Here is a 56735-nt window from a genome sequence, read left to right as displayed (position 1 = left end):
CGTGGCGGGCGGTGAAGCCGAGGGTGGAGTGCGCCGGGTCGATGGTGTAGTCGCCGGTGAGCGCGGCGAGGTCGGGGGACACGGCGGCGGGGGCGGCGGTGGTCTCGGGGGTGTCGTTCTTGCGGCCGAAGATGCCCATGATGTGCTCCTTGAGGACGGACGGTCACCCGGCGCGGCGGTCGGCGCGCCGAGGATGTTGAATATTCAATCAGTACAACACCGACGACCGTAGACCTATTCCGTTCGACTTTCAACATCATGCGGGTGTGTCCCGCGACGCGCCCGCACTCTTCGCGTCCGCCCCCTTCCGGACGCGCGTAGACCTCGGGCACCATCTCCCGTGCACCACCTGCACAGCCGCCCCACAGGAAGCACGGCCAACCGCAGGAAGGGTTCCCCCATGCACGTAACGAAGGCCCGCGCCGCCCTCACCGCCCTCGCCCTCGTCGTCGCCCCCGGTGCCGCCGTACTCGGCACCGCCACCGACGCCTTCGCCGTCACCAAGATCAGCCACGCCACGGCGACCTCGATGTTCCGCCAGGTGGGCATCACCTGGTCCTCCTCCGGCAACTGCTCCGACCGCAACAACTCGACCTGTACGTCCTTCGAGCAGCTCAACCTCCCCACCGCCCAGGGCGCCCAGACCCTCAAGCGGGCCAGCGGCTGCGCGCTCAACATCACCGGCGGCACCGAGACCGGCCACGCCTCCGGCACCTACTCGCACTGGAACGGCTACAAGCTCGACTACGGCAAGAACACCTGCGTCACGAGCTACATCAAGAACAACTTCGCCTACATCGGCCTGCGCGGCGACGGCGCCCCGCAGTACCGGTCCGGCTCCGGCAACGTCTACGCCGACGAGGGCAACCACTGGGACGTCCTCTACTACAACTGCGGCGGCTGCTGACCCGCCCGCCCCGCCCGCCGGACGCCATGACGGGGCATCAGCCCGAGTGACGCGCCCGGCGGGCGGGCCCCCTGTGCGCCGTCCGGCGGACGGGCCCCGCCCGCCCCGCCCGCCGGCCCCTCGCGCATCCACCCGTCCGGCGGGCGGGTACGGTGGGACCGCTCCTCCGGGCTCCCGGGCTCCCCGGCCGTCCGTCCGGACGTGCCGGACGCGTTCGGGTGCCGCGCGCCGGCGACACCGCCGGGGTGGTGCCGCACACCGCCGTCCGGGTCTGTGTGTCACTCCGTGGAGGGCATGTGCCACCCGCGATTGTGCGCCGGCTCTCACCCGCTGACTTTGTGTGACTTCTACAACGCCGAAGCCCCCAGAGCAGTCGGAAAGGCTGCAAGGCCCTGTGGTTCTGTTCAGGGGTACCAGGAAAACGGGCCGGAGACTGTACGGAGTCGACGGCTCGCTTTCCTTGGTGTCCTTCGTAAGGTCACTACATGACCGTTTTGGAAGAGACGACGGGTGAGCCGACCGGCGAGCCGACGGACGCCCGCGGACGGGTCGCCGAACTGCACGGAATCCGTGCGCAGGCGGTGGCGGGTCCGAGCGAGAAGGCGACGGCGGCACAGCACGCCAAGGGCAAGCTGACCGCGCGGGAGCGGATCGAGCTGCTCCTGGACCCGGGGTCCTTCCAGGAGGTCGAGCAGCTGCGCCGGCACCGGGCGTCCGGTTTCGGGCTGGAGGCCCGCAAGCCGTACACCGACGGTGTGGTCACCGGATGGGGGACGGTGGAGGGCCGTACGGTCTTCGTGTACGCCCATGACTTCCGGATCTTCGGCGGTGCGCTGGGCGAGGCCCACGCGACGAAGATCCACAAGATCATGGACATGGCCATCGCGGCCGGTGCCCCGCTGGTGTCGCTCAACGACGGCGCCGGCGCCCGTATCCAGGAGGGCGTCAGCGCGCTGGCCGGCTACGGCGGCATCTTCCAGCGCAACACCAAGGCGTCCGGTGTCATCCCGCAGATCAGCGTGATGCTGGGCCCGTGCGCGGGCGGCGCGGCCTACAGCCCGGCGCTGACGGACTTCGTGTTCATGGTCCGCGAGACCTCGCAGATGTTCATCACCGGCCCGGACGTGGTCAAGGCGGTCACCGGCGAGGAGATCACGCAGAACGGGCTGGGCGGCGCGGACGTGCACGCCGAGACCTCCGGTGTCTGCCACTTCGCCTACGACGACGAGGAGACGTGCATCGCCGAGGTGCGCTACCTCCTGTCCCTCCTCCCGCAGAACAACCGCGAGAACCCGCCCCGGGTGGAGTGCTCCGACCCCGTCGACCGCCGCTCCGACGTCCTGCTGGACCTGGTTCCGGCGGACGGCAACCGGCCGTACGACATGGCCAAGGTCATCGAGGAGATCGTCGACGACGGGGAGTACCTCGAGGTCCACGAGCGCTGGGCGCGGAACATCATCTGCGCGCTCGCCCGTCTGGACGGCCAGGTCGTCGGCCTCATCGCCAACCAGCCGCAGGTGCTGGCCGGTGTCCTCGACATCGAGGCCAGCGAGAAGGCGGCCCGTTTCGTGCAGATGTGCGACGCCTTCAACATCCCGATCGTCACTCTGCTGGACGTACCCGGCTTCCTGCCCGGCGTGGATCAGGAGCACGGTGGGATCATCCGGCACGGCGCGAAGCTGCTGTACGCCTACTGCAACGCGACCGTGCCGCGGATCTCGCTGATCCTGCGCAAGGCGTACGGCGGTGCGTACATCGTGATGGACTCCCAGTCCATCGGTGCGGACCTGACCTATGCGTGGCCGACCAACGAGATCGCCGTGATGGGCGCGGAGGGCGCGGCCAACGTCATCTTCCGCCGGCAGATCGCCGACGCGGAGGACCCCGAGGCCATGCGCCAGAAGATGGTCAAGGAGTACAAGGCCGAGCTGATGCATCCGTACTACGCCGCCGAGCGCGGTCTGGTGGACGACGTGATCGACCCCGCGGACACCCGCGAGGTCCTGGTCAGGTCACTGGCGATGCTCCACAGCAAGCACGCCGACCTGCCCTCCCGCAAACACGGCAACCCCCCGCAGTAACCGCCGTAACCAGGCGGACGTGCCGCGGCAACCCCGCGGAACCCTCAGCGACGGAGACTGAACTCATGGACATGCCCGACATCCGCGTCGAGAAGGGCCACGCCGAGCCCGAGGAAGTGGCCGCCATCACGGCCGTCCTGCTGGCCCGCGCGGCGGCCCGCCCCGCCGACACCACCCCGTCCCACCGCGGCCGCGCCAAGGCCGGCTGGCGCCGTCTGGAGCGGGAGAACGGCTTCCGCGCTCCGCACAGCTGGCACTGACCCCGCGACCGCGAAGGGGGCCACCCACCCGGGTGGCCCCCTTCGTCGTCGCCCGTCCGCTGCCGTGCCCCGGTCGGCGCCCGGGCTCCGTCCGCTGGCCGTGCTGCGTCCGCTGCCGTGCCGAGTCCGGCCCTCCGGTCCGTACCCCGTCCGGCCCGACGGCGAAGGGCGCTCTCCCGGTCCGGCCGGGAGAGCGCCCTTCGAACTGTCCAGGAATGCCCCGGGGCGCGGCGGTCCGCCGCGCCGGCCGCGGGCGCCCTACCGCAGACGTGCCATCAGCGCGTGTTCCACCAGAGTGATCAACGCCGACTTGGCGTCGGCCCGGTGGCGGGCGTCGGTGGTGATGATCGGGGTGTCCGGGCCGATCTGCAGCGCCTCGCGGACCTCGTCCGGGGAGTAGGGCTGCTGGCCGTCGAAGCCGTTGAGGGCGATGACGAAGGGCAGCCCGCTGTTCTCGAAGTAGTCGACGGCCGGGAAACAGTCGGCCAGGCGCCGGGTGTCGACGAGCACCACCGCGCCGATGGCGCCGCGGACCAGGTCGTCCCACATGAACCAGAAGCGGTCCTGACCGGGCGTACCGAACAGGTACAGGATCAGGTCCTGGTCCAGGGTGATACGGCCGAAGTCCATGGCCACGGTCGTCGTGGTCTTGTCCCCGGTGTGGGTGAGGTCGTCGATGCCCGCCGAAGCAGACGTCATGACGGCCTCCGTGCGCAGCGGGTTGATCTCCGAGACGGCGCCGACGAACGTGGTCTTGCCCACGCCGAAGCCGCCCGCCACCACGATCTTCGCGGAGGTGGTGGAGCGGGAAGGACCGCCGCTAGAGCTTGCGAAGTCCACTGAGCACCCTTTCGAGCAGTGTCACGTCTGGCTGGCCACCGGCGTTCTCGTCGCCGCCGGGCTGATGGATGGCGACCAGGCCCGCCTCCGCCAAGTCGGCGACGAGGATCCTGGCCACGCCGAGAGGGATCGTCAGCAGGGCCGAGACCTCGGCCACCGACTTGATCTCGCGGCACAGATTGCAGATCCGCTGATGCTCGGGCAGCTGGCCCTGCATCTGGTGCGGCTGCGCCGTGGTGTGCACCAGCGCCTCGATGGCGAGCTGGTACCGCGGCCTGGTGCGGCCGCCCGTCATGGCGTACGGGCGGACCAGGGGATTGTTCGACGCCCCCGCGGGCGCCGGCTCAGGGGTGCGTCGCTGCGGCTGCACCGGCTGGATGCGCGGCGCCGGCGGCTGGTCGTACGGCGAGGGCCCGGGGCCCTGCGGCGCGTACGGCTGCCGGTGTCGGGGCGCGGAGGGGTAGCCGTAGCGGTTCGCCGAACCGTCGCCCTGACCCTGGGCAGGGCCGTACGACCAGTTGCCCGATGAACCGTTTGGGGGTGTTGCCACTTTCTCTCCTCCTCCGACTGCGCCGGGCACCCAACCCTGTGGAAGCCGCGTCCCGAAACCTTACGGCCCCGGGACGCCAAAACGCACCGTCTGTCTTCTAGTTGAGAAGGCTGCCCTGCAGTTCCGCACGGAGGTCCGGGGTGAGGACCGTACCCGCGCGGTCCACCAGAAGGGCCATCTCGTACCCAATGAGACCGATGTCCGCCTCGGGGTGTGCGAGAACCGCGAGCGAGGACCCGTCGGAGATGGACATGATGAACAGGAATCCCCGCTCCATCTCCACAACCGTCTGGTTCACGCTGCCGCCCTCGAAGATGCGCGAGGCGCCGGCGGTCAGCGAGGTCAGACCGGAGGCGACGGCCGCGAGCTGGTCGGCGCGGTCGCGGGGAAAGCCTTCGGACATCGCCAGAAGGAGTCCGTCGGCGGAGACCACCACCGTGTGGGACACCCCGGGGGTGTTGTCCACGAAGTTGGTGATCAACCAGTTCAGGTTCTGTGCCGCCTGGCTCATCGGGCTCACACTAACGCTCCTGGTTGTAGGTGCTGTCAGGACCGAAGCCCTGGCCGTTCTTTTCACTTCCTGCGCTGCGTCCCCGCTGGACGCCCCGGCGCAGGTTGCTCAGCCTGCCCCTGACGTCCTCGGGGGCGCGGGAGACCTGTGGGCCGCCCTGCGGGGTCGATTCCGCGGTGCCCTCGACCAGATTGGCCTTGGGTACCCGCCGCGGCAGGCCGGAGGAGGTCACTCCGCCCGCCTTGGGCTTCCGGAGCTGCGCGGCCTGCTGCCAGCGCTCGTCGTTGGCCGAGCGCCAGCCGCTGTCGCCGTTGCTCTCCGGAGAGTGGGCCGCCGCTTCCCGGTTCACGGGCTGCGCGCCGTTCGAACCGCCCGCGAGGGGTCCGCGGCGGGGCAGCCCGGCGTCGGTCAGCTCGTGGTCTGCGGAGGAGGCCGGACCCGGATGGTCGAAGCCTACGCTTTCCCCGCCGGTCGCGTCAGCGGCCCGGGCGGATTCCGCTTGCGGAGCGTACTGGTCCGGGTAACCGCCCCGGTAGCCGTCGCCCTGCGGCCAGTCGTCCTGGTAGGGCTGCTCCTGGAAACCGGCGTAGGTGTCCGTCGCCGCGGCGTGCGCCGACGCGGGCTCCTCCTGGGCCGGCTCCGCATACGCGGGGTCGGGGTAGCCGCCGTTGGACGAGTAGGCGCCGTTCTGCGGCAGGCCGGCGTCCGGGGCGTAGTACGACTCCTCGTACGACTGCTGTTGCTGCTGGTCGTACGACGCCTGCTGCGGCTCCTCGTACGCGGACTGCCGGTCGTACCCGCCGTTGTGCTCCGGGTAGGCGCCCCGGCCGTCGTCGTAGGCCGGAGACTGCCCCTCGGGGGCGTCGGTGTACGCGGGCATCTCGGAGGTCTCGGCGGCGCCGGGCTGGCCGTGCGACTGCGCCTCCAGCGCGGCCCGGCGCTCCTCGCGCTTGAGGGAGCGGCCGACGGGGTCCAGCTCCCGGATGTCGTCGGGGACCTCGTAGCGGCTGTCGTCGAAACCGAGCTCCGCGGCCGTGCGCATCGGCTGGCCGAAGTTCTCGCCCGGGAACTGCTGCTCCGGGATGATCTGCGAGACCGTGAACTCGTCGCGGTCCAGCGCCTGCTCGCCGCCGCCGCCGTGGGTGATCGCGTCCGGCAGCATGACCAGCGAGGTGGTGCCGGCCTGCTCGCCGGAGGGCCGCAGCTGGACGCGGATGCCGTGCCGGTCGGCCAGCCGGCCGACCACGAACAGGCCCATGCGCTGGGAGATCGCCACGTCCACGGTGGGCGGGTTGGCCAGCTTGTGGTTGATGTCCGCGAAGTCCTCGGCGGTCAGGCCGATGCCCTTGTCGTGGATCTCGATCATGACGCGGCCGTCGGGCAGACGGGTCGCGGTGACCCGGACCTTGGTCTGCGGCGAGGAGAACGTGGTGGCGTTCTCCAGCAGCTCGGCCAGCAGGTGCACGAGGTCGGTGACGGCCCGGCCGTGGATCTCGGCCTCGGGGACGCCGGAGAGCTCGATGCGCTCGTACTGCTCCACCTCGGAGGAGGCGGCGCGCAGCACGTCGACCAGCGGGACCGGCTGGTCCCAGCGGCGGCCCGGCTCCTCGCCCGCGAGGACCAGGAGGTTCTCGCCGTTGCGGCGCATACGGGTCGCCAGGTGGTCCAGGCGGAAGAGGTTCTCCAGCTGGTCCGGGTCGGCCTCGTTGTTCTCCAGGTCGGTGATCAGGGTCAGCTGGCCCTCGATCAGCGACTGGTTGCGGCGCGAGAGGTTGGTGAAGATCGCGTTGATGTTGCCCCGCAGCAGGGCCTGCTCGGCGGCGAGCCGGACGGCCTCGCGGTGGACCTGGTCGAAGGCGCGGGCGACTTCGCCGATCTCGTCGGTGGAGGTGATCGGGATCGGCGCGACCCGGGTGTCGACCCGGCCCGGGTCGGTGCGCGAGAGCTGGTCGACCAGCATCGGCAGGCGCTGCTCGGCGATGCCGAAGGCGGCGTTGCGCAGCTGGCGCATCGAGCGGCTCATCTGGCGGGCCACCAGGCCGGCCAGGATGAACGCGGCGAGCAGGGCGACCAGGACGACGGCGCCGGTGATGATCGCGGACTGCTTGGCGTCGTCGGCGATGCCGGAGGCCTCGCTCACCGCCTTGTCCGCCATGTCCGACTCGATGGTGCGGTAGGCGTTGAACTTGAGGGTGTTGACCGCCCACCAGTTCTCCGGGGTGACGCCCTTGCGGGCGAGCGCGGCGCGGTAGGCCGGGTCCGTGCCCTGCAGCCTCGCCACGGCGCCGATCATCTTGGTCGGGTCGGACGGCGGGGCCACGTAATCGGGGTTCTTGGCCTTGGCCTGCTGCACCATCGCCGCGGCCTGGGCCTGGATGTCCTTCTTCTGCGCGTCCAGCTTGTCCGCGTCGCCCTGGGTGCCGCCGCCGATGTACTCCTCGGAGGCGATGCCCTCCAGGTAGGCGTAGGAGGACAGGGCCACCCGCTGGCTGGCCAGGTTGCCGTCGTCCGGGCCGGGCTTGACCAGGATGTGCATGCCGATGGACCGCTCCAGCGACAGCGCCGCCTTGGTCAGCGACATCGCGTAGACGGTACGGCCGTAGGAGGTGATGTTTCCGGTGCCCAGGCCCAGCTCGTTGGCGAACTCCATCAGCGGGTGGGCGACCTGGACGTAGCCCTCCTCGGTCTGCACGCCGGTCAGCTTGGAGCTGTAGGCGGCGGCCCGCAGGTTCTGCAGCCCGGGCTCGGCCTCGCGGAACAGCTTCAGCCGGCGCTGCAGGCCGGGCTTCTGCGGCATGCTCTGCGCGGCCTGGTCGAAGGCGTCGGCGGCCTTGTCGGTCTCCCGCCGGACCTGGGTGACGGTCGGGTCGTTCTGGCCCTTGCCCTGCAGCAGCGGTGCCGCCGAGACGTCCCGCTCGTTGTAGAGGGCGTCGGCGTAGGTCAGCGAGGCCCGCACCAGACGCGCGGTGTTCTCGGCGTCCTGGGCGTCCTGCCAGGTGTCGATCGAGCTCTTCACCTGGAAGCCGCCCATGACCAGGCCGACCAGCACGGGTATGAGCAGAATCGCGTTCAGCCTGGTCGGCACCCGCCAGTTGCGCGGGGAGAGGCGGCCACCGCTCGGGGCGGGAGCGGCCGTCGTCTCCGAACCGGGCACATGTGCGGGCGCCGCGCCGCGCGGCGGCGGGGTGAAGTTGCCCCGGGCCGACGGCTCGGGGCCGTTCTTGCTTCGCCTCACTCGACCAACAACCTCTCGGCGGTCGGCACCAACGTTGTGCCGCAGTGTCTCAGAGCCCAGTACGCCTCGACTGTGGAGTACGTCTTTGACTAATGGGCAGTTCAGGCATTCCAGCACGTCAGCATGCGCTCTTCCAAACACTGGAAACCGCTGGATCCCAGGGATGTAAGCCCCAGATAAAACGGTCATAAAGAGCGAGCCGCGTCAAATGGCGGGCGGATTGTGCGCGCAGCGACACCGGGTGTGCGCGACGCGTGGCCGCCCCACCCGACTTCTCTGCCGAAACGTTATGAACACCGAGGCCGGCCGTGTCAAAGGACACAGCCGGCTCCGGTGCATCTACGACAACTGCCGTATGGCATTGCCGACTTGGGTGCTATGTGCAACGTCTCCGGGGAATTACCGCAGACGTGCCATCAGCGCGTGTTCCACCAGAGTGATCAACGCCGACTTGGCGTCGGCCCGGTGGCGGGCGTCGGTGGTGATGATCGGGGCGTCCGGGCCGATCTGCAGCGCCTCGCGGACCTCGTCCGGGGTGTACGGCTGCTGGCCGTCGAAGCCGTTGAGGGCGATGACGAAGGGCAGCCCGCTGTTCTCGAAGTAGTCGACGGCCGGGAAGCAGTCGGCCAGGCGCCGGGTGTCGACGAGCACCACCGCGCCGATGGCGCCGCGGACCAGGTCGTCCCACATGAACCAGAAGCGGTCCTGACCGGGCGTACCGAACAGGTACAGGATCAGGTCCTGGTCCAGGGTGATACGGCCGAAGTCCATGGCCACGGTCGTCGTGGTCTTGTCCCCGGTGTGGGTGAGGTCGTCGATGCCCGCCGAAGCGGACGTCATGACGGCCTCCGTGCGCAGCGGGTTGATCTCCGAGACGGCGCCCACGAACGTGGTCTTGCCCACGCCGAAGCCGCCCGCCACCACGATCTTCGCGGAGGTGGTCGCCCGGCCTCCGTCAGAGCTTGCGAAGTCCACTGAGCACCCTTTCGAGCAGCGTCACGTCCGGTGCGCCGCCGTTGTTCTCGTCGCCGCCCGGCTGGTGGATGGCCACCAGGCCGGCCTCGGCGAGGTCCGCGACGAGGATCCGCGCCACGCCGAGCGGCATGGCGAGCAGGGCCGACACCTCGGCCACCGACTTCACCTCACGGCACAGATGGCAGATCCGCTGGTGCTCCGGTAGCAGTCCCATCAGCGCTGCCGGGTCGGCCGTCGTGCTGATCAGCGCCTCTATGGCGAGCTGGTAGCGCGGCCGGGTCCGGCCGCCGGTCATCGCGTACGGACGGACCAGCGGCTGGTCGCCCTCGTCCCCGTACGGCTCGGCGTACGGATCATGAGAGGCGGTGGGCGGGGTCATGAATCCTCCGGGCGGGACAGCAAGTCGTTCGGGCTAGCCGTCTGACGGGGCCGGTGGGGGGATTGTGGCGGCCGGACGGTGATTTGGTGAGACGGGTGGTACCGGGGCCTGTCAGTGGAGCAGACTGCCTTGTAGTTCGGCGCGCAGGTCGGGAGTGAGCACCGCGCCCGCGCGGTCGACCAGCAGCGCCATCTCGTAGCCGACGAGGCCGATGTCGCACTCGGGATGGGCGAGGACCGCGAGGGACGACCCGTCCGAGACGGACATCAGGAAGAGAAAGCCGCGCTCCATCTCGACGACCGTCTGCGCCACGTCGCCGCCCTCGAAGATCCGGGAGGCCCCGGCGGTCAGCGAGGTCAGACCGGACGCGACGGCCGCGAGCTGGTCGGCGCGGTCGCGGGGAAAGCCTTCGGACATCGCCAGAAGGAGTCCGTCCGCGGACACCACGACGGTGTGGGACACCCCCGGGGTGTTGTCCACGAAGTTGGTGATCAACCAGTTGAGGTTCTGTGCCGCCTGGCTCATCGGGCTCAACTAACGCTCCTGCTGGTGAGTGGGGCTGGGGAAACTGCCCGTCTGGCCTGTACCGGCCTGACGACCCTGTGCGATGCCCCGACGGAGATTGGTCAGCCGGCCGCGTACGTCATCGGGCGCACGCGAGACCTGCGGACCGCTCTGGTGCTGTTGCTGCTGAGCCGTGCCCGGGACGAGGTTCGCCCTGGGCACCCGGCGCGGCAGGCCGGAGGTGGTGACGCCGCCCGCCGCCGGCTGCCGTACGCGCTCGGCCTGCCGGACGAGTTCGTCGTTCGGCGAGCTGCGCCAGGCGGGGGCGGTGGACTGGGCGCTGCGCTGGGGAGCCGGAGGCTGCGAAGCCGCGGGGGGCTGCGGCTGCTGCTGGGCCGGAGCCGAGCCGCCCGCCTGGTTCCGGCCACCGCGGAACCAGTTGGTCTCGAGGGTGTCGTACAGCGGCGTCCGTCCGTCGCCCGGGCCCGTGGCCGGCGGCAGCGCCTCCGGCTCGTGCCGGACGGGACGCTGCTGCGGCTGCTGCTGCGGCTGCTGCGGCACCGGCCGGCGCGCGGCGCCGAAGTCCGCCGGCCCGCCTGCCTGCGGCCGCTCGAACTGCCCGGTGGACGACGGGTCCTGACGGCCCGGCAGGGCGTGCCGGCCGGTGCTGGACTGGTCGTGCCCGGGCTGCGCGAACTGGCCGGTGGAGCCGTTGTCGTAGCCCTGCGGAACCGGGAACTGGCCGGTGGAGCCGTTGTCGTAGGCCTGCGGGGCCGCGTACTGGCCCGGGTGCGCCGGGCCGCCCTGCGTGCCCGGACCGAAGACGTCCGGGCGGGCGAACTGGCCCGTGTTCTGGCCGGCGCCCGCGCCGGAGCCCGGGTACTGGCCGTTGTCCCGGCCGCCGCCCGCGCCCGTGCGCGGGGCGTCGAAGCCGGACCGCGGGTGGGCCGGGCCGTCCGCCGCCGGGATGGCCGGCATCTCCGCCGTCGCTCCGGGGCCCTGGTGCTCGTCGATCCGCGGCATGCGCGAGGTCTGCGTGGCGTCCCGCTCGTCGTGGCCGCGCGGGGCGTCCATTCCGGAGCGGCCCGCCGCGTTCTCGTCGCCCCAGCCGGAGTTGCCGCCCGGCAGCTCCGCCCGGGCCCCGCCGCGCGGCGACAGCTGGGCCTGCCGGCCCTGCTCGCTGCCGTTCGCCCGCTGCGGGGGCACGGCGCCGCGCGCCCCGCCGAAGGTGTCCTGACGCCGGCCGTCGCCGAAGTTCTGCTGGGGGGCCTGGCGCGGGCCGTCGTTGAAGCCCTGCGGGGCGCCCGCCCCGGCCTGGAAGCCGCCCGGCGCACCCGGCGCCTGGCCGCCGAAGCCGGCGCCCGCGCCGGCCGGGGCCTGCCGGCCCTGCTGCTGCGCCGGACCCTGCGGCCCGCGTGCGGCGCCCGGACCGGCCGGACGGCCGCCGTTGCCGGGCAGCGCGGCCCGCGGACCCTGGCCGGCGCCGACCTGGCCGCGCGCGGCGGAACCGGCGCCGAGCCGGTTGGCCCCGCCCTGCGGGGAGCCGGCGCCGAGGGCGCCGCCCGCCTGGCCGGCCTGACGGCGCGCCGCGGCCGCGCCCGCGGCGGCGGCGGCCGCCGCCGGACCGCCCGCGGAGGGGGCGCCGGGCTTGCCGGCCGTCGGCTTCTTGCCGCCCTGGGCGACGTCCACCGGCAGCATGACGAGGGCCGTCGTACCGCCGGAGTCCGACGGGCGCAGCTGGATGCGGATGCCGTGGCGCTGCGAGAGGCGGCCGACCACGAACAGACCCATGCGCCGGGAGACGGAGACGTCCACGGTGGGCGGCGAGGCGAGCCGCTCGTTGATCGCCGCGAGGTCCTCGGGGGACAGACCGATACCGGTGTCGTGGATCTCGATCAGCACCCGGCCGTCCGGCAGGGCGTGACCGGTGACCTTGACCTTGGTCTGCGGCGAGGAGAAGGAGGTGGCGTTCTCGAGCAGCTCGGCGAGCAGGTGCACGAGGTCGTTGACGACGCGGCCGGCGACCTCGGTGCTCGGCACGGCGGCCAGCTCGATGCGCTCGTACTGCTCCACCTCGGACGCGGCGGCGCGGAGCACGTCGACCAGCGGGACCGGGCGGGTCCAGCGCCGGCCGGGCTCCTCACCCGCGAGGACGAGGAGGTTCTCACCGTTACGGCGCATACGCGTCGCGAGGTGGTCGAGCTTGAACAGCGAGGACAGCTGGTCCGGGTCGGCCTCGCGGGACTCCAGTTCGGAGATCAGCGACAGCTGGCGCTGGATCAGACCCTGGGAGCGGCGCGAGAGGTTGGTGAACATCGCGTTGACGTTGCCCCGCAGCAGGGCCTGCTCGGCGGCGAGGCGGACCGCCTCGCGGTGCACGTCGTCGAAGGCCGCGGCCACCTGGCCGATCTCGTCCCGGGAGTGCACACCGACCGACTCCACGGAGGTGTCCACGTCCTGCGGGTCGGACTCCGACAGCTGCTTGACCAGCTCGGGCAGGCGGTCGGAGGCGACCTTGGTGGCGGTCTCCTGGAGCCGGCGCAGCGAGCGGATCATGGAGCGGGCCACGACGAAGGCGCCGACCAGCGACACGCCGAGGACGATCAGGATCAGCGCACCGGAGATGATGGCGTCGCGCTCGGTGGCGTTGCGCAGCTGGCGGGCCTTCTGCTCCATCTCCTCCAGCAGCGTGTGCTCGATGCGCTTCATCTGCTCGAGCTTGGTGGAGCTGTCGTCGACCCAGTCGCGGTAGGAGCGCTTGTCCAGGGACGCCAGACCGTTCGGGCTGTCCAGGACGCGCTTGGCGTAGGTGTCCGCCGCCAGGATGGTCGGGTTGCCCTCCTCGATGGGCTTGATCAGCTCCTCGGCGCCGTCGCCGTAGATGTTGCGGAAGCTGCTGAGCTCGGAGGTCTGGCTCTCCTGCGCCGAGTCGGCGTACAGGCGGTCGTTCTCGGAGAGGCGGCCCGGCGAGGTGTTGTTGGCGGGCAGCGCCGCGGCGATCACGGCACGCTGCACCGAGGCGTACTCCTTGGCGGCGGAGAAGGCCGACAGGGCGCGGGTGCGCTGGATCATCTCCGGGTTGCTGGTCGCCTCGGCCATGTCCTGGGAGAGGCTGAGCAGCTCGGTGATGAGGCGGTGGTAGGCCTCGACCGTCTGGGTCGAGTTGTCCTTGGACTCGTACGCGTTCTTGCGTATCTTGCCGAGGCCGTTGATCTCGCTGGCGAGGCCGACGAGGGTGTCGCGGACGCCCTGGAGGTTGCCGTCCTTGCTCGCCGCGTCGATTTCCTCGGACGTGTTGAGGAAGTTCTCCTTGGCCCGGTCCGTCTTGTCCCGGTAGCCCTTGACCGTGATGGCGCTGGCGCTGGAGGGGTGCGCCAGCGGGCCGGCCGACTGGTCGCGCTCCTCCTGGAGCGCGGCGGCCAGCTCGGTGGCCTGCTTGGTCATGTCCGTCAGCAGCTTCATGTTGTCGAGCTGCTGGATGTCGTCCATGTTCTGGTTGATGCGCAGCGCGCCGAGCGAGGTCGCGGCGACCACCGGGAGCGCGAGCAGCGACACCAGACGCGTGGAGATGCGCCAGTTGCGCAGGGCCATGCGCGAGCCGGGACCCAACGGGGCCGGATGCCTGGGCGGCCTGGCCGCCGGAGCGGAGCCCGGCGACGCCGCGGCGCCGGCCGTGCCCGGGCGCCCGGAGCGGTCCGCGCCGTCACCGGACGCGGCCGGGCCCGGGTTCTGGGCGTGCTGGGGCGAGGAGCTGACGGCCATCGGGCCAGTCCCGCCGTGCGGCTCCGGCTCCGCCGAAGCGCTGCCATCCCTCTTGAAACGTCCCTGCACTAGCGTCGCAACCTCTGGACCAGGCGCCCCTCCGCGTGAACGGAAGGACGGTGTCGGCGTAGTGGGAAACGTCCTGAAACACGCTTCCCGTGGTGGTCGTGAGTGACCGGCGCTGGTTCCCCCTATCTCGCCGCCACTCGGCGCTGCGTTGCGCCCCCTGCGCGCCGGCTCGATCCTGCGGCGGTCCGTGGCATTCCAGCACAGTGCCGGATCTCCAACAAGGCATGCGGGCCAGGCTGTGACGTCTGTTACAGCCTGTGATTAACGCGTTACCAGTTGTGGAAGGGGATCTCGTCCATAGCGGACAAATGGCCGCGAGACGGTGAGCTGCAAAGACTGTCCCAGTCGCCATGATCAGGAGCGGAATGGTGGCTTCAGGGGGTCAATGTCCGTTTCGGCGGAACGTGAGGGGGCCGAAAATTGTCCGGATTGTCGAAGCGGCCGTGAGCAAACTCACACCCGGATCACGCGCTCTTCACGTCTTCGGCCGGGAATTGAATGTTTAGCCTGACGCTTTACAGGGATGGCAAATCCGACAACCTGCGCCCACCAGGGGCCTTGACGGCCCGCCCGGCGCCCGCACACGACAAGGTCTCGTACAACCGTGAAGACGACGATGATGTTCCGCAACATAGCCAACCCCCGGCGCACGACGCTGGCGCACCTCGAGGACACCGAGGCGCTGAGCACGCCGGAGCAGCAGGAGCACTCCGTCTCCCTCCCCACCCAGACCGCCAACCCCCGGCGGACCGTTCTCATGGAGGCCCCGGTCACGGCCTCCGTCGCGGAGTAGTACGCAGACCGGCCGCCGGATGCTCACGGCGACCGCCCCGCACACGGAAGAGGATCAAGGGGCGCCCCTGGACGGGCGCCCCTTCTTCATGCCCCGCTCGGCCCGCGGGGTGCCGCCGCTCGGCCCGCGGGGTGCCCCCGCTCGGCGCCCGGGGTGCCGCTCCCTCCGCGGGGCCCCGCTCCCGCCCGAGGAGGGGACCGGGCCGCCCGGCCCGGCGTCCCCCGCGGGTGTCCGGGCCGCCCGGCCCGGCGGGAATGGGCGAGGTCCGGGGCCCCCGCCGCGTTAGCCTGGAGCGTCAGACCCGACTCACATCAGTCAAGGGGCCAAGCATCCCGTGCGCATCGCCAGGTTCTCCATCGACGGCAACGTCGCCTTCGGCGCGGTCGAGGGCGACAAGCCGGACGAGCTCGTCCTGGACATCATCAAGGGCATCCCGTTCGCGGACTTCGAGCTCTCCGGCACCAAGGTGCCGCTGAGCAAGGTAAGGCTGCTGCCGCCGGTGCTCCCCAACAAGGTCGTGGCCTTCGGCCGCAACTACGCCGAGCACGCCCGCGAACTGGGCAACGAGGTGCCCGACGCGCCGTTCGCCTTCTTCAAGCCCTCCACCTCCGTCATCGGCCCCGGCGACGAGATCGCCTACCCCTCCTTCTCCGAGGAACTGCACCATGAGGCCGAGCTGGCCGTGGTCATCGGCCGGATGTGCCGCGAGGTCCCGCGCGAGCGCGTCAAGGACGTGATCTTCGGCTACACCTGCGCCAACGACGTCACCGCCCGCGACGTCCAGCGGCGCGAGAAGCAGTGGGCCCGGGCCAAGGGCTTCGACACCTCCTGCCCGCTGGGCCCCTGGGTGGAGACGGACATCGGCCTCGCGGCCGCGTCCGACCTGACCATCCAGCTCACCGTCAACGGCGAGCAGCGGCAGCTGGGCCGCACCAGCGAGATGATCCACCCCATCGAGGACCTGATCGTCAACATCTCCGAGGCCATGACGCTGCTCCCCGGCGACGTGATCCTCACGGGCACCCCGGCAGGGGTCGGCCCCCTCAACGTCGGCGACGAGGTCGCCGTCACCATCGAAGGCATCGGCACTCTCACCAACAAGGTTGTCAAGCGTGGCTAGCGCATCCTCCCCCAAGCCCCCGGCTTCGTCCGGGCAGGGGGTTCCCGCATCTTCCGTACGCGTCCGTTTCTGCCCCTCGCCCACCGGCAACCCCCACGTGGGCCTGGTCCGCACCGCCCTGTTCAACTGGGCGTTCGCCCGGCACCACCAGGGCACCCTGGTGTTCCGCATCGAGGACACCGACGCGGCCCGCGACTCCGAGGAGTCCTACCAGCAGCTGCTCGAGGCGATGCGCTGGCTGGGCTTCGACTGGGACGAGGGGCCGGAGGTCGGCGGTCCGCACGCGCCGTACCGCCAGTCGCAGCGCATGGACATCTACCAGGACGTCGCCCGGAAGCTGCTCGACGCCGGCCACGCCTACCACTGCTACTGCTCCCAGGAGGAGCTGGACAGCCGCCGCGAGGCCGCCCGCGCCGCAGGCCGGCCGTCCGGCTACGACGGCCACTGCCGCGACCTGACCGCCGCCCAGGTCGAGGAGTACAAGGCCCAGGGCCGCGCCCCGATCGTCCGCTTCCGCATGCCCGACGAGGCGATCACCTTCACGGACCTGGTCCGCGGCGAGATCACCTACCTCCCGGAGAACGTCCCGGACTACGGCATCGTCCGCGCCAACGGCGCCCCGCTGTACACCCTGGTCAACCCGGTCGACGACGCCCTGATGGAGATCACCCACGTCCTGCGCGGCGAGGACCTGCTCTCCTCCACCCCGCGCCAGATCGCCCTGTACAAGGCGCTGACCGAGCTGGGGATCGCCAAGGGCACGCCCGAGTTCGGCCACTTGCCGTACGTGATGGGCGAGGGCAACAAGAAGCTGTCCAAGCGCGACCCGCAGTCCTCGCTGAACCTCTACCGCGAGCGCGGCTTCCTGCCCGAGGGCCTGCTCAACTACCTCTCCCTGCTCGGCTGGTCGCTCTCCGCCGACCGGGACGTCTTCTCGGTCGAGGAGATGGTCGCGGCCTTCGACATCAGGGACGTGAATCCGAACCCGGCGCGCTTCGACCTGAAGAAGTGCGAGGCGATCAACGCCGACCACATCCGGATGCTGGACGTGAAGGACTTCACCGAGCGCTGCGCGCCGTGGCTGAAGGCCCCCTTCGCGCCCTGGGCCCCGGAGGACTTCGACGAGGCCAAGTGGCAGGCGATCGCGCCGCACGCGCAGACCCGCCTGAAGGTCCTGTCGGAGATCACGGACAACGTCGACTTCCTGTTCCTGCCGGAGCCGGTCATGGACGAGGCGAGCTGGCAGAAGGCCATGAAGGAGGGCTCCGACGCCCTGCTGCGCACGGCCCGCGAGAAGCTCGAGGCGGCCGACTGGACCTCGGCGGAGTCCCTGAAGGAGGCCGTCCTGGCCGCCGGCGAGGCGCACGGCCTCAAGCTCGGCAAGGCCCAGGCCCCGGTCCGCGTCGCCGTCACCGGCCGCACCGTCGGCCTGCCCCTGTTCGAGTCCCTGCAGATCCTGGGCAAGGAGAAGACCCTGAAGAGGATCGACGCGGCGCTGGCGAAGCTGGCCGCGTAGCCGGTCGCACCCCACCCGCCGAGGGGCGGCACCCGGACCTCCGGGCGCCGCCCCTTTCCCGTGCGCCGTAGCGGGCTCCCTGCCGCGCGCCGTCCGCCGCCCGCCCGCCCGCGTGCGTCCGCCCGCGCGCCGCGCGCCGTCCGCCGCCCGCGCGCCGTCCGCTCCCGGCCGCGGCCCGGGGGCGCGCAAGGCGGCCCGCGCGCCACGCTCCGGCGTTACCGTCTGGGTATGACGATCGCAGCCGTCCTGTGGGACGTCGACGACACCCTCTTCGACTACACCACCGCCGACCGCACCGGCATGCGCGCGCACCTGGTCGCCGAGGGGCTGCTGGAGGGGTACGGGACCGTGGAGGAGGCCCTGGCCCACTGGCGGCGGATCACCGACGAGCAGTGGGCGCGGTTCTCGGCCGGGGAGGCCACCTTCGACGGGCAGCGGCGCGACCGGGTGCGGGTCTTCCTGGACCGGCCGGAGCTGACCGACGCGGAGGCGGACGCCTGGTTCGAGCGCTACCTGGGGCACTACGAGGCCGCCTGGGCCCTCTTCCCCGACGTGCTGCCCGCCCTGGACGCCCTCTCCGCCACCCACCGGCACGCGGTGCTGTCCAACTCCAGCGCCCACGTCCAGGAGCGCAAGCTGCGCGTGCTCGGGGTGCGCGACCGCTTCGAGGCCCTGCTGTGCGCGGCGGAACTCGGGGTGTCCAAGCCGGAGCCCCGGGCCTTCCACGCGGCCTGCGACGTCCTGGAACTCGCCCCGCACCAGGTGGCGTACGTCGGCGATCATCCGGAGATCGACGCGCGGGGCGCCGCGGAGGCCGGCCTGATGGCGGTGTGGATCGACCGTGACGGGGTGCACACCGGCGGCCCGGCGGGCCCCGGGCCGCACCGGATCGCCAGCCTCGCCGAACTGCCCGCCGTCCTCGGCGCGGATAGTCGTTTTGGAGCCCCGTCCACCTTCGGGTAATGTTCTTCCTGCGCCGCGGGGAGCGGGCCGGAAGCCCCGAGCCCTCAGGCGCAGTACTAGAACAAGGACCCCTCAGGGGCTTGCGTTCCAGTGGCCTATGGTGTAATTGGCAGCACGACTGATTCTGGTTCAGTTAGTCTTGGTTCGAGTCCAGGTAGGCCAGCTCGCAGAGCTCATCTGCACCGCGGATCACATCCGCAAGCCCCCGTTGTGTAGCGGCCTAGCACGCTGCCCTCTCAAGGCAGTAGCGCCGGTTCGAATCCGGTCGGGGGTACGGATTCCGGGAGCGATTCCGGGATCAAGGCCCCCGTTGTGTAGCGGCCTAGCACGCCGCCCTCTCAAGGCGGTAGCGCCGGTTCGAATCCGGTCGGGGGTACTGACTGGTCTAAACCATCATTGGTCTATGGTGTAATTGGCAGCACGACTGATTCTGGTTCAGTTAGTCTTGGTTCGAGTCCAGGTAGACCAGCTCGGACCTGCGGAAACGCAGGGTCCACGCCCCCGTTGTGTAGCGGCCTAGCACGCCGCCCTCTCAAGGCGGTAGCGCCGGTTCGAATCCGGTCGGGGGTACGACGTCGGAAGGGCCCTCCCTCGGGAGGGCCCTTCGGCGTTCCCGCGCCGGCGCTCCTGCGCCGACATCCCCACGCCGATGTCCCCGCGCGTGCTCGCCGGGTGCTCGCCGGTGTGCTCACTCGAAGCCGTAGCGCCGCGCCGACTCCTCCTCCTGCGCCAGCCGGCGCAGGGCGAGCAGCAGCGGCTCGGCGAGGACCGTGCCGAGCACGGCGATCTCCACCCGCTCCGCCTCCGTGGGGCGCGTCTCCACGAAGTCCAGGTCCAGCACGGCGGCCCGGTGCATCAACCGCGCGTACGGCGCCATCCGTTCGGCACCCCAGCCGTGGCCGAGCCGCAGGAACGCCGCCACCGCCACCACCAGGGAGCGGTAGGCGGGGGAGATGGTCACCAGCGCCTGGGCGTTGGACCAGCCCAGCGTCTCCAGCAGCGCGTCCACCTCGTGCCGCGCGGCCCGCACGTGCTCGTCCTCCGCGTCCGGCTCCGGCACCTGCGGCAGCGCCCACAGGGCCGCCCCCATCCGGATCGTGCGGCCCAGGGAGTCGTCGTCCACGTGCCCCAGCACCTCGCGGACGGTGGCCACCGGCAGCCGTCCCACCTGGATCAGCGCGCGCACCAGCCGCAGCCGCCGCAGATGCTCCTCGTCGTACTCGGCGGTCGTCGCGTTGACCTGGCGGCCCGGGGCCAACAGCCCCTCCCGCAGGTAGTACTTGATCGTCGCGGTGGACACACCGCTGCGCTCGCTCAGCTCGGCCAGCCGCATCCCTTGCGCCCTCCTTCGGATACCGGCACTATCCAAGCATGCGACGCTTGGACAGCGCCGCTCACCCAGGGAGGGACGACATGGCCGCGAACCGGATCGTGTCCGGCCGCACCACCGCGGACGCCGAGGGCGACGTCGTGGTCCTGCTGATCGGCATGCGCGTCAACCGCTTCTGGGCGGTGCACCAGTGGGTGCCGGTGATGCTCGCGATGTTCCGGATGCTCGCCGAACTGGCCAGGGCCCCCGAGCGCGGGCTGCTCGGCCGCGTCCTGCTGACGGCGTCGCCGCGCACGTACTACGTCGTGCAGTACTGGGAGTCCAAGGAGAAGCTCTACGCCTACGCGAGCGCGCCCGACGCCTTCCACCACCGGGTGTGGGCGCTGATCAACCGCAGGGAGCGGGCGGGGAAGGTGCGCGGCCACGTGGGCATCTGGCACGAGACGTACGTGGTCCCCGAGGGCCGCTACGAGGCGATCTACGGCGACATGCCGCCCTTCGGCCTCGCGGCGGCGCACGGCCAGGTGCCGCTGGAGCGCCGCGGCCGCACCGCGAAGGACCGCTTCGCCCACCGCTCGACGGCGGTCCCTGCTGACCCTGCGGCCCCGGGTGCCCCGGCCGTCCCGGAAGCCCCGGCCGGCCCTGCAACACCGGCGGCCCCCACGACCCCGCCGGCCCCCGCGGCCCCGTCCCGGCAGTCCGGCTGAACGAGGACGGGAACCGCGTCCGGCCCCGTACCCGCGCCGGGCGGGGGTCGACTCCGGCCCGCACGCGAGGCGCGGCCCTGGCGGTCCACCGCGCCGGGCGCGGACTCGGGAAGGGCCCGCAGGCCGAGGACCGGACTCGCGGAGGCCGGTGCCGGCGTACGGGGAGCCCAGGGAAAAGGTGAAGGGGAGGGGCAGGGGGCGGGCCGGTCGGGGCGCCGGTGACCCGGCTGCGTGGTGACTGCCGGCCGCGTGGTGACCCGGACCGCGTGGTGACCCGGACCGCGTGGTGACCGGGACCGCCTGGTGACCCGGACCAACGTGCCGGTCGGTGTCCCTGCGTGCTCGGTGTCCGTACTGCCGTCGTGTCGGTACGGCGATCGGCGCACCCGTGGCGCCGTGCGCGGCACCGGCCGGGGCGCTGCATGCGCGGCGCGGGTCCGCGGTCGTGCCCGCGGCCGGGGCGCGGGGGCACGGGGCACTGCGCGCGGGGCCGGGCGCGGGGAAGAGGGGACGGCCGTCCCGCGCCCCGCGCAGGCATGGGCGGGCATGGGCGGGCGCGAAGGGGCGGTACGGACCCGCGGACCGGCGCGAAGCGGCCCCACGGGCCCGGACCCGGCACGAAGCGGCGCCCGGCACGAAGCGGCGCCCGGCACGGGTGAGGTGCCGGGCGCCGGAGGGCGGGACCGGGGAGGGCGCGCCGCGGCGTTGAGGCGGCTCTCCCCGGTGGTGGACGGGGTTCAGCCGGAGCGGCGCAGCGCCTCGGAGAGGCGCGCGGCGGCGTCGATGACGGCCTGCGCGTGCATACGGCCGGGGTGGCGGGTCAGGCGCTCGATGGGGCCGGAGACGGAGACGGCGGCGACCACGCGGTTGGAGGGGCCGCGCACCGGCGCGGACACGGACGCCACGCCCGGCTCGCGCTCGCCGATCGACTGCGCCCAGCCGCGCCGCCGTACGCCGGACAGGGCCGTCGCCGTGAAACGGGCGCCCTGGAGCCCGCGGTGGAGCCGCTCCGGCTCCTCCCAGGCCATCAGGACCTGCGCCGAGGAGCCCGCCTTCATCGTCAGCGTCGAGCCGACCGGGACCGTGTCCCGCAGGCCGGACAGACGCTCCGCCGCGGCGACGCAGATACGCATGTCGCCCTGGCGGCGGTAGAGCTGCGCGCTCTCGCCCGTGACGTCACGGAGGTGGGTGAGCACCGGCCCGGCGGTCGCGAGGAGCCGGTCCTCACCGGCCGCCGCGGCCAGTTCCGCCAGGCGCGGGCCGAGAATGAACCGGCCCTGCATGTCGCGCGCCACCATGCGGTGGTGTTCCAGGGCCACGGCCAGCCGGTGAGCCGTGGGCCGTGCCAGTCCGGTCGCCGCGACCAGACCCGCGAGGGTGGCCGGACCGGACTCCAGGGCGCTCAGGACAAGGGCTGCCTTGTCCAGAACGCCGACGCCGCTACTGTTGTCCATGAAACGATACTCGCGTCTCACTCTGTGAAACGCAAGTTCAATTTTCCGTGGAACACGCCACCCTTGTAGGCACAGCGGCCCGTGGACCGGCGGGCCCGGCGGCGGACGTCCGGCTGGGGGGTGCGGGCGTCGCTTCCTCAAGATCTCTAGTTGGGTCGGCACTTCGTGCCGGCCGGAGGGAAAGCGATGGGTAGGACACTCGCGGAGAAGGTCTGGGACGACCATGTCGTCCGGCGCGCCGAGGGCGAGCCCGACCTCCTCTTCATCGATCTGCACCTGCTGCACGAGGTGACCAGCCCCCAGGCCTTCGACGGCCTCCGCAAGAGCGGGCGCGGTGTGCGCCGGCTCGACCTGACCATCGCCACCGAGGATCACAACACCCCGACCCTGGACATCGACAAGCCGATCGCGGACCCGGTCTCCCGCGCCCAGCTGGAGACGCTGCGCAAGAACTGCGCCGACTTCGGGGTGCGGCTGCACCCGCTGGGCGACGTCGAGCAGGGCGTGGTGCACGTGGTCGGCCCCCAGCTGGGCCTGACCCAGCCGGGCACCACCGTCGTGTGCGGCGACTCGCACACCTCCACGCACGGCGCGTTCGGCGCGCTGGCGTTCGGCATCGGCACCTCCCAGGTCGAGCACGTGCTGGCCACCCAGACGCTGCCGATGGCCCGCCCGAAGACCATGGCGATCACGGTCGACGGCGAGCTGCCCGCGGGCGTCACCGCCAAGGACCTGATCCTCGCGATCATCGCGCGGATCGGCACCGGCGGCGGCCAGGGCTACATCCTGGAGTACCGCGGCCCGGCCATCGAGAAGCTGTCGATGGAGGCCCGGATGACCATCTGCAACATGTCGATCGAGGCCGGCGCCCGCGCGGGCATGATCGCCCCCGACGAGACCACCTTCGAATACCTCAAGGGCCGCCCGCACGCCCCCCAGGGCGAGGACTGGGACGCCGCGGTCGCGTACTGGAAGACCCTCAGGAGCGACGAGGACGCCGAGTTCGACGCGGAGGTCGTCATCGACGCCGCCGAGCTGTCCCCGTTCGTCACCTGGGGCACCAACCCCGGCCAGGGCGCGCCGCTTTCGGCGTCCGTCCCCGACCCGGCTTCGTACGAAGACGCCTCGGAGCGGCTGGCCGCCGAAAAGGCCCTGGAGTACATGGGGTTGGAGGCCGGGCAGCCGCTGCGCTCCATCACCGTGGACACCGTCTTCGTAGGGTCGTGCACCAACGGCCGCATCGAGGACCTGCGCGCCGCCGCCGCGGTTCTGAAGGACCGCAAAGTCGCCGACGGCGTACGGATGCTGGTCGTGCCCGGCTCCGCGCGGGTGGGGCTGCAGGCCGTCTCCGAGGGCCTGGACGTGGTCTTCAAGGAGGCCGGCGCCGAATGGCGGCACGCGGGCTGCTCGATGTGCCTGGGCATGAACCCCGACCAGCTGGCCCCCGGCGAGCGTTCCGCCTCCACCTCCAACCGCAACTTCGAGGGCCGGCAGGGCAAGGGCGGCCGTACCCACCTGGTCTCCCCGCAGGTCGCCGCCGCCACCGCGGTCCTGGGCCACCTCGCCTCCCCGGCCGACCTGACCGACGCCCCCACGCCCGCTGGAGTCTGAAAGATCATGGAAGCCTTCACCACCCACACCGGCCGGGCCGTGCCGCTGCGCCGCTCCAACGTCGACACCGACCAGATCATCCCCGCCCACTGGCTCAAGAAGGTCACCCGCGACGGGTTCGAGGACGGGCTGTTCGAGGCCTGGCGCAAGGACCCCGCCTTCGTCCTCAACCGCCCCGAGCGGCAGGGCGCCACCGTGCTGGTCGCCGGACCCGACTTCGGCACCGGCTCCTCCCGCGAGCACGCCGTGTGGGCCCTGCAGAACTACGGCTTCAAGACCGTGATCTCCTCGCGCTTCGCCGACATCTTCCGCGGCAACTCGCTGAAGAACGGGCTGCTCACGGTGGTCCTGGAGCAGAAGACCGTGGACGCCCTGTGGGAGCTGACCGAGCGGGACCCGCAGGCTGAGATCACCGTCGACCTGGTCGCCCGCGAGGTACGCGCGGAGGGGATCACCGCCTCCTTCGAGCTGGACGAGAACTCCCGCTGGCGGCTGCTGAACGGCCTGGACGACATCTCCATCACCCTGCGGAACGAGGCCGACATCGCCGCGTACGAGGCCCGGCGCCCGTCGTTCAAGCCGCGCACCCTGCCGGTCTGATCCCGCCCGGCGGCCGTTGATCGACTGCCGGGCGGGCCCGCCCCTCCGGCGGCCTGGCAAGTCGAGTTTCGGCCACCGTGGAACCCGCTGTACCCCCGATCGCCACGATCGGGGGTACAGCCGTTTTCCGGGCCGTTCGCCGCGGCGCGCCGCCGTGCGCGGAGCCAATTCCCCACGTTAGGACGGTTGTTGCCGGGGTACGCGAGTCGCGGGGCCCCGGCCGCGGGGCGCCCCCGCGACGCCGCCGGAGGCGGCGAGTTGCCCCCTGCGCAGGCGACAACTCGCCCCAGATGGCACAATCTGTGCATGGACAACGACGGCCAACTCGAGCTCTATGCGGCGGTCGCGGCCCAACTCAAGGAAGCGCACTCCCGGGTGCGCGCACTGCAAGTCCCGGAGGGCGTACGGATGGCGCTGACCCGGAAGCTGCTGGTCATTACGGCCGCGGCCAAGCACGATCTCGCCGGTGCGACAAGGCGTCTGGAGCGGTTCACGGCGGACCTCGACGAGGGCCGAATCCCCGGCGAGGAAGGCTGAACACCCCGGGGCCGTCGAGTCGGTTGCGGCACAAGGGTGATTAGCCCGTTTCGTGTTTGATTTGCGGTATATATCTGCCTAACGTGCGAAAAAGCTTGAACAGTTTCGTTCTGGCAAGGTCTCCGAAGGGGAAGACGTGAACAAGGCGCAGCTCGTAGAAGCGATTGCCGACAAGATGGGCGGCCGGCAGCAGGCCGCCGACGCCGTCGACGCGGTACTGGACGCCATCGTCCGCGCGGTCGTCGGGGGAGACCGGGTCTCGGTCACCGGCTTCGGGTCCTTCGAGAAGGTGGACCGCCCCGCCCGCTACGCCCGCAACCCGCAGACGGGCGAGCGGGTGCGGGTGAAGAAGACCTCCGTTCCCCGCTTCCGGGCCGGCCAGGGCTTCAAGGACCTGGTGAGCGGCTCCAAGAAGCTCCCCAAGAACGACATCGCGGTCAAGAAGGCCCCCAAGGGCAGCCTGTCCGGCCCGCCCGCCACCATCGCCAAGGCCGTCGGGAAGAAGGCCGCCGCGAAGAAGACCACCGCGGCGGCGAAGAAGACGGCGGCCAAGAAGACCACCGGAGCGGCGAAGAAGACCACCGCCAAGAAGACCACGGCGACCGCGAAGAAGACCCCGGCCGCCGCGAAGAAGACGACGGCCACGAAGGCCGCCGCCAAGAAGACCGCGGCCAAGAAGGCCCCGGCGAAGAAGGCCACGGCCAAGAAGGCCCCCGCCAAGAAGTCGACCGCCCGCAAGACCACCGCGAAGAAGACCACCGCCCGCGGCAAGTAGCGGCACAGCGGTACTCACGCGCAGGGCCGGGCCCCCCAGGGAGCCCGGCCCGCGGCGTGTCCGCCTCCAGGGGACGGTCCGGCCCCCTCAGAGGGTCTTCTCAGAAGGCCTGGAAGGTCTCCTCAGAAGGTCTGCAGCGTCACCAGGGTGATCCGCAGACCGCTTCCCTCGCCCTCGGTCTCGATCCGCACCCGCTGTCCCGGGCGCAGCAGCCGCAGACCGCCCGCCTCGAACGCCGGCGCGTCGAAGGGCACCGGGGTGCCGTCGTCCAGCAGCACCTGCCCGCTGCGGCTTTCGGGGTCGTACGTGTATGCGGTCGCCTGCATGACGGCAGCCTACTGCCCGCCGCCCGCCCGCCCCCCGCCGCTCGGCAGCCGGGCCACCGCGGCCGCCGTCCACGCCCCCACCCCGAGGGCCAGCGCCGCCCGCAGATCGTCGCCGGTGTCCACGTCCTGGCGCACCGAGTCCACCGCGCCGAGCCGGAGTTCCACCGCCCCCGAGCCCCGGTGCCGGTTCCGGGAGGCGATACCGAAAGCGGGCCGCAATTCCCGCCCGCCGGCCGCCGACAGCAACGTCGTGCCCACTCCCGCCGCGTCCGCCAGAAAAGCCCGCGGGAATTCGGCCGCCGCATCCAGGACCCGCGCCAATTCCAGGGGCCGTAGCGCCGGGAGATCGGCGTTCAGCGCCGCCACGGGACTTTCGGGACGCGACGCCCGCACGGTCGCCGCCCCGTGCGCCAGCGCGGCGTTCAGTCCCGCGCGCGGTTCGTCCGGCACGATCCGGGCGCCCAGCGCCGCCAGCCGCCGCCCGGCCGGCCCGTCGTCCGTGACGACCGCCACACCCGTGACCCCGGGGCAGGCCAGCGCCGCCGCCACGGTGTCCTGCGCGAAGGCGAGGGCGAGGCCCGGCCGTACCCCCTCCCCGGCGGTGTCCGCCAGCCTGCTCTTGGCCCGGGCCAGGGGCTTCAGGGGAATGACCAAGGTCCACTGCACGGGCGTACGTCCCTTCCTCGTCGCGGACATTCTCCCCGGGCCGGCCGGTGCCGCTCAGGTCGGGGCGTACCGTGTTCTCGACAGACAGGCGGCCTGGGGCGACACTTGTGCGGCCCCCGGTCCAGGTGGCAGCCCTAGAGGAAGGTGTCCCGCGTGCCCCGCCGCAGAATCGGCTTCTGGTACCGCTTCGCAGCGGTGATCTGCAAACCGCCGCTGGTGGTTCTGATCAAGCGGGACTGGCGTGGAATGGAGAACATTCCGGCCGACGGCGGATTTATCACCGTGGTGAACCACAATTCGCACATCGACCCGTTCGCCTATGCCCACTTTCAGTACAACACCGGGCGCGTGCCGCGATTTCTCGCGAAGAGCGGCCTTTTCAAGAAGGGATTCGTGGGCGCCGCGATGCGCGGCACCGGCCAGATCCCCGTCTACCGCGAGAGCACGGACGCGCTGAGCGCCTTCCGCGCCGCCATCGACGCCGTGGAGCGCGGCGAGTGCGTCGCCTTCTACCCCGAGGGCACCCTGACCCGCGACCCGAACGGCTGGCCGATGACCGGCAAGACGGGCGCGGCGCGCGTGGCCCTGCAGACCAAGTGCCCGGTGATCCCGGTCGCCCAGTGGGGCGCCAACGAACTGCTGCCGCCCTACGCGAAGAAGCCCCACCTGCTGCCCCGCAAGACCCACCACGTGCTGGCCGGCCCGCCCGTGGACCTGTCCCGCTTCTACGACCGGGAGATGACCCCGGAGCTGCTCAAGGAGGCGACCGAGGTCATCATGGCGGCCATCACCCGGCAGCTGGAGCGGATCCGCGGCGAGAAGGCGCCCGCCGTGCCCTACGACCCGCGCCGGGAGCGGATCGAGCAGCGCCGCCGGACCGAGGCGCAGAACCGGGCCCGCCGCCAGGGCGCGGGCGACGGCGCCGGGCTGCCACAGCAGCAGGCCGTGCCGGGGGCCGTACAGGAAGAGGGGCAGGGCACGTGAGCGAGCCGGTCAGGGCGGCCGTCTTCGGAACGGGATCGTGGGGCACCGCCTTCGGCATGGTCCTCGCCGACGCGGGCTGCGAGGTGACGCTGTGGGCCCGCCGCCCCGAACTCGCCGACGCTGTCAACTCCACCCGCACCAACCCCGACTATCTGCCCGGCGTCGAACTCCCGCAGAACCTGCGGGCCACCGCCGACGCCGCCGAGGCCGCCCGCGGCGCCGACTTCACCGTCCTCGCCGTCCCCTCGCAGACGCTGCGCGGCAACCTCGCCGAGTGGACCCCCCTGCTGGCGCCCGGCACGGTCCTCGTCTCCCTGATGAAGGGCGTCGAACTCGGCTCCGCGATGCGGATGAGCGAGGTCATCGAGGACGTCGCCAAGGTGCCCGCCGAGCGCGTCGCCGTGGTCACCGGACCCAACCTGGCCCGGGAGATCGCCGCCCGGATGCCGGCCGCCGCCGTGGTGGCCTGCGCCGACGAGGCGGTCGCCCAGCGGCTTCAGGCCGTCAGCCACACCCCCTACTTCCGCCCCTACACCAACACCGACGTGGTCGGCTGCGAGCTGGGCGGCGCCGTGAAGAACGTGATCGGGCTGGCCGTGGGCATCGCGGACGGCATGGGCCTCGGCGACAACGCCAAGGGCTCGCTCATCACCCGCGGGCTCGCCGAGACCACCCGGCTCGGCATGGCGCTCGGCGCCGACCCGCTGACCTTCTCCGGACTCGCCGGCCTCGGCGACCTCGTCGCCACCTGCTCCTCGCCGCTGTCGCGCAACCACACCTTCGGCACCAACCTGGGCAGGGGCATGACCCTGGAGGAGACCATCGCGGTCACCAAACAGACCGCCGAGGGCGTCAAGTCCTGCGAGTCGGTGCTGGATCTGGCCCGCCGGCACGGTGTCGACATGCCCATCACGGAGACGGTCGTCCACATCGTGCACGAGGGCAAGTCCCCGGTGGTCGCCGTGAAGGAGCTGATGTCGCGCAGCGCGAAGCCCGAGCGACGCTGAGCGACCCGCGTCCGCGACGCTGTCTCCCGGTTCTGCCAGCAGGTACTCTCATCGCGATATGAGCACCGAGAACCTCCCCCAGAGCCCCGAGCAGCCGCCGCGCAAGCCCCGCGTGGCCGTCGTGTTCGGCGGGCGCAGCTCCGAACACGGGATCTCCGTGGTCACCGCCGGCGCGGTGCTGCGCGCCATCGACCGGACCAAGTACGAGGTGCTGCCGATCGGCATCACCCGGGACGGGCGCTGGGCGCTCACCGCCGACGAGCCGGAGCGCATGGCGATCACCGACCGCCGCACGCCCAGCGTCGAGGAGCTCGCCGAGTCCGGCGAGGGCGGCGTGGTGCTCCCCGTCGACCCGGCCAGCCGCGAAGTCGTCTACAGCGAGCCGGGTTCGGTGCCCAAGGCGCTGGGCGAGGTCGACGTCGTCTTCCCGGTGCTGCACGGCCCCTACGGCGAGGACGGCACCCTCCAGGGCCTGCTGGAGCTTTCCGGGGTGCCCTACGTCGGCTCCGGCGTGCTCGCCTCGGCGGTCGGCCAGGACAAGGAGTACATGAAGCGGGTGTTCACCTCCTTCGGGCTGAAGGTCGGCCCGTACGTGGTGATCCGGCCGCGCGAGTGGGAGCGGGACGAGGCGGGCGCCCGCAGGAAGGTCGCCGGACTCGCCGCCGAGCACGGCTGGCCGCTGTTCGTGAAGCCCGCCCGCGCGGGCTCCTCCATCGGCATCACCAAGGTGGAGGACCCCTCCGGTCTGGAGGAGGCGATCGAGGAGGCCCGGCGGCACGACCCCAAGGTCCTCGTGGAGGCCGCGCTGCGCGGCCGTGAGATCGAGTGCGGGGTACTGGAGTTCGAGGACGGCCCGCGGGCCTCCGTGCCGGCCGAGATCCCGCCGCCCGAGACGCACGCCTACTACGACTTCGAGGCCAAGTACATCGACTCCACCCCCGGCATCGTGCCCGCCCCGCTCACCGAGGAGGAGACGGCCGAGGTGCGGCGGCTCGCGGTGGACGCCTTCGAGGCGGCCTCCTGCGAGGGCCTGGTGCGCGCGGACTTCTTCCTCACCGAGGACGGCGAGTTCGTGATCAACGAGATCAACACCATGCCCGGCTTCACCCCCATCTCGATGTACCCGCAGATGTGGCAGGCGACGGGGATCGGTTACGGCGAACTCGTCGACCGGCTCCTCCAGGCGGCCCTGCGCCGCCCGACCGGCCTGCGCTGAGTTCCGGCCTGCGCTGAGTCCCGGCCTGCGCCGAGGACCGCGCGCCGGAACACCACCGCTGCCGGAAGGTTCCTGCGCACGGCGCGGAGTTCCGCGGCGGCGGAGTTCCGGCGCCGCCGGGCTCAGGCGATCCCTTCGGGGATCGCCTTCTTCACCGCCCCGGCCAGGTCCACCAGCGGCGCCACCCCGTCCTCGGTACGGCCGGCGGGGAGGGTGACCTCGACATACGCCCTGCGCAGCGTGGTGGTGAAGCGGAACGAGCCGTCCTCCCGCTTCTCCAGCAGCCATCCGACGCCGTTCACCTCCGCGCCGTCCGCCTCCGGATCCGCCATCCTCGCGGGCCGTTCCACGCCGCAGCGCAGTATGATCGCCGGGCTTCCCCAGCCCGCGGTCAGCGCGGAGGCGGGCCGCGGGTCCCGACGGTCCAGTCCGTCCACCGTCCGCGGCAGCGCCCGGTCGAGGTTCCGGCACAGCCCGGCCACCGCCGCGTCCGGACTGGGAACCGCGGCGGTGGCGCTGTCGTCGCTTGAGGAGCAGCCCGCGGCGCCGAACAGCAGGGCGAGCAGGGGCAGACCGAGGAGCCGGTGACGGAGGAAGCTCACCGGCCCAGGGTAGACGGGGGCTACAGATGCACGACGGGGCAGGTCAGGGTGCGCGTGATGCCGTCCACTTGCTGGACCTTCGCGACCACCATCCGTCCCAGCTCGTCCACGGTGTCCGCCTGGGCCCGCACGATGACGTCGTACGGTCCCGTCACGTCCTCGGCCTGGATCACCCCAGGGATCTTGCTGATCGTCTCGGCGACGGTCGACGCCTTGCCGACCTCCGTCTGGATCAGGATGTACGCCTGTACCACGGAACCTCCAGGGCGGCCACGAGGATCATGTGGGGAAAAGGAACGCCACGGTATCGCGTCGCCGCACGCCGCGGGGAGACCCGCGAAGGCCGTGACGCGCGTGCCGGGGTGCAGGTAGGACAGAAGTTGACGGTCACGACGACCGTAACGAGGACCGCGTGCACGCGCGACCGGGAACGGACAGGTACAGAAGGGGCGCAAGGGCAATGAAGGGCACTGTTGGTGAGCTCGGGGAGTTCGGGCTCATCAGGGAGCTCACCTCCCGTCTCACCACCACCCCGGCGGTCCGGGTCGGCCCCGGCGACGACGCCGCGGTGGTCGCCGCCCCGGACCGCAGGGTCGTGGCGAGCACCGACATACTCGTGGAGGGGCGGCACTTCCGCCGGGACTGGTCCACGGCCTACGACGTGGGCCGCAAGGCCGCCGCCCAGAACCTGGCGGACATCGCCGCCATGGGCGCGGTGCCGACCGCGCTGCTGCTCGGCCTGGTCGTCCCCGCCGAGCTGCCCGTCACCTGGCCCACCGAGCTGATGGACGGCCTGCGCGACGAGTGCCAGGTCGCCGGCGCCTGTGTGGTGGGCGGCGACGTGGTCCGCGGCGACACCATCACCGTGTCGATCACGGCCCTGGGGGATCTGCGCAACCACGAGCCGGTCACCCGCGCCGGCGCCCAGCCCGGCGACCTCGTGGCCGTCACCGGCTGGCTGGGCTGGTCCGCCGCCGGGTACGCGGTGCTCTCCCGCGGCTTCCGCTCCCCGCGCGCCTTCGTCGAGGCCCACCGCCGCCCCGAACCGCCCTACCACGCGGGCCCCGCCGCGGCCGGGCTGGGCGCCACCGCGATGTGCGACGTCAGCGACGGGCTGATCGCCGACCTCGGGCACATCGCGGAGGCCAGCAAGGTCCGCATCGACATCCGCTCCGGCGCCATCGACATCCCCTCGCAGATGAACGACATCGGGCAGGCCGTGGGCGTCGACCCGCTCCAGTGGGTGCTCACCGGCGGTGAGGACCACGCGATCGTGGCGACCTTCCCGCCGGACGTGAAGCTGCCGGCCCGCTGGAAGGTGATCGGCGAGGTGCTCAACCCCTCGGCGCTGCCGCAGGTCACGGTCGACGGGGCGCCGTGGACCAGCAAGGGCGGCTGGGACCACTTCGGGGACATCGAGTCGTGAGCCCCGCGCCCGCCCGGGTCCTGACGGTCGCGGGCTCGGACTCCGGCGGCGGCGCCGGCGTCCAGGCGGACCTGAAGACCATGCTCGCGCTGGGGGTGCACGGCATGAGCGTGATCACCGCGGTGACCGCGCAGAACTCCCTGGGCGTGCAGGGCGTCTGGGAGCTGCCGGCGGACGCGGTGCGCGCCCAGTACCGCAGCGTCGTCGACGACATCGGCGTGCAGGCGGTCAAGACCGGCATGCTGTCCTCGGCGGAACTGGTCGAGGAGGTGGCCGGGTTGCTCGCCGGGACGGACGCGCCCGCGGTCGTGGACCCGGTCGGCGTCTCCAAGCACGGCGACCCGCTGCTGGCGGCGTCCGCCCTGGACGCCGTGCGCACCCGGCTGCTTCCGGCGGCGACCGTCGCCACCCCCAACCTCGACGAGGTGGCCCAGCTCACCGGCGTACGGGTGGTCCGCGAGGAGCAGCTGCGCGAGGCGGCGCGGGCCGTACTGGCGTACGGCCCGACGTGGGTGCTCGTCAAGGGCGGCCACCTGCCCGCCCGGGAGGACCGGGCCGGCCCCGGCGAGGCCGTCGACCTGCTGACCGACGGCGCCGAGGAGCACTGGCTGCGCGCCCCGCGACACGACAACCGGCACACCCACGGCACGGGCTGCACCCTCGCCTCGGCGATCGCCGCGCACCTCGCGCGGGGGCTTGCGGTGCCGGAGGCCGTGGCGGCGGCCAAGCGCTACGTCACCGGGGCGATCGCGGCCGGCTTCGCGCTCGGCGGCGGGATCGGACCGGTGCACCACGGCTGGACGTTCCGCGACTGAGAGCGGACCGGCCGCGGGTGGCCGGCCGTGGGCCCGGCGGGGCGGGCGCGCCGTCCCTCCGGCGACGTGCGCGGGTACGGCAGAAAGCCGGTCCACCCCGAGGTGGACCGGCTTGGTGCAGCGAACCAGCGGTGGCCGCGCGCTTAGCTGTTGCTGTGCGTCAGCGCGAGACCTTGCCGGCCTTGATGCACGAGGTGCAGGCGTTCACGCGCTTCGGCGTCCCGCCGACCACGGTACGCACACGCTGGATGTTGGGGTTCCAGCGACGGGACGTACGGCGGTGCGAGTGCGAGATGTTGTTGCCGAAGCCCGGCCCCTTGCCGCAGACGTCGCAGTTGGCAGCCACGGGTCACTCCAAAGACTTCAGATGCACTTACGGTGGATCCCGGCATGCCGGGATCCGGAACCCGGGCTTCAGGAGCGTCCGGGGTCCGAGTGGCGGTGCCAGGGGGAAAGCCCGATCGGATCGGGCAACCGGAGCAGCATACAACGGCTGCGCCCGTACAGCGAAACTACCATGGTGGCCGCGGGACCCGCTCCCGCCCTCTTCCGGCGCGCACGGCTCCTGGGTCTACGCTGCGTCCAGTCCAGCAGCCGCAGCTCAGGGAGGCGCAGGTGGCCCAGGTGCCGCAGACGTTCGACGCGCTGGCGGTGCGCACCTGGTGCGGTCTGGCACTGCGGGCGCTGGGACGCGCCCGCGAGGAGATCGACGCGATCAACGTCTATCCCGTGGCCGACGGGGACACCGGCACCAATCTGTATCTGACCGTGGAGTCCGCCGTCGCGGCCGTGGAGGCGGTGTTCGCCGCCCACGAGCTGGACGGCGCCGCCGACGGCAGCGACGACGGCGGCGCGACGGGCGCCCCGCGGGAGAGCGGCGGCACGGCGGACGGCGGCGTCCTCGGCGGCCCCTCCCTGGCGGACGCCGCGCGGGCCATGGCGCACGGGGCGCTCATCGGGGCCCGGGGCAACTCCGGGACGATCCTCGCCCAGCTGCTGCGGGGCATGGCGCAGGTGTTCGCCGGCGACGAGGCCGGCGCCCGCACCGACGGGCACGGCCTGCGGCTCGCGCTGCGGCGCGCGGCCGACTCCGCCCGGCAGGCCGTGGCGCACCCGGTCGAGGGAACCGTCCTGTCGGTCGCCTCGGCCGCCGCCGACGCGGCCACCGGAGCCGAGGGCGACTGCGCGGCGGTGGCGCGGGCGGCCTACGAGGGAGCGCGCGCGGCGCTCGCCGCGACCCCCGGGCAGCTGGCGGTCCTTCAGCGGGCCGGGGTGGTCGACGCGGGCGGGCGGGGCCTGGTGGCGGTGCTCGCGGCGCTGGTGGAGACGTTCACCGGACGGACGCCGCCCGCGGGACCGGTCGCCTCGGCGACGGGCGCGGCGGCGCGGGGGGAGCGGCCCGGCGTCCCCCACGCGCGGGTGGAGCCCGGCGGGCGGCCGCCCGTGCCCGCCGGTGAGCGGCGCGCGGAGGCGCACGAGGGGTACGAGGGGGACGCGCGGCCCGGTGAGGTGCCGGCGGCGTCCGGTGGGCACGGACGGCCCGCGGGCTGCGGTGAGCCGGAGGCGCCGGGCGCCTGCGGACCGTCCGGGAGCGGACCCGCCTTCGAGGTGACCTACCTGCTGGAGGCCGGGGACACGGCCGTGGCCAGGCTGCGGGAGCGGCTCGACGCGCTCGGGGACTCGCTCGTCGTGGTCGGCGGCGACGGCCTGTGGAACGTGCATGTGCACGTCGACGACGCGGGCGCCGCCGTGGAGGCGGGCGTCGAGGCCGGGCGGCCGTACCGGATCCGCATCACCCACTTCGGCGCCGGCGACGTGCACACCGCCGGCGCCGGCCGGCCGCCCCGCGAGCGGGCCCAGCGCGCCGTGGTGGCCGTCGTCCCCGGCGAGGGACTGGCGGCGCTGTGCACCGAGGCGGGGGCGACCACGGTGCTGGCCCGCCCCGGGGAGCCGCCCGCGAGCGGCGAGCTCGTCGAGGCCGTACGGCGGGCCCACGCCCACGAGGTGGTTCTGCTGCCCAACGACCCCGAGCTGCACGACACCGCCGCGGCGGCGGCCGAGCAGGCCCGCGGGGAAGGCGTGCGCGTCGCCCTCATCCCGACCCGCTCGGCGGTCCAGGGCATCGCCGCGCTCGCGGTGCACGAGCCCGGCCGCCGCTTCGACGAGGACGTGGTCGCCATGACCTCGGCGGCCGGCGCCACCCGCCACGGCGAGGTCACCGTCGCCGAGCACCGCTCCTGGACGACGGCCGGCATCTGCCAGGCCGGCGACGTCCTCGGCCTCATCGACGGCGACGTGGCCGTGATCGGCTCGGAGGTGGCGGCCACCGCCGCCACCGTCCTGGACCGCATGCTCGCGGCCGGCGGTGAACTGGTGACCCTGGTCCTCGCCGACCGGACGCCCGCCGAGGTCGCCGACCACCTCCAGGCCCGGGTCCGCGAGTCCTACCTGGCCGTGGACACCGTGGTCTACCACGGCGGCCGGCAGAAACCCCTGCTCCTCATCGGCGTGGAGTAACCCCCGCCCCCCGCCCCGCGACCGCCCCTGGCCCGCGACCGCCGCCGTCCGGTGACGGCCGCCGGCCCGCGACCGACGCCCGGCCTGCGCTCGACCCCGGCCTGCGCTCGACCCCGGCCCGCGCTCACCCCGGCCCGTGACCGACCCCGGCCTGCGCTCGACCCCGGCCTGTGCTCGACCCCGGCCTGTGCTCGACCCCGGCCTGCGATCGACGTCGGCCCGTGACCGACGCCCGGCCTGCGCTCGACCCCGGCCTGCGCTCGACGCCCGGCCCGCGCCCGCCGCCGTCCGGTGACCACCTTCCGGCCCGTGACCGACCCCGGCCCGCCAGAGCGCCTGGGCTGCCACGCTGACTGGCTCTCCACGGCGCACGGCAGCCGCCGGGCCTTCGCACACGGCCGTTCCCGTCCGCGCGTGCGGTGGGGGCGGCTGGTGGAGGTGCTGTTGCGTCGGCCGGGTGGCCTGGCTCGGCCTCCGGGTGGCTGACCGTGGGGTCGGCGCCGGTGCCGGTGCGGTCGTGCGCCCGGCGTCGGTGGTCCGCCGTGCGCCGGTTCGTCAGGCGGCCAGTAGTCGCCGGGCGTGCGTGTGCGCGGGCCTCCGAGCGCGGCCGTTCCCGTCCGCGCGGGCGGTGGGGGCGGCTCGTGCGGGTGCCGTCGCGTCGGCGGGGCGGTCCGGACCGGCTTCCGGCCGGCCGACGGCGAGCTCGGCGCCGATGTCGGCGTCCAGCCCTTGCACTGGTCCTTCACGGCGGCCAGTAGTGGCCGGGCCTGCGTGTGCCGGGGTCTGCGTGTGCCGGGCGCTGTCCGGGCCGTCGCCGTCCGCGCGGGCGGTGGGGGCGGCCCGGGCGTGTGCCGTCGCGTCGGCGGGGCGGCTTGGCTCGGTCTCCGGCCGGCCGTCGGCGGGTTGGGCGCCGGTGCCGATCCGGTGGTGCGCCGGCGCCGGCGCGGTCCCTGCGCCGGCGCCGGTGCTCAGCCCTGGGCCCCGTCCGTCACGGCGGCCAGTAGCCGTCGGGCCTCCGCGCGCCGGGTGCCGGCCGGGCCGTTCTCGTCGTCCGGGGCGTCCGCGCAGGCGGTGAGGACGGCCCGGGCGCGTGCCGCCGCCTCGGCGGGGCGGCCCAGTTCGGCCTCCAGCCGGGCGGCGGCGAGTTCGGCGCCGGTGCGGTCGTGCACCGCGTCCGGCCCGAGCCGCGCGAACGCGGCGACCGCCCGCTCCGTCCAGGACAGCGCCTCCTCCAGCGCGGCGACCCGTGCCGCGTCCCCGGGGTCCTGTGCCGCCTCCTGCGGCTCCTCCGCGTCCCCGGGGCCGTCCAGCGTGGCCGAGCGGGCGATCAGGTCGCCGAACTGCTGGTGGCTGTGGCCGAGTTCGGCGACCAGCCGGCGCCGTGCCTCCGCGTCGGCGGCCTCCTCCAGCGCCGTCTCGCACTCCCGCACCGCGCCCGCCATCAGCTCCCGCGCCGCGTCCACGCCCGCCTCGCCGCGCAGGGCGAGCCAGGCGCGGGCGCGCTGGGCACGGACCAGCCCGTGCACACTGCCCAGGGAGCGCCACAGCTCGCCCGCGCGCGCGTAGGCCCCGTCCGCCTCGGCGAGCAGCCCCGCCCGGCCGAGCGACTCGGCGGCGAGGTGCGCGAGGGTCGCGTGGTCCTGCTGCTCCGGCCAGTGCCGGGCGATCTCGGCGGCCTCCAGGCGCCGTTCGGCCGCCGCGCGGTGCTCCCCGAGCTCGCTCAGGCAGTCACCGAGCCACCACTGCGTCTGCACCACCGCCCCGTCGCCGTGCGTCCCGGCGGACAGGTCGGCCAGCGCCGACTCCAGCACCTCGGCCGCCTCGGCCCACCGCCCCAGCCGCAGCAGCAGCCCGCCGAGCTGCTGGCGCGCCCAGGCCCCGAGCCCTCGTCCCTCGCCCGCCTCGTCGGCCCAGTGCGCCGCCTCCAGGGCGTGCCCCGCGGCCTCCTCGGCCCGTCCGGTGCCGCCGAGCACCTCCGCGAGCTGGAGGTGCAGCTGCGCCCGGCCCACGGGCTCCAGGTGCTCCCCGCCGTGCTCCAGGGCCGCCCGCAGCGCCCGCTCGGCCCGGTCCGGCTCGCCCAGCCCGTGCGCGAGGGCGGCCAGCCGGGCCTCGTACTCCACCGCGAACCACGGCAGCCCCGCCCGCGCGTACTCCTCGGCGGCCCGCTCGAACAGCGCGGCGGCCCGGCCGGGGTCCCCGGACCGCGCGGCGATCTCCGCGAGCATGGCCCGCGCCTCGGCCGACCGCGACTTCAGCCGCACGTCGTCCCCGGTGCGGCCCTCCACGAGCGCCAGCACCTCGTGCGCCGCGTCCCCGGCGGCGGCCCGGGCCCCGGGGGCCACCGGCCCGTCCGCCTCGTGCACCGGCCGCATCAGGATCCGTGCCCGCGCCATCACCACGGACGCCGTCTGCGGCAGCCCGGTGCCGCCCTCGGCGTACAGCGCGCGGACGCGCTCGTACGGCCCGGCGACGGCCGCGAGCGCCCCGTCCACGTCACCCGTCAGCGCCCGTACGTACGCCGCCCGCGCGTGCGCGGCCAGCGCCTCCCCGGGGTCGCCCGCCTCGGCGTACAGCGCGGCGGCCCGCTCGAACAGCGCGGCGCCCCCGGGACCGGCGACCATCGCCTCGTGGTCGGCGATCTCCGCCCGGTCCCGGGCGTCCAGTTCCACGCCCTGAGCGGCCCGGGCCACCGCCGCCCACGCCTCCACCGCCTCCGGCCGGAGCGTGTCCGACAGTCGCCGCGCCCGCGCCAGCAGCTCCTCCAGCCCGTCCGGCCCGGTGGGCCCGGCCGGCCCGCCGTCCTGCGCGGCCGGTACGGCGGCGGGCCGCACCGGGGCGGTGGGCCCGGCCGCGGCCGGGCGCCCGCTGCGCACGCCCAGCGGCAGCCGGTCCACCAGCGGACGCCGGGCCATGCGCGCGCGGGTCCGCTCGCTCACATGGGTGGTGCCGTTGCGCGCGTCGAAGCGGGCGGCCAGCGCCTCGGCCTCGGCGCGCGCGTGCGCGGCCAGCTCGCCGGCCGTCCACGAGCGCCCGGCCGGCCCGGGCACCGGCCGCCCGGCCATGCCCAGCTCGGCCAGCCGGTCCATCAGCAGGGCCACCACGGCCAGGAAGTCCAGCTTGCTGCGCGGCTGCCCGGAGTCGGTGAAGTACGCCGGACGCTCGGCCAGGAGCTCCAGGGCGCGCGCCTCGTTCCCGCTCAGCGCGCAGAACTCCACGTGGTCGGCGTACGCGGCGCGCATGCTCTCCATCGGCCGCACCAGGCGCAGGCCCCGCAGATGGTGGGCGCGCGCCTCGTCCGGGCGGCCCAGCCGCAGCAGCGGCAGCAGGGAGGCGGCCAGCACGGCGTGCGGCTCGTGGGCGCAGGAGAACTCGCCCTCCAGCACCGGCCGCCACAGTTCGAGCGCCTCGGCGTCCCGGCCGCGCTCGGCCTGCCACCAGCCCTGCGCGTGCAGCTCGCACGCGTGGCAGTCGGCCATGCGGTCCCGGTCGGCGGCCAGCCACGCCGCGTACGCCCGCTCCGCCCGCCCGATGTCCCCGATGTGCGCGGCGACGCTGAACTCGCAGCTGCGCACGGCCCGTTCGGTGTACCCGGCGAGCCGGTGGCGGTGCTCCATCTCACCCAGCCACTTCTCCACGGAGGCCAGCGGGATGTGCGGCTGGTCCAGCATGCCGGCCGACATCCACTTGAACACCCAGTGCAGCGTGTGGGCCTCGTACTCGTCGAAGTCCTCGGGGTGTTCGTCCCACAGGCGCAGCAGCCGCGCGAAGGGCACGAACATCTTGTCCTTCTCGGAGCTGTAGTTGTAGACCTTCAGCTGGTGCCCGAGCGCCTCGATCACGGCGAGCGGGATGTTCAGCCGCTCGGCCTCGGCGAGCAGGTGCTCCGCGCGCGCGTTGCGGGCGGGACCCTCCGGCCGCGCGCCGTTCTCGGCCATCGCCCGGCGCAGTGCGTCGAAGTCCGTGATGCCGGTCACCGTCGGCCGTCCTCCCCGTGAGTGGCCCACTCCAGCAGGCCGATGAACGCCCGGTTCAGCAGCGCCGAGTCGGCCGGCCGCAGCGGGCGCTGCGCCATCAGCAGCGCCTGCCCGTACAGCGACTCGGTCGCGGTGCCGATCAGCTCCGGGTCGGCGAGCGAACTGATCCTGCGGACCAGCGGGTTGAGATGGTTGAGCACCAGACGCGCGCGGGGCGCGCCGCCCCGCAGCGAGCCGAGGATGCCCGCCCACAGGTCGTCGGCCTGCGCCTCGGCCTCCGCGCGGGCCTGCTCGTGCCGCGCCGCCCGGTCGTCCAGGTGCAGCGCGGGCACCGACAGCGGGTGGAAGGCGCGCAGCGACACGTCGCAGCCCAGCGGGTCCAGGGCGGCCCGCGCCGCCGCGAGGAAGCCCGACAGGGCCAGTTCCTCGGCGGGGTCGACGTCGTCCAGGTGCGCGGTGACCGTGTCCGCGTCCAGTTCGGCGACCACCGTCCCCGGGCGCACCGACGGCAGCGCCTCGACCAGTTCGCTGTCGTACGTGTAGCCGCCGTTGACGACGCCGACGCCCTGCGCGGCGGCGATCGGCGCGACCTGCCGGTACTCCTCGACCGTCCGGGTGAAGTGCACCACCGCGTGGCGCTGCGCGAACTCCTCCAGGGACACCCGCCCGTCGGTGGTCTCGAAGGGCAGCCACGGCAGCATGGTGCGCAGCATCTCCGGGTCGTGCCGCGCCAGCGACTTCACCCCGAGGTGGTGCACCGACAGGAACGCGGCCAGCCGCTGCGGGTCGCCGGCCGCCAGAGAGGTCAGCCAGGAGCGGATCCGCTCGCCCAGCGCCTCGCGCACACCGGCCAGCGTCTCGTCCTCGTACAGCGCCTCCCGCGAGGCCGTCGGGCGCAGGCTGTCGGTGTCGAGCACGCAGCGCACGAAGAACGCCCAGTCGGGCAGCAGCTGTTCGGCCCGCTCGGTCAGCAGCATGCCCTTCAGGTGCACGCGGTGACCCGCCCGCTGCGCGGGGCTGACCGCCGACGGCAGCACGTACGCCACCCCGCGGACCCCCGCCAGCGGCACGTCCAGGTCGATCGAGTCCAGCGGGGTGAACCCGAACAGCGCGTGGCAGTGCCGGGCCAGCGCGACCCGGCGGGCCGCGGGGGAGGGGTGGGGACGGTCCCAGGGCGCGGGCAGTGCTGTGACGGCCTCCTCGCCGACCCGGACGTCGTACGGCAGCAGCGAGCCGAAGTCCCGTGCCAGCGCGAGCACCCGCTCCTCGGCGAGCCACTCGCCCGCCCCGGCCCGCGCCGTCAGGTGCACGGTGGTGCCCGGCTCCGGACGGGCGTCGTCCGGCAGGGTGCGCACGGTGTACGAGCCGTCGTCGCGCGCCGTCCACTCCACGGGCGGCGCACCGGGCGTCCGCGCGCTGCGGCTGACCACCCGGATCCGCTCCGCGACCACGAAGCAGGCCAGCAGGCCGATGCCGAACTGCCCGAGGAAGCCGGAGCGGGTCTCCTGCAGCCCCTCGGCGCGCTTGGAGCTGCGGCCGATGGTCGCCAGCAGTTCGTGCAGGTCGGACTCGGTGAGGCCGACTCCGGTGTCCTCCACGCGCAGGGTCGTGCCGTCGGCGTGCAACCGCACCCGGGCCGGCGCGCCGGGATCCTCGGCCCGGCGGGCGGTGATGGCGTCCACGGCGTTCTGCAGCAGCTCGCGCAGATAGACCTTCGGACTGGAGTACAGGTGGTGCGAGAGCAGGTCCACCAGGCCGCGAAGGTCGACCTGGAAGGTGTGGGCGGGACGGGAGGCGGAGGCTGATGACTGTGATGCCTGTGATGGCTGTGAGGTCTGGGAGTCCATCGTCGCAGCGCCGGTGGGGGGACTTCGGGACGGCGCGGGGTAGGGCGGTCCCGAGGTGGGGGCGGTGACCGCGGGGGATGGCCGGAGCGCGTCATCCTAGGGCTCGCACGCCCCGTCCCACCAGGGGTTTTCCGGCACGGATACGGCATTGTCGGTGCGGTGGTGTGCAATGGATCCCGTGCCCGCACTGCTCGAACCACTGCACCAGCCGCTGAAGTCGGTGCTCGGCCCCGCCACCGCGAAGGTGATGGCCGAGCACCTCGGCCTGCGCACCGTCGGCGACCTCCTGCACCACTACCCGCGCCGCTACGAGGAGCGCGGGCAGCTCACCCACCTCGCCGACCTGCCCATGGACGAGCACGTCACGGTGGTCGCCCAGGTCGCCGACGCCCGCCTGCACACCTTCGCCTCCTCCAGGGCGCCCCGCGGCAAGGGCCAGCGCCTGGAGGTCACGATCACCGACGGCAGCGGCCGGCTCCAGCTGGTCTTCTTCGGCAACGGCGTGCACAAGCCGCACAAGGAGCTGCTGCCGGGCACCCGCGCGCTGTTCGCCGGCAAGGTCTCCGTCTTCAACCGCCGGCTCCAGCTCGCCCACCCGGCCTACGAGTTGCTGAGGGGTGACGCCGAGGAGACCGTCGAGTCCTTCGCCGGCGCCCTGATCCCGCTCTACCCGGCCACCGCCAAGCTCGAGTCCTGGAAGATCGCCAAGGCGGTGCAGACCGTCCTGCCCAGCGCCCGGGAGGCCGCCGACCCGCTGCCCGCCTCCCTGCGCGCCGGCCGCGGCCTGGTCAACCTCCCCGAGGCGCTGGAGAAGATCCACCGGCCGCGGACCAAGGCGGACATCGCCGAGGCCCGCGCCCGCCTGAAGTGGGACGAGGCCTTCGTCCTCCAGGTCGCCCTCGCCCGCCGCCGCCACGCCGACGCCCAGCTCCCGGCGGCGCCCCGCAGACCCGCCCCCGACGGCCTCCTCGCCGCCTTCGACGACCGCCTCCCCTTCACCCTCACCGAGGGCCAGCGGAAGGTCTCCCGGGAGATCTTCGCCGACCTGGCCACCGAGCACCCGATGCACCGGCTGCTCCAGGGCGAGGTCGGCAGCGGCAAGACGCTCGTCGCGCTGCGCGCCATGCTCGCCGTCGTCGACGCCGGCGGGCAGGCCGCGATGCTCGCGCCCACCGAGGTGCTGGCCCAGCAGCACCACCGGTCGGTCACCGAGATGATGGGGGAACTCGCCGAGGGCGGCATGCTGGGCGGCGCCGAGCACGCCACCAAGGTGGTGCTGCTCACCGGCTCCATGGGCACCGCGGCCCGCCGCCAGGCCCTGCTCGACCTGGCCACCGGCGAGGCCGGCATCGTCATCGGCACCCACGCGCTGATCGAGGACAAGGTCCAGTTCCACGACCTGGGCCTGGTCGTCGTCGACGAGCAGCACCGCTTCGGCGTGGAGCAGCGCGACGCCCTGCGCGGCAAGGGCAAGCAGCCCCCGCACCTGCTCGTCATGACCGCCACCCCCATTCCGCGCACGGTCGCGATGACGGTCTTCGGCGACCTGGAGACCTCCGTCCTCGACCAGCTCCCCGCCGGGCGCTCGCCCATCGCCAGCCATGTCGTCCCGGCCGCCGACAAGCCCCACTTCCTGGCGCGCGCCTGGGAGCGGGTGCGCGAGGAGGTGGCCAAGGGCCACCAGGCGTACGTCGTCTGCCCGCGCATCGGGGACGACGCCGACGAGCCGGGCGGCCCGAAGAAGTCCGCCCGGGCCGCGTCCCCCGAGGACGAGGCCGAGAAGCGCCCGCCGCTCGCCGTCCTGGACGTGGCCGGGCAGCTCGCCGAGGGCCCGCTGCGGGGCCTGCGGGTCGAGGTGCTGCACGGCAGGATGCAGCCCGACGACAAGGACGCGGTGATGCGCCGCTTCGCCGCCGGGGACACCGACGTGCTGGTCGCCACCACCGTCATCGAGGTCGGCGTCAACGTGCCGAACGCCACGGTGATGGTGATCATGGACGCCGACCGCTTCGGCGTCTCCCAGCTGCACCAGCTGCGCGGCCGGGTCGGCCGCGGCTCCGCGCCCGGTCTGTGCCTGCTGGTCAGTGAGATGCCCGAGGCGAGCCCGGCCCGCCGGCGACTGGACGCGGTGGCCTCCACCCTGGACGGCTTCGAGCTGTCCCGCATCGACCTCGAGGAGCGCCGCGAGGGCGACGTGCTCGGCCAGGCCCAGTCCGGGGTGCGCTCCAGCCTGCGGGTGCTCGCCGTCATCGACGACGAGGAGATCATCGCCGAGGCCCGCGAGGAGGCCACCGCGGTGGTGGCCGCCGACCCGGACCTGGAGCACCTGCCCGGCCTGCGCACGGCTCTGGACGCCCTGCTGGACGAGGAGCGGGAGCGGTACCTGGACAAGGGCTGACACACTGGTGGCGGCCGGCCGCCGGCCGCCACCGCCGAGGACGGCACGGACGGCACGGACGGCACGGGACGACAAGGGCGCCAAGGACGAGAAGGACAAGGACATGACCCGCGTGATCGCCGGCCGGGCCGGCGGACGCCGACTCGCCGTACCGCCGGGCCACGGCACCCGGCCCACCTCGGACCGGGCGCGCGAGGGGCTCTTCTCCACCTGGCAGTCCCTGCTCGGCGGCCCGCTGGAGGGCGAACGCGTCCTCGACCTGTACGCCGGCTCCGGCGCCGTGGGCCTGGAGGCGCTCTCCCGCGGCGCCGGGCACACCCTGCTCGTCGAGGCGGACGCCCGCGCGGCCCGCACCGTCCGGGAGAACGTGAGGGCACTCGGCCTGCCCGGCGCCGAGGTGCGGACGGGCAAAGCGGAACAGATCGTCCAGTCCCCGCCCCCGGGCGAGCCGTACGAGATCGCCTTCCTCGACCCGCCGTACGCCGTCTCCGACGACGATCTTCGGGAGATCCTGCTCACACTCCGCACCCAGGGCTGGCTCGCCGGGGAAGCCCTCGTCACCGTGGAGCGCAGCACCAGAGGCGGCGAGTTCCGGTGGCCGCCGGGGTTCGACGCGATCCGGGCCCGTCGCTACGGCGAGGGAACGTTTTGGTACGGTCGCGCCGCCTCCACGTGCGAAGACGCACGATGACCGGACCGGGAAGCGAGGGATCACAAGTGCGCCGCGCCGTCTGTCCCGGGTCGTTCGACCCGATCACCAACGGACACCTCGACATCATCGCCCGCGCCTCCCGCCTGTACGACGAGGTCTACGTCGCGGTGATGATCAACCAGTCGAAGAAGGGCCTGTTCGAGATCGACGAGCGGATCGACCTCATCCGCCAGGTCACCGCCGACTACGGCAACGTCCGCGTCGAGGCCTTCCACGGCCTCCTCGTCGACTTCTGCAAGCAGCGCGACATCCCCGCCATCGTCAAGGGCCTGCGCGCGGTCAGCGACTTCGACTACGAGCTGCAGATGGCCCAGATGAACAACGGCCTCTCCGGCGTCGAGACCCTCTTCGTGCCCACCAACCCCACCTACAGCTTCCTGTCCTCCTCGCTCGTCAAGGAGGTCGCGGCCTGGGGCGGGGACGTCTCCCACCTGGTGCCGCCGGTCGTCCTCGAGGCGCTCACCCGGCGGCTGAAGAAGGACTGAGCCGCCCCTCGGCTCAGGAGCGGCCCCTGACGGTGCGTCACCCGGTGTCGGTCGATCACCTCATGGCCGTACAGTCGTTCCGTCCGTCTCCAACACCGGTAGAGAGTGGCGAGCACACCGTGGACGTGCAGAAGAAGCTCGACGAGATCGTGGCCGCGGTCTCCAGCGCCCGGTCCATGCCCATGTCGGCGTCGTGCGTGATCAACCGCGCCGAACTGCTCGCGCTGCTCGACGAGGTCCGCCAGGCGCTGCCCGGCTCCCTGGCGCAGGCCCAGGAGCTGATCGGCGACCGCGAGCAGATGGTCGAGGAGGCCCGGCGCGAGGCCGAGCGGATCATCGAGAGCGCGCACGCCGAGCGCGGCTCGCTGATCTCCGGCACCGAGATCGCCCGCCGCTCCCAGGCCGAGGCCGACCGCATCCTCGCCGAGGCCCGCGCGGAGGCCGAGGAGGTCCGCGCCGAGGCCGACGACTACGTCGACTCCAAGCTCGCCAACTTCGAGGTCGTCCTCACCAAGACGCTCGGCTCCGTCGGCCGCGGCCGCGAGAAGCTGCTGGGCACCGGCCCCGGGCTGGACGAGGACGGCTACGAGGACGAGGACGCCCCCGAGCGCAGCCACGACCCGGAGACCCTGCGCCGCACCGCCGACGCCTACGTCGACGCCAAGCTCGGCGCCTTCGAGGCGGTCCTCGCCAAGACCCTGGAGGCCGTCGGCCGGGGCCGGCAGAAGCTGCACGGCCGCATCGCCACCGACGACCTCGGCGCCCTCGCCGACGACACCACGACCCGCCGGCACTCCAGCGACGCCGACTACCTCGCCGACCTCGCCGCGCTCGCGGACAGCCCGGCGCCCACCATCCCGGCCCAGGCGCAGCCGGTCGAGCCGCCCGCCCAGCCGGTCCAGCCGCCCCAGCCGCAGTACGAGCCCCAGCCCGCCTACGGCTACCAGCAGCCCGCGCAGGGCGATTCCTACGGCGGCTACCAGCAGGGATACGGCCAGGACGGCTATGGCCAGGACGCCTACGGCCAGGACGCCTACGGCCAGGACGGCTACGGCTACCAGCAGGCCGGCCCGTACGGCTACACCGGCTACGACGCCCAGCAGCCGCAGCAGGCCTACGACCCGAACCAGGAGCAGCAGGTCCAGCAGCCCCAGCAGCACCAGCAGCACCAGGACCAGCAGGGCTACGCGCTCGACGAGACCAGCCTGTTCGACACCAGCATGATCAGCGCGGAGCAGCTGCGGGCGTACGAGCAGGGCCGCGGCCTGTAGGACCGCGGCGGGACCGGCGACCACCGGATTGGGCCGAGAGCGAAAGGTCCAGTATCCTGGCTCTTCGGTCGCGCGTCCGTTCGCGCTGTCTTCGTACACGCCGCGTACGTCCGCGACCGACGCCGCCCGGAACACCCGCCGGGGAGGCGTCACGCCGAGCCCGGAAACCGAAAGCAGGAATGGCCCACAACGCGCGCCTCGACCACCGCAACCCTCTCGTGTTCGACACGCACGAGCTGGGGCGGCGTCCCGGTGCGCTGCAGCGCCTGACCCGCACGGTCCCGGCCCCCCAGGACCTCGGCATCCAGAAGGTCGTCGGAGTGCCGGAAGGCGCTCCGGTGGAGCTCGAACTCCGGCTCGAGTCGGTCATGGAAGGTGTGCTCGTCACAGGCACCGCCCGTGCACAGGCCGAGGGGGAGTGCGTAAGGTGTCTGGAGCCGCTTCAGCTCGACGTGGAAGCGGACTTCCAGGAGATGTTCTCGTACCCTGACGCCGACGACCGGGGCCGCGTGATCGCGGAACCCGGCGACGACGCCGAGGACGACGAGGACAGGGCCTTCCTCGAGGACGGACTCTTCGACCTCGAACCTCTGCTGCGCGATGCGGTGGTGCTCGCACTGCCGATGCAGCCGGTGTGCCAGGAAGACTGCCCGGGTCTGTGCTCCGAGTGCGGGGCGCGGCTCGCGGACGACCCGGACCACCACCACGACGCCGTCGACATCCGTTGGGCGGCTTTGCAGGGACTCGCCGACACCATGACGGACGGCGAGAAGGACGAGATGAGCGGCGCCGAAGCGGGCGTCGACGAGAAGCAGGAGAAGTAGCCGTGGCTGTTCCGAAGCGGAAGATGTCGCGCAGCAACACGCGCCACCGCCGGTCGCAGTGGAAGGCTGCGGTCCCCACCCTGGTTGCGTGCGAGCGCTGCCACGAGCCCAAGCAGCAGCACATCGCGTGCCCGTCTTGCGGCACCTACAACAAGCGCCAGGTCCTCGAGGTCTGAGCGGCTGGTGAGAGGCACCGTGTCCACTGCCAAGAAGGCGGCTGACGCCAAGGCGGAATCGACCGCCAGGAAGAAGTCGGACAACACGGCCTCGTCCCACACGCTTCTGGAAGGGCGGCTCGGCTACCAGCTCGAGTCCGCCCTTCTGGTGCGTGCGCTGACCCACCGTTCCTACGCGTACGAGAACGGCGGCCTGCCGACGAACGAGCGGCTGGAGTTCCTCGGAGACTCCGTCCTCGGCCTCGTCGTCACGGACACGCTGTACCGCACCCACCCCGACCTGCCCGAGGGCCAGCTGGCCAAGCTGCGGGCCGCGGTGGTCAACTCTCGTGCGCTGGCGGAGGTGGGCCGCGGGCTCGACCTGGGTTCCTTCATCCGGCTCGGCCGCGGTGAAGAGGGCACGGGCGGCCGGGACAAGGCGTCCATCCTCGCCGACACCCTGGAAGCGGTGATCGGCGCGGTCTATCTCGACCAGGGCCTGGAGGCGGCGTCCGAGCTGGTGCACCGCCTGTTCGACCCACTGATCGAGAAGTCCTCCAACCTCGGAGCCGGCCTGGACTGGAAGACCAGCCTCCAGGAGCTCACCGCGACCGAGGGGCTCGGCGTTCCCGAGTACCTGGTCACGGAGACCGGTCCCGACCACGAGAAGACCTTCACTGCTGCCGCTCGCGTCGGAGGCGTCTCGTACGGCACCGGCACCGGCCGCAGCAAGAAGGAGGCGGAGCAGCAGGCCGCGGAGTCCGCCTGGCGGGCCATCCGGGCCGCGGCGGACGAGCGCGCGAAGGCGGCGGCCCAGGCCGCGGCGGACGCCGCCGCCACCGGGAAGGCCGAGGACGCCGAGGCCGCCGAGAAGGCGGACGAGGCCCCGACCTCCGCCTGACACCCGCCCCCGCACGGTACGACCGGGCGCCCGCCCCCGCCCGGGGCCGGCCGCCCGGTCCAGGCCGGCCGCCCGCGGGGGTGGCCCCGTCGGGCCACCCCCGCGGGCGGCCGGGTCCGGTGCCCGTGACCCTTCAGTGCCCGTGATCCTTCATGTCCGGGCGGGCGGCAGCGGCCGCCCGGACGCCACGACGGCCCGCGCGGCCGTCGACACGCGGACGGAAACAGCCATGCCCGAGTTGCCCGAGGTCGAGGTCGTCCGGCGCGGTCTCGAGCGGTGGGTCGCCCACCGCAGCGTCGGCGAGGTCGAGGTGCTGCACCCGCGTGCGGTACGGCGCCACCTGGCGGGCGCGGAGGACTTCGCGCACCGGCTCGAGGGACACCGCGTGGGCACGCCGAGCCGCCGCGGCAAGTACCTCTGGCTCCCCCTGGAGGACACCGGCGAGGCAGTCCTGGCCCATCTGGGCATGAGCGGCCAGCTGCTGGTCCGGCCGCACCAGGCCCCCACCGAGAAGCACCTGCGCATCCGCGTCCGGTTCACCGACGCCCTCGGCACCGAGCTCCGCTTCGTCGACCAGCGCACCTTCGGCGGCCTGTCGCTGCACGAGACCGGCCCCGACGGGCTGCCGGACGTCATCGCGCACATCGCCCGCGACCCCCTCGACCCGCTGTTCGACGACGAGGCCTTCCACCAGGCCCTGCGCCGCAAGCGGACCACCATCAAACGCGCCCTGCTCGACCAGTCGCTGATCAGCGGCGTCGGCAACATCTACGCCGACGAGGCGCTGTGGCGCGCCCGCGTCCACTACGAGCGGCCCACCGCCGCCTTCACCCGCCCGCGCACGGCCGAACTCCTCGCGCACGTCCGGGACGTGATGAACGCCGCCCTCGCCGTCGGCGGCACCAGCTTCGACAGCCTGTACGTGAACGTCAACGGCGAGTCCGGGTACTTCGACCGCTCCCTGGACGCCTACGGCCGCGAGGGCCTGCCCTGCCGCCGCTGCGCCACCCCGATGCGCCGCCGCCCCTGGATGAACCGCTCGAGCTACTACTGCCCGAAGTGCCAGCGCCCGCCGCGCCCCTCGGGCGCGCCGGCCGCCTGACCGCCGTGCCCCTCGGGCGCGCGGGTCGCCTGACCGCCGTGCCCCTCGGGCGCGCGGGCCGCCTGACCGGGCCGCCTGCCCTGCCGCCGTCCCGGCCCGCCCCGGGTCAGCCCTGACGGGCGTCGTACGCCTCGCGCGCCGCGAGGACGTCGTCCATCCGGCCCTCCACGCAGTGGATGAGGTCCAGCAGACGCCCGGCCACCTCGTGGCCCAGGGGAGTCAGCTCGTAGTCCACGCGCGGCGGGTTCGTCGGCTGCGCCTCGCGGTGCACCAGCCCGTCCCGCTCCAGCGCGTGCAGGGTCTGGGACAGCATCTTCTCGCTCACGCCGTCCACCCGGCGCCGCAGCTCGTTGAAGCGGAGAGAACCCTCGTGCAGGGCGCCCAGCGTCAGCGCGCCCCACCGGCCGGTGACGTGCTCCAGCGTGCCGCGCGAGGGGCAGGCCCGGGCGAACACGTTGTACGGGAGGTCGCGCTCCTGGGGGCACTCCTGCGTGCTGCTCATGATGAGAGCGTACGCGAACACAGCGCCAACCCGCAGTTTGCGCTAACCAAAAGTTAGTGCTTTCCTTTCCTCATCATCGCCGAGCTGCCGAGATACCGCGGCTGCCGTGCGGTGCCGTACCCGACCCCTGCCCATCCCCAGGAGAACACCCGTGACCACCCCCGTTGTCTCCATCGCCTACCACTCCGCCCACGGCCACACCGCCGTCCTCGCCGAGGCCGTCCGCGCGGGCGCCGTCGAGGCGGGCGCCGAGGTGCACCTGATCGAGGTGGACGAGATCACCGACGAGCAGTGGGCGACGCTCGACGCCTCCGACGCGGTCGTCTTCGGCTCGCCGACCTACATGGGCACCGCCTCGGGCGCCTTCCACGCCTTCGCCGAGGCGTCCTCCAAGCGCTGGTTCGGGCAGGACTGGAGGGACAAGCTGGCCGCCGGCTTCACCGCCTCGGGCTCCAAGAGCGGCGACAAGCTGCACACCCTGCAGTTCTTCCAGATCCTCGCCGCCCAGCACGGCATGCACTGGGTCAACCTCGGCCTGCACCCGGGCTGGAACAGCAGCGCCGGTTCCGAGAACGACCTCAACCGCCTCGGTTTCTTCGCCGGCGCGGCGGCCCAGGCCAACGTCGACGAGGGCCCGGAGGCCGTCCACAAGTCCGACATCGCCACCGCCGAACACCTCGGCCGCCGTGTCGCCGAGACCGCCCGGACCCTCCTGCAGGGCCGCGCGGCGGCCTGACGATCGGCCGCCGACGCGCGCGGGGCGGCCCGGGACTCAAGCCGAGGGCGCGATGGGGGACCACCGGCCGAACCACTGCTCGGCGCCGAACTCCTCGAACCGCTCCACCTCGGTGAACCCCAGCTTCGCCGCCAGGCGCACCGAGCGGTCGTTGGCGGTCTGGGTGCAGAGCACCACCGGCTCGCCGGGAAACGCGCCGGCGAACCAGCCGAGGGCCGCCGCGCACGCCTCGGCGGCGTACCCGCGTCCCCATGCCTCGGGCAGGAACATGTACCCGAGTTCGGCCTCCCCGGCCTCCGGACGCAGATGCCCGGGACGCTCGGCGTCGCGCCGGTCGAGCCCGACCGTGCCGATCATCACTCCGCCGAGATCGACCACAAAGGTGCCGGGACGCCGCCCGGGGACCTCGGGCACCACCCGCTCGAGCTCCTCACGCGGCCGGGGCCCGCCGAGATAGGTGCGCACCCGAGCCGAGGCGAGCAACTCGATGAACACCGCCCGGTCCCGGGCCGCGCCCTCGCGCAGCACCAGCCGCTCGGTCCTGATCGGCGCGGGCGGCCAGGCAACGCCTCCGAGTCCGCTCATGCCGGGCAACCTACCCCACGCCCGTCACCGTGCGCCGCGGCACTCGACCCCGGCCCGCGGTTGTCTCAGTAGCCGAAGTCCTGTGTCCACCACGGCCCCCCGGAGCCGAAGTGGACGCCGACGCCCAGGGTCTTGAAGTCGCAGTTCAGGATGTTGGCGCGGTGGCCGGGGCTGTTCATCCAGGCTTCCATGACCGCCTCCGCGTCGGCCTGGCCGCGGGCTATGTTCTCGCCGCCGAGGTTGGAGATGCCGAGTTCGGCCGCGCGGTCCCACGGCGAGGCGCCGCTGGGGTCGGTGTGGTCGAAGAAGTCCTGAGTGGCCATGGCCCTGCTGAACTTCTCCGCCAGGCCGGTCAGCGCGCTGCTGGCCGCGACCGGGCTGCAGCCCACCTTGGCCCGCTCCTCGTTGACGAGTGCCAGGACCTGCGCCTCGGCCGCGGCCTGGGCGGGAAGCGCCGCCGGGTCCTTGGACCGGCCCGGCGCCTTCGGGGCCGCCCGGGTCGGCTCGGACCCCGGCTTCTTCGTCGCGGCCGGCGCGGACGTCGGCTCGGTGGCGGCCGGCTCCGTGGCGGCCGGCTCGGAGGGCGCGGCCGTCGGGGCCTCGGCGGCCGGGGCGGAGGAGGAGGCGGGGGCGGACTGCGAGGGCACGGCCGGGCGGCCGGTGTCGCGGCCGGCGGGGGAGCCCGCCGAACGGCCGCTGCCGGGCTCCGCGCTGCCGGACGTACCGCCCTGCTGGCTCTCGCTGTTCGTCGGCGAGCCCGCGGCCTGCACCTTGTCCGCGCCGCTGCTGCCGCCGCCGCCCAGCTTGTAGTTCTCCAGGCCGGGCACGGCACCCGTGGCGACCGCGACCGTGCCGAGGGCGACCGCGGCGGAGACGCCGAGCAGTCCGGTGCGGACCGGCGTGGCCGCCTTCCGCTTGCGGTGGCCGCCGCCGCGGCGCGGGCCCATCGAGGGGTTGAAGCCCTCGGCCGGGAAGACCACGGTGTCGGTGGCCCGGGCGTAGTCGTCGTCCGTGGCGAACAGGTACTCCTCGGCCCTCGTATAGGAGTCGGCGTACCGTTCCGGGTTGAGGTAGGGAGCGATGCCCAAGCCGTCCTCGGCGTACGAGTCCCTCGGGCCGCGGCCCTGCGCGTACGAGCCCTGCGCTTGTGCAACCCCCGTGGCGCGGCCCGTGGCGGCGCGGCCGGCGTCCGAGCGTCGGTGGCGTCCCATGTCCTGGCCTTCCTCGTCCCAGCGGCCGACACGCGCCGCACTCTCGGCCGACGCGGTCAACCAGACTCACTCGATCGAGTGAGTTTCATATGAGATTCATTGGGTGGGGACGGTACCGCATGGCGCGAGGGGAGGAAGTGCCCCGAGTGACATTGGCCGGTTAGGTTGCAGCCATGAGCGATGATGTTCGACTGGTCGCCTGGGTCCGCGGGCGGGTGCAGGGTGTCGGTTTCCGCTGGTTCACCCGGGCAAGGGCCCTGGAGATCGGCGGCCTGAGTGGTTTTGCTCTCAATCTGGGCGACGGACGCGTCCAGGTGGTCGCCGAGGGCGCCCGCGAGCGCTGCCAGAAGCTCCTCGACTGGCTCCAGGGCGGCGACACGCCCGGACATGTGGACGGTGTCACCGAGATCTGGGACACACCCCGCGGGGGCTACGAGGGCTTCGCGATCCGCTGAGCCGGCCGCGCCCCGCCGCCCGGAGCGGGACCGCGCACCTGCCACCGGCATCTGCCCGGAGGGAAAAGGAGCAGGTGGTTGCCAAGGAGCGCTTGTCGTGGGAGGCTCCGCACGGCAGGATGATCGGCACACCCCGAAGGTCCCGCAGGAGTCGCAGCGCCACCGTTTCCGGTCGCGCGCCCCCGGGACGCCCATGGATACGGGGCGTGATCGTGTTGACCGTCAAACTTTTTGGTGAGACGCTGAAAGCCCGCGCACCTTAGCTGTTTGGCATGGATGAACGGCAGCACAAACTCAACAGTGCCAAGCACCACGGGTGCGAATCCCTCACGACCCACACCGCTTCGGTCGGTCACTCAGTGTGGAGGACCATCCATCATGGCAAAGGCGCTTCTCGGTTACGTCGGCGGCTCCGACCCTCGACTCCTCGCCGAGATGCGACGGCTCCAGCAGCGCGTCCAGGACCTGGAATCCGAGCTCGTACGGATCCAGGAGGAGAACGACGCGCTGGCGGCTGCCGCTTCTCGCGACAGGATCATGGAGCGTGTTGACGCACACCAGGCGGAGCCTGCGCTCACCTGATCACTGAATCGCACAACGACACAGTGGTTGGGCTGCCCGTATCAACCGCTCAGCTGTCAGAGTTGCAAGGGACGCTTCGGCGTCCCTTCTTTCTTGGCCCCCGTCTTCTTTGCCCCCGCGCACTTTTCACCTTCTTCAACGTCTGGTGTGCCCTGCATGTTCATGCGTGAAACCGGACGGTCCCGAGGGTTCATGGAGTGAGACGGCCGTGCCGGGTAGAGTCCGACGCCGTGCACCTCAAGGCCCTGACCCTCCGCGGGTTCAAGTCGTTCGCCTCGGCGACCACGCTCCGGTTCGAACCGGGGATCACGTGCGTCGTCGGCCCGAACGGCTCGGGCAAGTCCAACGTCGTGGACGCGCTCAGCTGGGTCATGGGCGAACAGGGCGCCAAGTCGCTGCGCGGCGGCAAGATGGAGGACGTCATCTTCGCCGGCACCACCGGGCGCCCGCCGCTCGGCCGCGCCGAGGTGTCCCTGACCATCGACAACTCCGACGGCGCGCTGCCCATCGAGTACGCCGAGGTCACCATCACGCGGATCATGTTCCGCAACGGCGGCAGCGAGTACCAGATCAACGGCGACACCTGCCGCCTCCTCGACATCCAGGAACTCCTGTCCGACTCCGGCATCGGCCGGGAGATGCACGTCATCGTCGGCCAGGGCCAGCTGGACTCCGTGCTGCACGCCGACCCGACGGGCCGCCGCGCCTTCATCGAGGAGGCCGCGGGCGTCCTCAAGCACCGCAAGCGCAAGGAGAAGGCGCTCAGGAAACTGGACGCGATGCAGGCCAACCTCGCCCGGGTGCAGGACCTGACCGACGAACTGCGCCGCCAGCTCAAGCCGCTCGGCCGCCAGGCGGCGGTCGCGCGCAGGGCGGCCGTCATCCAGGCCGACCTGCGCGACGCACGGCTCAGGCTGCTGGCGGACGATCTCGTACGGCTGCGCGAGGCGCTCAAGGCCGAGGTCGCCGACGAGGCGGCCCTCAAGGAGCGCAAGGAGGCCGCCGAGCAGGAGCTGCGCGGGGCGCTCCAGCGCGAGGCCGCCCTCGAGGACGAGGTGCGCCGGCTCACCCCGCGCCTGCAGAACGCCCAGCAGACCTGGTACGAACTCTCCCAGCTGGCCGAACGCGTCCGCGGCACCGTCTCCCTCGCCGACGCCCGGGTCAAGAGCGCCACCTCCGCGCCGCTCGACGAGCGGCGCGGCCGCGACCCCGAGGACCTGGAGCGCGAGGCGGCCCGCGTCCGCGAGCAGGAGGCCGAACTGGAGGCGGCCCTGGAGGCCGCCCAGCGGGCGCTCGACGACACCGTGGCCCACCGCGCCGAACTGGAACGCGAACTCGCCGTCGAGGAACGCCGTCTGAAGGACGTCGCCCGCGCCATCGCCGACCGCCGCGAGGGCCTGGCCCGGCTCAGCGGCCAGGTGGGCGCGGCCCGTTCCCGCGCCGCCTCCGCCCAGGCCGAGATCGACCGGCTGGCCGCCGCCCGGGACGAGGCCCAGGAGCGGGCGGTGCGCGCCCAGGAGGAGTACGAGGCGCTGAAGGCCGAGGTCGACGGCCTCGACGCCGACGACCACGAACTCGCCGAGCGGCACGAGGCGGCGAAAAAGGCGCTGGCCGAGGCGGAGAGCGCCCTGACCTCGGCCCGTGAGGCGGCCACCGCCACGGAGCGCAGACGCGCGGCGACCCAGGCGCGGCACGACGCGCTCGCCCTCGGGCTGCGCCGCAAGGACGGCACGGGCGCCCTGCTCGAGGCCCGGGAACGCCTCACCGGTCTCCTGGGTCCGGCGGCGGAACTGCTCACCGTCGCCCCCGGGCACGAGACCGCGCTGGCCGCCGCCTTCGGCGCGGCGGCCGACGCCCTCGCGGTCACCACTCCCGCCGTCGCGGCCGACGCCATCCGCCTGCTGCGCAAACAGGACGCGGGCCGCGCGGCCCTGCTGGTCACGACCGCCCCGGACGAGCCGGCGGCCCGGCCCTCGGACGACCCCGCGCCGTACGGTTCGGTACCGGCCGCCCCCGCCCCGCACCGTTCCCTGCCCGCCGGGCCGGCTCCCGGCGACGCCGCCCTTCCGCCCTTCGCCGCCGACCTCGTCCGTGGTCCCGCCGGGCTGATGCCCGCCGTGCGCACGCTGCTGCGCGGGATCGTCGTCGTCGGCACGCTGGAGGACGCCGAGGAACTGGTGCGCACGCACCCCCACCTCACCGCCGTCACCGCCGAGGGCGACCTGCTCGGGGCGCACTTCGCGCAGGGCGGATCCGCCGGAGCGCCCAGCCTGCTGGAGGTGCAGGCGTCCGTCGACGAGGCCGCCGCCGAGCTCGCGGAACTCGCCGTGCGGTGCGACGAGCTGGCCGAGGCGCAGGCCCGGGCCGCCGCGCGCCGCCAGGAGTGCGCCGCGCTGGTCGAGGAGCTGGGGGAGCGGCGGCGGGCCGCCGACCGGGAGAAATCGGCCGTCGCCCAGCAGCTCGGACGGCTCGCCGGCCAGGCCCGCGGCGCGGCCGGGGAGGCCGAGCGGTCCACGGCCGCCGCCGCCCGCGCCCAGGAGGCGCTGGAGAAGGCCCTGGCGGAGGTCGAGGAACTCGCCGAACGCCTCGCCGTGGCCGAGGAGATGCCGGTCGAGGAGGAACCCGACACCTCCGTGCGCGACCGGCTCGCCGCCGACGGCGCCAACGCCCGCCAGACCGAGATGGAGGCCCGCCTCCAGGTCCGTACGCACGAGGAACGGGTCAAGGGACTGGCCGGCCGGGCCGACTCGCTGGACCGGGCCGCCCGCGCCGAACGCGAGGCCCGCGCCCGGGCCGAGCAGCGGCGGGCCCGGCTGCGCCACGAGGCCGCCGTGGCCGGTGCCGTCGCCTCCGGCGCCCGCCAGCTGCTCGCGCACATCGAGGTCTCCCTGGCCCGCGCCGAGCGCGAGCGCACCGCCGCCGAGACCGCCAAGGCGCACCGGGAGCAGGAACTGTCCGCCGCCCGCGCCAGGGGCCGCGATCTGAAGGCCGAGCTGGACAAGCTGACCGACTCCGTGCACCGGGGCGAGGTGCTCGGTGCCGAGAAGCGGCTGCGGATCGAGCAGCTGGAGACCAGGGCGCTCGAGGAACTGGGCGTCGAGCCGGCCGGGCTGGTGTCGGAGTACGGCCCGCACCAGCCCGTACCCCCCTCGCCCCCCGCGGAGGGCGAGGAACTGCCGGAGGACCCCGACCACCCGCGCAACCGCCCCAGGCCCTTCGTCCGGGCCGAGCAGGAGAAGCGGCTCAAGGCCGCGGAGCGCGCCTACCAGCAGCTCGGCAAGGTCAACCCGCTGGCCCTGGAGGAGTTCGCGGCGCTGGAGGAGCGGCACAAGTTCCTCAGCGAGCAGCTGGAGGACCTGAAGAAGACCCGCGCCGACCTGCTCCAGGTCGTCAAGGAGGTCGACGAGCGGGTCGAGCAGGTCTTCACCGAGGCCTACCGGGACACCGCCCGCGAGTTCGAGGGCGTGTTCTCCCGGCTGTTCCCGGGCGGCGAGGGACGCCTGGTGCTGACCGACCCGGACAACATGCTCACCACGGGCGTCGACGTGGAGGCCCGCCCGCCGGGCAAGAAGGTCAAGCGGCTGTCCCTGCTCTCGGGCGGCGAGCGCTCGCTGACGGCGGTGGCGCTGCTGGTGTCGATCTTCAAGGCCCGTCCGAGCCCGTTCTACGTCATGGACGAGGTCGAGGCCGCCCTCGACGACACCAACCTGCAGCGGCTGATCCGGATCATGCAGGAGCTGCAGGAGACCTCACAGCTGATCGTGATCACGCACCAGAAGCGCACCATGGAGGTCGCCGACGCGCTCTACGGCGTCTCCATGCAGGGCGACGGCGTGTCGAAGGTCATCAGCCAGCGCCTGCGCTAGTGTCCTGCGCCGGTAGTCCGTCGTTAGATCTCGTATGAGTTCTTCTGCCGGGGTGCCGGTGCCGCGTCGTGGTCCGAAGTTGGAACCGCTG

At 73.0% G+C, this 56735-nt stretch carries 51 protein-coding genes and 5 tRNA genes (1 of these 56 running past the window's edge); 35 read left to right on the top strand and 21 right to left on the bottom strand.

Translation table 11 applies throughout. The features are described from left to right. Nucleotides 1–139, bottom strand: partial view of a YceI family protein gene (locus ACI2LW_RS17050; RefSeq protein WP_404731985.1) — the start only. It extends 470 nt beyond the left edge of the window; only the first 139 of its 609 coding nucleotides appear in the window; the start codon lies at nt 137–139; its stop codon lies beyond the left edge, outside the window. Between the two features lie 261 nt (nt 140–400). Here ACI2LW_RS17050 and ACI2LW_RS17045 point away from each other — a divergent pair, with 261 nt between their 5' ends. From ACI2LW_RS17045 to ACI2LW_RS17035, 3 genes are all read left to right on the top strand, one after another. Then, entirely contained in the window at nt 401–907 is a 507-nt protein-coding gene (locus ACI2LW_RS17045; RefSeq protein WP_404731984.1) for a hypothetical protein, read from the top strand. A 485-nt stretch (nt 908–1392) separates the two neighbouring features. After that, nucleotides 1393–2988, top strand: coding sequence for an acyl-CoA carboxylase subunit beta (locus ACI2LW_RS17040; protein WP_404731983.1), 1596 nt, complete (start codon nt 1393–1395; stop codon nt 2986–2988). Between the two features lie 65 nt (nt 2989–3053). Next, on the top strand, nt 3054–3248 hold the full coding sequence (locus ACI2LW_RS17035; RefSeq protein WP_404731982.1) for an acyl-CoA carboxylase subunit epsilon: 195 nt from the start codon (nt 3054–3056) through the stop codon (nt 3246–3248). A 258-nt stretch (nt 3249–3506) separates the two neighbouring features. Here ACI2LW_RS17035 and ACI2LW_RS17030 read toward each other — a convergent pair whose 3' ends face one another. The 8 genes from ACI2LW_RS17030 to ACI2LW_RS16995 form a co-directional block, all read right to left on the bottom strand. After that, nucleotides 3507–4088, bottom strand: coding sequence for an ATP/GTP-binding protein (locus ACI2LW_RS17030; protein WP_366024936.1), 582 nt, complete (start codon nt 4086–4088; stop codon nt 3507–3509). Then, a complete protein-coding gene (locus ACI2LW_RS17025; RefSeq protein WP_404731981.1) occupies nt 4069–4638 on the bottom strand; it encodes a DUF742 domain-containing protein in 570 nt (189 codons plus the stop codon). Before ACI2LW_RS17025 ends, ACI2LW_RS17030 begins: the two co-directional genes overlap by 20 nt. Before the next feature lie 97 nt (nt 4639–4735). Beyond that, nucleotides 4736–5149, bottom strand: coding sequence for a roadblock/LC7 domain-containing protein (locus ACI2LW_RS17020; RefSeq protein WP_004983065.1), 414 nt, complete (start codon nt 5147–5149; stop codon nt 4736–4738). Between the two features lie 10 nt (nt 5150–5159). After that, on the bottom strand, nt 5160–8384 hold the full coding sequence (locus tag ACI2LW_RS17015) for a nitrate- and nitrite sensing domain-containing protein (RefSeq protein WP_404731980.1): 3225 nt from the start codon (nt 8382–8384) through the stop codon (nt 5160–5162). 399 nt (nt 8385–8783) lie between these two features. Further along, nucleotides 8784–9359, bottom strand: a complete 576-nt coding sequence (locus ACI2LW_RS17010) for an ATP/GTP-binding protein (RefSeq protein WP_190206959.1) — start codon at nt 9357–9359, stop codon at nt 8784–8786. After that, nucleotides 9340–9738, bottom strand: coding sequence for a DUF742 domain-containing protein (locus ACI2LW_RS17005; protein ID WP_019058642.1), 399 nt, complete (start codon nt 9736–9738; stop codon nt 9340–9342). The genes ACI2LW_RS17010 and ACI2LW_RS17005 overlap by 20 nt, the downstream gene beginning before the upstream one ends. A gap of 111 nt (nt 9739–9849) precedes the next feature. After that, complete coding sequence (locus ACI2LW_RS17000; RefSeq protein ID WP_005479910.1) at nt 9850–10263, bottom strand: roadblock/LC7 domain-containing protein; 414 nt, start codon at nt 10261–10263, stop codon at nt 9850–9852. Nucleotides 10264–10272: 9 nt separating this feature from the next. Next, complete coding sequence (locus tag ACI2LW_RS16995) at nt 10273–14073, bottom strand: nitrate- and nitrite sensing domain-containing protein (RefSeq protein ID WP_404731979.1); 3801 nt, start codon at nt 14071–14073, stop codon at nt 10273–10275. Nucleotides 14074–14677: 604 nt separating this feature from the next. Here ACI2LW_RS16995 and ACI2LW_RS16990 point away from each other — a divergent pair. From ACI2LW_RS16990 to ACI2LW_RS16950, 9 genes are all read left to right on the top strand, one after another. Then, nucleotides 14678–14866 (top strand): hypothetical protein, encoded by a 189-nt coding sequence (locus ACI2LW_RS16990; protein WP_404731978.1) that lies wholly within the window; start codon nt 14678–14680, stop codon nt 14864–14866. 334 nt (nt 14867–15200) lie between these two features. After that, nucleotides 15201–15986 carry a fumarylacetoacetate hydrolase family protein gene (locus ACI2LW_RS16985; protein ID WP_404731977.1) on the top strand — a complete coding sequence of 262 codons (786 nt, stop codon included), beginning with the start codon at nt 15201–15203 and terminating at the stop codon, nt 15984–15986. After that, on the top strand, nt 15979–17502 hold the full coding sequence (gene gltX / locus ACI2LW_RS16980) for a glutamate--tRNA ligase (protein WP_404731976.1): 1524 nt from the start codon (nt 15979–15981) through the stop codon (nt 17500–17502). The genes ACI2LW_RS16985 and gltX overlap by 8 nt, the downstream gene beginning before the upstream one ends. 228 nt (nt 17503–17730) lie before the next feature. Continuing rightward, entirely contained in the window at nt 17731–18465 is a 735-nt protein-coding gene (locus ACI2LW_RS16975) for an HAD family hydrolase (RefSeq protein ID WP_404731975.1), read from the top strand. A 91-nt stretch (nt 18466–18556) separates the two neighbouring features. Then, nucleotides 18557–18628 (top strand) — tRNA-Gln (locus tag ACI2LW_RS16970). A gap of 38 nt (nt 18629–18666) precedes the next feature. Continuing rightward, nucleotides 18667–18739, top strand: a tRNA-Glu gene (locus ACI2LW_RS16965). Nucleotides 18740–18768: 29 nt separating this feature from the next. Continuing rightward, nucleotides 18769–18841 (top strand) — tRNA-Glu (locus ACI2LW_RS16960). Nucleotides 18842–18862: 21 nt separating this feature from the next. After that, nucleotides 18863–18934 (top strand) — tRNA-Gln (locus ACI2LW_RS16955). A 28-nt stretch (nt 18935–18962) separates the two neighbouring features. Then, nucleotides 18963–19035: transfer RNA gene (locus ACI2LW_RS16950), tRNA-Glu, on the top strand. Nucleotides 19036–19153: 118 nt separating this feature from the next. On the opposite strand, the gene ACI2LW_RS16945 is transcribed toward ACI2LW_RS16950, so the two are convergent. Beyond that, nucleotides 19154–19798 (bottom strand): MerR family transcriptional regulator, encoded by a 645-nt coding sequence (locus ACI2LW_RS16945; RefSeq protein ID WP_404731974.1) that lies wholly within the window; start codon nt 19796–19798, stop codon nt 19154–19156. An 80-nt stretch (nt 19799–19878) separates the two neighbouring features. Here ACI2LW_RS16945 and ACI2LW_RS16940 point away from each other — a divergent pair, with 80 nt between their 5' ends. Continuing rightward, entirely contained in the window at nt 19879–20502 is a 624-nt protein-coding gene (locus ACI2LW_RS16940; protein WP_404731973.1) for a DUF4188 domain-containing protein, read from the top strand. A gap of 737 nt (nt 20503–21239) precedes the next feature. Here ACI2LW_RS16940 and ndgR read toward each other — a convergent pair. Continuing rightward, entirely contained in the window at nt 21240–21956 is a 717-nt protein-coding gene (gene ndgR, locus ACI2LW_RS16935) for an IclR family transcriptional regulator NdgR (RefSeq protein WP_028425251.1), read from the bottom strand. A 186-nt stretch (nt 21957–22142) separates the two neighbouring features. Here ndgR and leuC point away from each other — a divergent pair, with 186 nt between their 5' ends. The 4 genes from leuC (at nt 22143) to ACI2LW_RS16915 (ending at nt 25479) form a co-directional block, all read left to right on the top strand. Beyond that, nucleotides 22143–23567, top strand: a complete 1425-nt coding sequence (gene leuC, locus ACI2LW_RS16930) for a 3-isopropylmalate dehydratase large subunit (RefSeq protein WP_404731972.1) — start codon at nt 22143–22145, stop codon at nt 23565–23567. A 6-nt stretch (nt 23568–23573) separates the two neighbouring features. Continuing rightward, the gene (gene leuD / locus ACI2LW_RS16925; protein ID WP_404731971.1) at nt 23574–24167 is read left to right on the top strand and encodes a 3-isopropylmalate dehydratase small subunit; all 594 of its coding nucleotides are present in this window, start codon (nt 23574–23576) and stop codon (nt 24165–24167) included. Between the two features lie 306 nt (nt 24168–24473). Next, complete coding sequence (locus tag ACI2LW_RS16920) at nt 24474–24704, top strand: hypothetical protein (RefSeq protein ID WP_404731970.1); 231 nt, start codon at nt 24474–24476, stop codon at nt 24702–24704. Nucleotides 24705–24840: 136 nt separating this feature from the next. Continuing rightward, nucleotides 24841–25479, top strand: coding sequence for an HU family DNA-binding protein (locus ACI2LW_RS16915; RefSeq protein WP_404731969.1), 639 nt, complete (start codon nt 24841–24843; stop codon nt 25477–25479). A gap of 122 nt (nt 25480–25601) precedes the next feature. Here ACI2LW_RS16915 and ACI2LW_RS16910 read toward each other — a convergent pair whose 3' ends face one another. Together ACI2LW_RS16910 and cofC are read right to left on the bottom strand one after the other, a co-directional pair. After that, nucleotides 25602–25805, bottom strand: a complete 204-nt coding sequence (locus ACI2LW_RS16910) for a hypothetical protein (RefSeq protein WP_404731968.1) — start codon at nt 25803–25805, stop codon at nt 25602–25604. Between the two features lie 9 nt (nt 25806–25814). Continuing rightward, nucleotides 25815–26471: a 2-phospho-L-lactate guanylyltransferase gene (gene cofC, locus ACI2LW_RS16905; RefSeq protein ID WP_404731967.1), complete on the bottom strand. Its 657-nt coding sequence runs from the start codon at nt 26469–26471 to the stop codon at nt 25815–25817. Between the two features lie 153 nt (nt 26472–26624). Between cofC and ACI2LW_RS16900 the strand changes: the two genes are divergently transcribed. From ACI2LW_RS16900 to ACI2LW_RS16890, 3 genes are read left to right on the top strand one after another with little or no spacing between them, the layout of a single operon-like run. After that, nucleotides 26625–27455, top strand: coding sequence for a lysophospholipid acyltransferase family protein (locus tag ACI2LW_RS16900; protein ID WP_404731966.1), 831 nt, complete (start codon nt 26625–26627; stop codon nt 27453–27455). After that, nucleotides 27452–28462, top strand: coding sequence for an NAD(P)H-dependent glycerol-3-phosphate dehydrogenase (locus ACI2LW_RS16895; protein WP_404731965.1), 1011 nt, complete (start codon nt 27452–27454; stop codon nt 28460–28462). The genes ACI2LW_RS16900 and ACI2LW_RS16895 overlap by 4 nt, the downstream gene beginning before the upstream one ends. Before the next feature lie 58 nt (nt 28463–28520). Further along, entirely contained in the window at nt 28521–29678 is a 1158-nt protein-coding gene (locus tag ACI2LW_RS16890) for a D-alanine--D-alanine ligase family protein (RefSeq protein WP_404731964.1), read from the top strand. Nucleotides 29679–29800: 122 nt separating this feature from the next. On the opposite strand, the gene ACI2LW_RS16885 is transcribed toward ACI2LW_RS16890, so the two are convergent. Together ACI2LW_RS16885 and ACI2LW_RS16880 are read right to left on the bottom strand one after the other, a co-directional pair. Continuing rightward, a complete protein-coding gene (locus ACI2LW_RS16885) occupies nt 29801–30280 on the bottom strand; it encodes a DUF3515 domain-containing protein (RefSeq protein WP_404731963.1) in 480 nt (159 codons plus the stop codon). 20 nt (nt 30281–30300) lie between these two features. Beyond that, nucleotides 30301–30534, bottom strand: coding sequence for an Lrp/AsnC family transcriptional regulator (locus ACI2LW_RS16880; protein ID WP_028802415.1), 234 nt, complete (start codon nt 30532–30534; stop codon nt 30301–30303). Nucleotides 30535–30740: 206 nt separating this feature from the next. Here ACI2LW_RS16880 and ACI2LW_RS16875 point away from each other — a divergent pair, with 206 nt between their 5' ends. Next, nucleotides 30741–31706, top strand: coding sequence for a thiamine-phosphate kinase (locus ACI2LW_RS16875; RefSeq protein WP_404731962.1), 966 nt, complete (start codon nt 30741–30743; stop codon nt 31704–31706). Further along, nucleotides 31703–32521, top strand: coding sequence for a bifunctional hydroxymethylpyrimidine kinase/phosphomethylpyrimidine kinase (gene thiD / locus ACI2LW_RS16870; protein ID WP_404731961.1), 819 nt, complete (start codon nt 31703–31705; stop codon nt 32519–32521). The genes ACI2LW_RS16875 and thiD overlap by 4 nt, the downstream gene beginning before the upstream one ends. A gap of 160 nt (nt 32522–32681) precedes the next feature. Here the strand turns inward: thiD and rpmB are convergent, their stop codons facing one another. After that, complete coding sequence (gene rpmB / locus ACI2LW_RS16865; RefSeq protein WP_003993230.1) at nt 32682–32867, bottom strand: 50S ribosomal protein L28; 186 nt, start codon at nt 32865–32867, stop codon at nt 32682–32684. Nucleotides 32868–33136: 269 nt separating this feature from the next. Between rpmB and ACI2LW_RS16860 the strand changes: the two genes are divergently transcribed. After that, on the top strand, nt 33137–35038 hold the full coding sequence (locus ACI2LW_RS16860; protein ID WP_404731960.1) for a DAK2 domain-containing protein: 1902 nt from the start codon (nt 33137–33139) through the stop codon (nt 35036–35038). A gap of 968 nt (nt 35039–36006) precedes the next feature. Here the strand turns inward: ACI2LW_RS16860 and ACI2LW_RS16855 are convergent. Then, a complete protein-coding gene (locus ACI2LW_RS16855; RefSeq protein ID WP_404731959.1) occupies nt 36007–39012 on the bottom strand; it encodes a tetratricopeptide repeat protein in 3006 nt (1001 codons plus the stop codon). Next, nucleotides 39009–40859, bottom strand: a complete 1851-nt coding sequence (locus tag ACI2LW_RS16850) for an HSP90 family protein (protein WP_404731958.1) — start codon at nt 40857–40859, stop codon at nt 39009–39011. The genes ACI2LW_RS16855 and ACI2LW_RS16850 overlap by 4 nt, the downstream gene beginning before the upstream one ends. Before the next feature lie 169 nt (nt 40860–41028). Between ACI2LW_RS16850 and recG the strand changes: the two genes are divergently transcribed. The 8 genes from recG to mutM all read left to right on the top strand — a co-directional run bounded on the left by recG (nt 41029) and on the right by mutM (nt 48707). Next, nucleotides 41029–43257, top strand: coding sequence for an ATP-dependent DNA helicase RecG (recG, locus tag ACI2LW_RS16845; protein ID WP_404731957.1), 2229 nt, complete (start codon nt 41029–41031; stop codon nt 43255–43257). A 103-nt stretch (nt 43258–43360) separates the two neighbouring features. Continuing rightward, the gene (gene rsmD, locus ACI2LW_RS16840) at nt 43361–43948 is read left to right on the top strand and encodes a 16S rRNA (guanine(966)-N(2))-methyltransferase RsmD (RefSeq protein ID WP_404731956.1); all 588 of its coding nucleotides are present in this window, start codon (nt 43361–43363) and stop codon (nt 43946–43948) included. A gap of 26 nt (nt 43949–43974) precedes the next feature. Continuing rightward, nucleotides 43975–44454: a pantetheine-phosphate adenylyltransferase gene (coaD, locus tag ACI2LW_RS16835; protein WP_404732069.1), complete on the top strand. Its 480-nt coding sequence runs from the start codon at nt 43975–43977 to the stop codon at nt 44452–44454. A gap of 119 nt (nt 44455–44573) precedes the next feature. Continuing rightward, entirely contained in the window at nt 44574–45725 is a 1152-nt protein-coding gene (locus ACI2LW_RS16830; protein WP_404731955.1) for a cell division initiation protein, read from the top strand. Between the two features lie 179 nt (nt 45726–45904). Then, entirely contained in the window at nt 45905–46549 is a 645-nt protein-coding gene (locus ACI2LW_RS16825) for a YceD family protein (RefSeq protein WP_404731954.1), read from the top strand. 2 nt (nt 46550–46551) lie between these two features. Further along, nucleotides 46552–46725, top strand: a complete 174-nt coding sequence (gene rpmF, locus ACI2LW_RS16820) for a 50S ribosomal protein L32 (RefSeq protein WP_003951102.1) — start codon at nt 46552–46554, stop codon at nt 46723–46725. A gap of 7 nt (nt 46726–46732) precedes the next feature. Next, complete coding sequence (gene rnc / locus ACI2LW_RS16815) at nt 46733–47605, top strand: ribonuclease III (RefSeq protein ID WP_404731953.1); 873 nt, start codon at nt 46733–46735, stop codon at nt 47603–47605. A 229-nt stretch (nt 47606–47834) separates the two neighbouring features. Further along, nucleotides 47835–48707, top strand: coding sequence for a bifunctional DNA-formamidopyrimidine glycosylase/DNA-(apurinic or apyrimidinic site) lyase (mutM, locus tag ACI2LW_RS16810; protein WP_404731952.1), 873 nt, complete (start codon nt 47835–47837; stop codon nt 48705–48707). Nucleotides 48708–48813: 106 nt separating this feature from the next. Here mutM and ACI2LW_RS16805 read toward each other — a convergent pair whose 3' ends face one another. Further along, nucleotides 48814–49209, bottom strand: a complete 396-nt coding sequence (locus ACI2LW_RS16805) for a winged helix-turn-helix transcriptional regulator (protein ID WP_404731951.1) — start codon at nt 49207–49209, stop codon at nt 48814–48816. Between the two features lie 151 nt (nt 49210–49360). Here ACI2LW_RS16805 and ACI2LW_RS16800 point away from each other — a divergent pair, with 151 nt between their 5' ends. After that, nucleotides 49361–49945: a flavodoxin family protein gene (locus tag ACI2LW_RS16800; RefSeq protein WP_404731950.1), complete on the top strand. Its 585-nt coding sequence runs from the start codon at nt 49361–49363 to the stop codon at nt 49943–49945. Nucleotides 49946–49981: 36 nt separating this feature from the next. Here ACI2LW_RS16800 and ACI2LW_RS16795 read toward each other — a convergent pair whose 3' ends face one another. Further along, a complete protein-coding gene (locus ACI2LW_RS16795; protein ID WP_404731949.1) occupies nt 49982–50530 on the bottom strand; it encodes a GNAT family N-acetyltransferase in 549 nt (182 codons plus the stop codon). A 65-nt stretch (nt 50531–50595) separates the two neighbouring features. After that, nucleotides 50596–51741, bottom strand: a complete 1146-nt coding sequence (locus ACI2LW_RS16790) for a CAP domain-containing protein (RefSeq protein ID WP_404731948.1) — start codon at nt 51739–51741, stop codon at nt 50596–50598. Nucleotides 51742–51914: 173 nt separating this feature from the next. Between ACI2LW_RS16790 and ACI2LW_RS16785 the strand changes: the two genes are divergently transcribed. The 3 genes from ACI2LW_RS16785 to smc all read left to right on the top strand — a co-directional run bounded on the left by ACI2LW_RS16785 (nt 51915) and on the right by smc (nt 56644). Beyond that, nucleotides 51915–52196, top strand: a complete 282-nt coding sequence (locus tag ACI2LW_RS16785) for an acylphosphatase (RefSeq protein ID WP_404731947.1) — start codon at nt 51915–51917, stop codon at nt 52194–52196. 378 nt (nt 52197–52574) lie between these two features. After that, the gene (locus ACI2LW_RS16780; RefSeq protein WP_404731946.1) at nt 52575–52778 is read left to right on the top strand and encodes a hypothetical protein; all 204 of its coding nucleotides are present in this window, start codon (nt 52575–52577) and stop codon (nt 52776–52778) included. A 230-nt stretch (nt 52779–53008) separates the two neighbouring features. Next, complete coding sequence (gene smc, locus ACI2LW_RS16775) at nt 53009–56644, top strand: chromosome segregation protein SMC (RefSeq protein ID WP_404731945.1); 3636 nt, start codon at nt 53009–53011, stop codon at nt 56642–56644. The last annotated feature ends 91 nt before the right edge of the window (nt 56645–56735 follow it).

This window comes from Streptomyces sp. NPDC004065, assembly GCF_044903565.1.
Taxonomy (GTDB): domain Bacteria; phylum Actinomycetota; class Actinomycetes; order Streptomycetales; family Streptomycetaceae; genus Streptomyces.
Note: the sequence above shows the minus strand (reverse complement) of the source record. Positions and strands in the feature narration are given on the sequence as shown.

Bases quoted from the DNA above. Each gene is read 5' to 3' on its own strand.
- ACI2LW_RS16790 (WP_404731948.1), bottom strand. From the start codon at position 51,741: ATGGGACGCCACCGACGCTCGGACGCCGGCCGCGCCGCCACGGGCCGC.
- ACI2LW_RS16945 (WP_404731974.1), bottom strand. From the start codon at position 19,798: ATGCGGCTGGCCGAGCTGAGCGAGCGCAGCGGTGTGTCCACCGCGACG.
- ACI2LW_RS17045 (WP_404731984.1), top strand. From the start codon at position 401: ATGCACGTAACGAAGGCCCGCGCCGCCCTCACCGCCCTCGCCCTCGTC.
- ACI2LW_RS17020 (WP_004983065.1), bottom strand. From the start codon at position 5,149: ATGAGCCAGGCGGCACAGAACCTGAACTGGTTGATCACCAACTTCGTG.
- ACI2LW_RS17040 (WP_404731983.1), top strand. From the start codon at position 1,393: ATGACCGTTTTGGAAGAGACGACGGGTGAGCCGACCGGCGAGCCGACG.
- ACI2LW_RS17005 (WP_019058642.1), bottom strand. From the start codon at position 9,738: ATGACCCCGCCCACCGCCTCTCATGATCCGTACGCCGAGCCGTACGGG.
- ndgR (WP_028425251.1), bottom strand. From the start codon at position 21,956: ATGGACAACAGTAGCGGCGTCGGCGTTCTGGACAAGGCAGCCCTTGTC.
- ACI2LW_RS16795 (WP_404731949.1), bottom strand. From the start codon at position 50,530: ATGAGCGGACTCGGAGGCGTTGCCTGGCCGCCCGCGCCGATCAGGACC.
- ACI2LW_RS16920 (WP_404731970.1), top strand. From the start codon at position 24,474: ATGGACAACGACGGCCAACTCGAGCTCTATGCGGCGGTCGCGGCCCAA.
- mutM (WP_404731952.1), top strand. From the start codon at position 47,835: ATGCCCGAGTTGCCCGAGGTCGAGGTCGTCCGGCGCGGTCTCGAGCGG.
- ACI2LW_RS16975 (WP_404731975.1), top strand. From the start codon at position 17,731: ATGACGATCGCAGCCGTCCTGTGGGACGTCGACGACACCCTCTTCGAC.
- ACI2LW_RS16825 (WP_404731954.1), top strand. From the start codon at position 45,905: ATGGCCCACAACGCGCGCCTCGACCACCGCAACCCTCTCGTGTTCGAC.
- rsmD (WP_404731956.1), top strand. From the start codon at position 43,361: ATGACCCGCGTGATCGCCGGCCGGGCCGGCGGACGCCGACTCGCCGTA.
- leuC (WP_404731972.1), top strand. From the start codon at position 22,143: ATGGGTAGGACACTCGCGGAGAAGGTCTGGGACGACCATGTCGTCCGG.
- ACI2LW_RS16780 (WP_404731946.1), top strand. From the start codon at position 52,575: ATGGCAAAGGCGCTTCTCGGTTACGTCGGCGGCTCCGACCCTCGACTC.
- leuD (WP_404731971.1), top strand. From the start codon at position 23,574: ATGGAAGCCTTCACCACCCACACCGGCCGGGCCGTGCCGCTGCGCCGC.
- ACI2LW_RS16850 (WP_404731958.1), bottom strand. From the start codon at position 40,859: ATGGACTCCCAGACCTCACAGCCATCACAGGCATCACAGTCATCAGCC.
- recG (WP_404731957.1), top strand. From the start codon at position 41,029: ATGGATCCCGTGCCCGCACTGCTCGAACCACTGCACCAGCCGCTGAAG.
- ACI2LW_RS16875 (WP_404731962.1), top strand. From the start codon at position 30,741: ATGAAGGGCACTGTTGGTGAGCTCGGGGAGTTCGGGCTCATCAGGGAG.
- ACI2LW_RS16805 (WP_404731951.1), bottom strand. From the start codon at position 49,209: ATGAGCAGCACGCAGGAGTGCCCCCAGGAGCGCGACCTCCCGTACAAC.
- ACI2LW_RS16910 (WP_404731968.1), bottom strand. From the start codon at position 25,805: ATGCAGGCGACCGCATACACGTACGACCCCGAAAGCCGCAGCGGGCAG.
- ACI2LW_RS16785 (WP_404731947.1), top strand. From the start codon at position 51,915: ATGAGCGATGATGTTCGACTGGTCGCCTGGGTCCGCGGGCGGGTGCAG.
- ACI2LW_RS17000 (WP_005479910.1), bottom strand. From the start codon at position 10,263: ATGAGCCAGGCGGCACAGAACCTCAACTGGTTGATCACCAACTTCGTG.
- ACI2LW_RS16940 (WP_404731973.1), top strand. From the start codon at position 19,879: ATGGCCGCGAACCGGATCGTGTCCGGCCGCACCACCGCGGACGCCGAG.
- ACI2LW_RS17035 (WP_404731982.1), top strand. From the start codon at position 3,054: ATGGACATGCCCGACATCCGCGTCGAGAAGGGCCACGCCGAGCCCGAG.
- ACI2LW_RS16890 (WP_404731964.1), top strand. From the start codon at position 28,521: ATGAGCACCGAGAACCTCCCCCAGAGCCCCGAGCAGCCGCCGCGCAAG.